49 protein-coding genes and 2 pseudogenes are annotated in these 45,858 nt (G+C 37.7%); 4 read left to right on the top strand and 47 right to left on the bottom strand.

Annotation, left to right across the window (positions count from 1 at the left end; genetic code table 11):
* From IIC38_05590 to IIC38_05540, 11 genes are all read right to left on the bottom strand, one after another.
* Nucleotides 1-947 (bottom strand): ABC transporter permease (locus IIC38_05590; protein MCH8125417.1); only part of this gene is annotated, 947 nt, incomplete at its 3' end.
* Between the two features lie 78 nt (nucleotides 948-1,025).
* Nucleotides 1,026-1,898: an ABC transporter permease gene (locus tag IIC38_05585; GenBank protein MCH8125416.1), complete on the bottom strand. Its 873-nt coding sequence runs from the start codon at nucleotides 1,896-1,898 to the stop codon at nucleotides 1,026-1,028.
* Nucleotides 1,899-1,954: 56 nt separating this feature from the next.
* Nucleotides 1,955-2,197 (bottom strand): hypothetical protein, encoded by a 243-nt coding sequence (locus IIC38_05580; GenBank protein MCH8125415.1) that lies wholly within the window; start codon nucleotides 2,195-2,197, stop codon nucleotides 1,955-1,957.
* Complete coding sequence (locus IIC38_05575) at nucleotides 2,194-2,403, bottom strand: hypothetical protein (protein ID MCH8125414.1); 210 nt, start codon at nucleotides 2,401-2,403, stop codon at nucleotides 2,194-2,196. Before IIC38_05575 ends, IIC38_05580 begins: the two co-directional genes overlap by 4 nt.
* 23 nt (nucleotides 2,404-2,426) lie before the next feature.
* Nucleotides 2,427-3,464 carry an ABC transporter permease gene (locus IIC38_05570; GenBank protein MCH8125413.1) on the bottom strand — a complete coding sequence of 346 codons (1,038 nt, stop codon included), beginning with the start codon at nucleotides 3,462-3,464 and terminating at the stop codon, nucleotides 2,427-2,429.
* A 501-nt stretch (nucleotides 3,465-3,965) separates the two neighbouring features.
* Nucleotides 3,966-6,365 carry an ABC transporter permease gene (locus IIC38_05565; protein MCH8125412.1) on the bottom strand — a complete coding sequence of 800 codons (2,400 nt, stop codon included), beginning with the start codon at nucleotides 6,363-6,365 and terminating at the stop codon, nucleotides 3,966-3,968.
* A gap of 397 nt (nucleotides 6,366-6,762) precedes the next feature.
* Nucleotides 6,763-7,575, bottom strand: a complete 813-nt coding sequence (locus IIC38_05560; GenBank protein MCH8125411.1) for a DUF4097 family beta strand repeat protein — start codon at nucleotides 7,573-7,575, stop codon at nucleotides 6,763-6,765.
* Between the two features lie 49 nt (nucleotides 7,576-7,624).
* Nucleotides 7,625-8,296, bottom strand: a complete 672-nt coding sequence (locus IIC38_05555; GenBank protein MCH8125410.1) for an ABC transporter ATP-binding protein — start codon at nucleotides 8,294-8,296, stop codon at nucleotides 7,625-7,627.
* A gap of 52 nt (nucleotides 8,297-8,348) precedes the next feature.
* A complete protein-coding gene (locus tag IIC38_05550) occupies nucleotides 8,349-9,038 on the bottom strand; it encodes an ABC transporter ATP-binding protein (protein MCH8125409.1) in 690 nt (229 codons plus the stop codon).
* A 171-nt stretch (nucleotides 9,039-9,209) separates the two neighbouring features.
* A complete protein-coding gene (locus IIC38_05545; protein ID MCH8125408.1) occupies nucleotides 9,210-9,563 on the bottom strand; it encodes a four helix bundle protein in 354 nt (117 codons plus the stop codon).
* Nucleotides 9,564-9,692: 129 nt separating this feature from the next.
* Complete coding sequence (locus IIC38_05540; GenBank protein MCH8125407.1) at nucleotides 9,693-10,946, bottom strand: efflux transporter periplasmic adaptor subunit; 1,254 nt, start codon at nucleotides 10,944-10,946, stop codon at nucleotides 9,693-9,695.
* Between the two features lie 350 nt (nucleotides 10,947-11,296).
* Here IIC38_05540 and IIC38_05535 point away from each other — a divergent pair.
* Nucleotides 11,297-12,674, top strand: a pseudogene (locus IIC38_05535) (sigma-54-dependent Fis family transcriptional regulator).
* On the top strand, nucleotides 12,664-14,025 hold the full coding sequence (locus tag IIC38_05530) for an ATP-binding protein (GenBank protein ID MCH8125406.1): 1,362 nt from the start codon (nucleotides 12,664-12,666) through the stop codon (nucleotides 14,023-14,025). The pseudogene IIC38_05535 and the gene IIC38_05530 overlap by 11 nt, the downstream one beginning before the upstream one ends.
* A gap of 168 nt (nucleotides 14,026-14,193) precedes the next feature.
* Here the strand turns inward: IIC38_05530 and IIC38_05525 are convergent, their stop codons facing one another.
* The 18 genes from IIC38_05525 to IIC38_05440 all read right to left on the bottom strand — a co-directional run bounded on the left by IIC38_05525 (nucleotide 14,194) and on the right by IIC38_05440 (nucleotide 26,834).
* The gene (locus IIC38_05525) at nucleotides 14,194-14,409 is read right to left on the bottom strand and encodes a hypothetical protein (protein MCH8125405.1); all 216 of its coding nucleotides are present in this window, start codon (nucleotides 14,407-14,409) and stop codon (nucleotides 14,194-14,196) included.
* 417 nt (nucleotides 14,410-14,826) lie between these two features.
* Complete coding sequence (locus IIC38_05520) at nucleotides 14,827-15,057, bottom strand: type II toxin-antitoxin system HicA family toxin (GenBank protein MCH8125404.1); 231 nt, start codon at nucleotides 15,055-15,057, stop codon at nucleotides 14,827-14,829.
* 144 nt (nucleotides 15,058-15,201) lie between these two features.
* Nucleotides 15,202-15,438 carry a type II toxin-antitoxin system HicB family antitoxin gene (locus tag IIC38_05515; GenBank protein ID MCH8125403.1) on the bottom strand — a complete coding sequence of 79 codons (237 nt, stop codon included), beginning with the start codon at nucleotides 15,436-15,438 and terminating at the stop codon, nucleotides 15,202-15,204.
* A gap of 106 nt (nucleotides 15,439-15,544) precedes the next feature.
* The gene (gene rfaE1, locus IIC38_05510; GenBank protein ID MCH8125402.1) at nucleotides 15,545-16,531 is read right to left on the bottom strand and encodes a D-glycero-beta-D-manno-heptose-7-phosphate kinase; all 987 of its coding nucleotides are present in this window, start codon (nucleotides 16,529-16,531) and stop codon (nucleotides 15,545-15,547) included.
* Nucleotides 16,532-16,568: 37 nt separating this feature from the next.
* Entirely contained in the window at nucleotides 16,569-17,993 is a 1,425-nt protein-coding gene (gene gatA / locus IIC38_05505; GenBank protein ID MCH8125401.1) for an Asp-tRNA(Asn)/Glu-tRNA(Gln) amidotransferase subunit GatA, read from the bottom strand.
* 21 nt (nucleotides 17,994-18,014) lie between these two features.
* Nucleotides 18,015-18,209 (bottom strand): twin-arginine translocase TatA/TatE family subunit, encoded by a 195-nt coding sequence (locus IIC38_05500; protein MCH8125400.1) that lies wholly within the window; start codon nucleotides 18,207-18,209, stop codon nucleotides 18,015-18,017.
* Between the two features lie 39 nt (nucleotides 18,210-18,248).
* Complete coding sequence (locus tag IIC38_05495; protein MCH8125399.1) at nucleotides 18,249-18,626, bottom strand: twin-arginine translocase TatA/TatE family subunit; 378 nt, start codon at nucleotides 18,624-18,626, stop codon at nucleotides 18,249-18,251.
* Nucleotides 18,627-18,721: 95 nt separating this feature from the next.
* Nucleotides 18,722-18,994: a hypothetical protein gene (locus IIC38_05490; GenBank protein ID MCH8125398.1), complete on the bottom strand. Its 273-nt coding sequence runs from the start codon at nucleotides 18,992-18,994 to the stop codon at nucleotides 18,722-18,724.
* 20 nt (nucleotides 18,995-19,014) lie between these two features.
* Complete coding sequence (purQ, locus tag IIC38_05485) at nucleotides 19,015-19,704, bottom strand: phosphoribosylformylglycinamidine synthase subunit PurQ (protein MCH8125397.1); 690 nt, start codon at nucleotides 19,702-19,704, stop codon at nucleotides 19,015-19,017.
* 14 nt (nucleotides 19,705-19,718) lie between these two features.
* Entirely contained in the window at nucleotides 19,719-19,970 is a 252-nt protein-coding gene (gene purS / locus IIC38_05480; GenBank protein ID MCH8125396.1) for a phosphoribosylformylglycinamidine synthase subunit PurS, read from the bottom strand.
* Nucleotides 19,971-19,985: 15 nt separating this feature from the next.
* Entirely contained in the window at nucleotides 19,986-20,714 is a 729-nt protein-coding gene (gene pssA, locus IIC38_05475; GenBank protein ID MCH8125395.1) for a CDP-diacylglycerol--serine O-phosphatidyltransferase, read from the bottom strand.
* Complete coding sequence (locus tag IIC38_05470; protein MCH8125394.1) at nucleotides 20,701-21,348, bottom strand: phosphatidylserine decarboxylase family protein; 648 nt, start codon at nucleotides 21,346-21,348, stop codon at nucleotides 20,701-20,703. Before IIC38_05470 ends, pssA begins: the two co-directional genes overlap by 14 nt.
* A gap of 18 nt (nucleotides 21,349-21,366) precedes the next feature.
* The gene (locus IIC38_05465; GenBank protein MCH8125393.1) at nucleotides 21,367-22,074 is read right to left on the bottom strand and encodes a phosphoribosylaminoimidazolesuccinocarboxamide synthase; all 708 of its coding nucleotides are present in this window, start codon (nucleotides 22,072-22,074) and stop codon (nucleotides 21,367-21,369) included.
* 15 nt (nucleotides 22,075-22,089) lie between these two features.
* The gene (locus tag IIC38_05460; GenBank protein ID MCH8125392.1) at nucleotides 22,090-23,388 is read right to left on the bottom strand and encodes an adenylosuccinate lyase; all 1,299 of its coding nucleotides are present in this window, start codon (nucleotides 23,386-23,388) and stop codon (nucleotides 22,090-22,092) included.
* Nucleotides 23,389-23,401: 13 nt separating this feature from the next.
* Complete coding sequence (locus IIC38_05455; protein MCH8125391.1) at nucleotides 23,402-24,604, bottom strand: trypsin-like peptidase domain-containing protein; 1,203 nt, start codon at nucleotides 24,602-24,604, stop codon at nucleotides 23,402-23,404.
* 21 nt (nucleotides 24,605-24,625) lie between these two features.
* A complete protein-coding gene (gene fsa, locus IIC38_05450; protein ID MCH8125390.1) occupies nucleotides 24,626-25,279 on the bottom strand; it encodes a fructose-6-phosphate aldolase in 654 nt (217 codons plus the stop codon).
* Nucleotides 25,279-26,037: a tRNA pseudouridine(38-40) synthase TruA gene (gene truA / locus IIC38_05445; GenBank protein ID MCH8125389.1), complete on the bottom strand. Its 759-nt coding sequence runs from the start codon at nucleotides 26,035-26,037 to the stop codon at nucleotides 25,279-25,281. The genes fsa and truA overlap by 1 nt, the downstream gene beginning before the upstream one ends.
* Nucleotides 26,037-26,834 (bottom strand): energy-coupling factor transporter transmembrane protein EcfT, encoded by a 798-nt coding sequence (locus IIC38_05440; protein ID MCH8125388.1) that lies wholly within the window; start codon nucleotides 26,832-26,834, stop codon nucleotides 26,037-26,039. The genes truA and IIC38_05440 overlap by 1 nt, the downstream gene beginning before the upstream one ends.
* 241 nt (nucleotides 26,835-27,075) lie before the next feature.
* Here IIC38_05440 and IIC38_05435 point away from each other — a divergent pair, with 241 nt between their 5' ends.
* A complete protein-coding gene (locus IIC38_05435) occupies nucleotides 27,076-28,041 on the top strand; it encodes an aminopeptidase (protein ID MCH8125387.1) in 966 nt (321 codons plus the stop codon).
* 314 nt (nucleotides 28,042-28,355) lie between these two features.
* On the opposite strand, the gene IIC38_05430 is transcribed toward IIC38_05435, so the two are convergent.
* The 6 genes from IIC38_05430 to IIC38_05405 all read right to left on the bottom strand — a co-directional run bounded on the left by IIC38_05430 (nucleotide 28,356) and on the right by IIC38_05405 (nucleotide 35,520).
* Complete coding sequence (locus IIC38_05430; protein MCH8125386.1) at nucleotides 28,356-29,618, bottom strand: glycosyltransferase; 1,263 nt, start codon at nucleotides 29,616-29,618, stop codon at nucleotides 28,356-28,358.
* Nucleotides 29,619-29,710: 92 nt separating this feature from the next.
* Entirely contained in the window at nucleotides 29,711-30,985 is a 1,275-nt protein-coding gene (gene lysA, locus IIC38_05425; protein ID MCH8125385.1) for a diaminopimelate decarboxylase, read from the bottom strand.
* A 24-nt stretch (nucleotides 30,986-31,009) separates the two neighbouring features.
* Nucleotides 31,010-31,735 (bottom strand): bacillithiol biosynthesis deacetylase BshB1, encoded by a 726-nt coding sequence (gene bshB1 / locus IIC38_05420; GenBank protein MCH8125384.1) that lies wholly within the window; start codon nucleotides 31,733-31,735, stop codon nucleotides 31,010-31,012.
* A 12-nt stretch (nucleotides 31,736-31,747) separates the two neighbouring features.
* The gene (gene bshC, locus IIC38_05415) at nucleotides 31,748-33,376 is read right to left on the bottom strand and encodes a bacillithiol biosynthesis cysteine-adding enzyme BshC (GenBank protein ID MCH8125383.1); all 1,629 of its coding nucleotides are present in this window, start codon (nucleotides 33,374-33,376) and stop codon (nucleotides 31,748-31,750) included.
* Between the two features lie 149 nt (nucleotides 33,377-33,525).
* Entirely contained in the window at nucleotides 33,526-34,227 is a 702-nt protein-coding gene (locus IIC38_05410) for a M23 family metallopeptidase (protein ID MCH8125382.1), read from the bottom strand.
* Between the two features lie 432 nt (nucleotides 34,228-34,659).
* The gene (locus IIC38_05405) at nucleotides 34,660-35,520 is read right to left on the bottom strand and encodes a sigma-70 family RNA polymerase sigma factor (protein MCH8125381.1); all 861 of its coding nucleotides are present in this window, start codon (nucleotides 35,518-35,520) and stop codon (nucleotides 34,660-34,662) included.
* Nucleotides 35,521-35,808: 288 nt separating this feature from the next.
* On the opposite strand from IIC38_05405, the gene IIC38_05400 reads away from it, so the two are divergent.
* Nucleotides 35,809-36,234 (top strand): hypothetical protein, encoded by a 426-nt coding sequence (locus tag IIC38_05400; GenBank protein MCH8125380.1) that lies wholly within the window; start codon nucleotides 35,809-35,811, stop codon nucleotides 36,232-36,234.
* A gap of 29 nt (nucleotides 36,235-36,263) precedes the next feature.
* Here the strand turns inward: IIC38_05400 and IIC38_05395 are convergent.
* From IIC38_05395 to ndk, 12 genes and pseudogenes are all read right to left on the bottom strand, one after another.
* Nucleotides 36,264-37,664 (bottom strand): annotated as a pseudogene (locus IIC38_05395) (class II fumarate hydratase).
* A gap of 38 nt (nucleotides 37,665-37,702) precedes the next feature.
* Entirely contained in the window at nucleotides 37,703-38,173 is a 471-nt protein-coding gene (locus IIC38_05390) for an EVE domain-containing protein (GenBank protein MCH8125379.1), read from the bottom strand.
* 19 nt (nucleotides 38,174-38,192) lie between these two features.
* Entirely contained in the window at nucleotides 38,193-38,942 is a 750-nt protein-coding gene (gene rnc / locus IIC38_05385) for a ribonuclease III (protein MCH8125378.1), read from the bottom strand.
* Between the two features lie 28 nt (nucleotides 38,943-38,970).
* The gene (fabF, locus tag IIC38_05380) at nucleotides 38,971-40,215 is read right to left on the bottom strand and encodes a beta-ketoacyl-ACP synthase II (protein MCH8125377.1); all 1,245 of its coding nucleotides are present in this window, start codon (nucleotides 40,213-40,215) and stop codon (nucleotides 38,971-38,973) included.
* Nucleotides 40,216-40,266: 51 nt separating this feature from the next.
* Complete coding sequence (locus IIC38_05375) at nucleotides 40,267-40,503, bottom strand: acyl carrier protein (protein MCH8125376.1); 237 nt, start codon at nucleotides 40,501-40,503, stop codon at nucleotides 40,267-40,269.
* Between the two features lie 54 nt (nucleotides 40,504-40,557).
* Nucleotides 40,558-41,301: a 3-oxoacyl-[acyl-carrier-protein] reductase gene (fabG, locus tag IIC38_05370; GenBank protein MCH8125375.1), complete on the bottom strand. Its 744-nt coding sequence runs from the start codon at nucleotides 41,299-41,301 to the stop codon at nucleotides 40,558-40,560.
* Nucleotides 41,302-41,333: 32 nt separating this feature from the next.
* Nucleotides 41,334-42,266, bottom strand: a complete 933-nt coding sequence (gene fabD / locus IIC38_05365) for an ACP S-malonyltransferase (protein ID MCH8125374.1) — start codon at nucleotides 42,264-42,266, stop codon at nucleotides 41,334-41,336.
* Nucleotides 42,267-42,272: 6 nt separating this feature from the next.
* A complete protein-coding gene (locus tag IIC38_05360; GenBank protein ID MCH8125373.1) occupies nucleotides 42,273-43,301 on the bottom strand; it encodes a ketoacyl-ACP synthase III in 1,029 nt (342 codons plus the stop codon).
* Nucleotides 43,252-44,277, bottom strand: a complete 1,026-nt coding sequence (gene plsX, locus IIC38_05355) for a phosphate acyltransferase PlsX (GenBank protein ID MCH8125372.1) — start codon at nucleotides 44,275-44,277, stop codon at nucleotides 43,252-43,254. Before plsX ends, IIC38_05360 begins: the two co-directional genes overlap by 50 nt.
* Before the next feature lie 113 nt (nucleotides 44,278-44,390).
* Nucleotides 44,391-44,570 (bottom strand): 50S ribosomal protein L32, encoded by a 180-nt coding sequence (gene rpmF / locus IIC38_05350; GenBank protein ID MCH8125371.1) that lies wholly within the window; start codon nucleotides 44,568-44,570, stop codon nucleotides 44,391-44,393.
* Between the two features lie 55 nt (nucleotides 44,571-44,625).
* Complete coding sequence (locus IIC38_05345) at nucleotides 44,626-45,147, bottom strand: DUF177 domain-containing protein (protein MCH8125370.1); 522 nt, start codon at nucleotides 45,145-45,147, stop codon at nucleotides 44,626-44,628.
* A gap of 302 nt (nucleotides 45,148-45,449) precedes the next feature.
* On the bottom strand, nucleotides 45,450-45,858 hold a 409-nt coding region (ndk, locus tag IIC38_05340), incomplete at its 5' end, for a nucleoside-diphosphate kinase (GenBank protein ID MCH8125369.1).

The following is a 45,858-nucleotide window of genomic DNA, read 5'->3' as shown; positions in this document are numbered from 1 at the left end:
TTTCTGACACCGACTTCTTTGCTACGCTTGAACGATCGAGCAATGGCCAGATTCATAAAATTTGCACATGCGGTCAATAAAATCAACAGCGCAATAGTTGAAAAAATCAGGATGTAGCGCTCATCCCCTTTGTTCGGCGCATATTCGTTACCGAAGTAAATATCATTTAATGGCTGCAGTTCATAGCGAAAATTGTAGTGTTTTATATAATCTTCTCCATGATATTGGCGGGCAAAAACCGGCAGCTTGCCCTCAAGCACATCCACAGAATGGTCTTCCCGCAACAAAACATAGGTCCAGAACTGATTGTTGTTGATAGAAGTTACCCCGTAAAGTGTTTGGAAAGGGAGCAACATTGTAAATGTGAAATGCGAATTTCCAGGAACATCCCGAGCAATCGCATTGACGACAAAAGCCTCTTCTGCCTTCCCGACTTGCACATAAAATACCTTGCCTATCGGATCATCCTCGCCAAACAATTTTCTTGCTATTGAAGCGGTTAAAACGGCTGAGTTCTGTTCGAGCAGCCGCGAGACATCCCCGCGCACAAGCGGAAACGAAAAAATGTCAAAAAGGCTTGCATCAGTGTACAGCACATTTTCAACGGAGACAAATTCACCATCGAACTTTATTAATGTAGAATTCTGAAAATTTTTAATTCTGACAGCGCGTTGCACATCCGGTAATGCCTTTTCAATTTCAAGGGCTAATTCGCCAAACGATAAAGGACCCCGTATTGGCATGTTGCCGGAAATCCTGTCCGTAATCACACGATAAATTCTATCGCCACGTTCATGATGTCTGTCATAACTGAGTTCATGTTGGACGAACAGCACAATCAATAAACAGCACGCGATGCCAACGGCCAGGCCGAAAATGTTGATGAAAGCGTATGCTTTTTGTTGCCGTAAGATTCTTAATGCAATTTTGAGATAGCTATTGAACATTAATGCCTCCAATGAGGGTTTCTGAATGCATATCGCGGAGTGAATCCACAATCGCCAAACCGCTTTCCACAATCAAGTTTACTCATACCGCAACGCTTCTACCGGATTAATCAATGCCGCCCGAATCGCTTGTGTGCTCACCGTAAGCAGGGCAATCACCAACGCCAGCCCACCGGCCAGTGCATAGACCCACCAGCTAACATTAATTCTAAAGGCGAAATCCTGCAACCAGCGATTCATTACAAAATAGACTACCGGAGAAGCGACTATAAATGCAAACAAAACGAGCCGACTGAATTGCTTTGATAGCAGCATGATAATGCTGGTAACCGTAGCCCCAAGGACTTTTCGTACGCCAATTTCTTTGGTCCGCTGTTCAGCTGTATAAGCAGCCAAACCCAATAATCCCAAGCTCGCTATAAAAATGGCAAGTGCAGAAAAAAGCCCGAATGTTTTCATCAAGTGTTGTTCGGATTCATAAAATTGAGTAAACTTTTGATCCAGGAAATAATATTCGAAAGGATATCTCGACTCAAATGCCTGCCATTTGTTTTGTAAAAACTGAATTGTAGCAGGTATATTTTCCCCTGCGATTCGTACTGAAACATTTTCCCAGCGAGGAGCAAAATAAAAGATCAAAGGTTCAATCTTATGGTGAAGCGACCTTGTATGAAAATCTTTGATGACGCCTATCACAATTCCATCCTCCAGCTCACCTTTTATATCCAATTGCTTTCCAACTGGATTTTTCCAGCCTAAGCTTTTTGCAAGGGATTCATTAATGACAACTGCGTTCGTTTCATCAGTTGCAAATTCCCTGGAAAAATACCGGCCTGCTGTCATTTCAAGTCCATACGTCCCAAGAAAATCATAATCATCCACACGAATCGAATAAGCGATCCATTCTTCATCTTCCGATTTCCCTTCCGGACGAAGTCCGAAGCTCATCATTCCCAAACCCGGAACACTATTACTCCCGGCAACGTGGGAAATGTTGGAATGTTGTATTAGTTCATTCTTAAAGCCTGGTACTGATCCGATATTTCTGTATTTCCAATAGGCAAAACAACAATCTGTTCCTTATCAAATCCTAACTTTTTTGTTTGCATAAATTGCATTTGCTGGTAAATAATGATAGTACCTGCAATCAAAATGATTGATATCCCAAACTGAAACACAACCAGTCCGCTTCGGAATGTTGTACTTTTTATACTTTTTGTCGAGCCACGTTTTAAAGAAGGTAGTTTCAAGGAATAATTGGCGTGTTTCCGCTTAAAACAGCTATTGGACGATAGGATGACAATAACAGCGCCGGATAAATTCCTGAAATTGTACCGACAAAAACCGGAATACAAACCAGACTCCAAAATAAAGTCCAATTATTCATTGCATCAAATGCTAAAGATTTGCCGGCAAACGCATTGAAATAAGGTAAAATGACCTCGACAAAGTTCATTGCAATAATTGCTGCCAAAAAACTCAAAATATCGATTCACCAAGAAACTGCTTCGCTAACTGTTTTCTCTCGGCGCCCAAGACTTTCCGAATACCAACTTCTCTTGCTCGTTTTGTGGCCCGGGCTGTTGATAGATTTGTGAAGTTAATGCATGCAATAAGTAAGGTTAACAAAGCGATGGCCGAGAAGATGTAGACAGTAGTAATATTACCCAACAACAAACTATCATTAAATCGAATTTGTGATGATTTTAGATAGATATCCGCCAATGGCTGTAGATACAGTTTGTAATATTCTGCTTGCCTTGGCATATACTTCACCATAAAATCAGCCAATTTTTTCTCAAAGGCAGGAACATCGGTCTCAGGAAATAATAGTAAATAAGTGAAGTTGACTTGTGTAATCCATCGATTCAACCAACTCCAGTTGAGCGGACCAGTACCGGGAATTGTCGAAGTCCAGGAGATCAAAGCATTATATCTCAATGAGGAATTGGCCGGAGTTTCCTCAATAATTCCCGTCACTTTGTATGATAAATCATTTAATCCTTGAATAACCTGGCCAATAGGATCGGAATTACCAAAAAACTTCCCGGCTGTTTTTTCTGATAAGATGATAGATAATGGCTCAACCAGAGCAGTTTTAGCATTCCCTTGTAACAGACGAAAATCAAAAATATCAAAGAAATTTGAATCAGCAAAAACAACATTTGACACTTTCAATGAAGTTTCACCTCGGGTCATCAATACATCATCAAACCATGGCAGCAAACGCAGGCTTTGCTCCACTTCGGGGAAATCAGACACCATCGTCGGTCCCATTAATCCAGGTGTAATTGCATGCCATTCAGTGCCACCAGTTTGGGGAGTTACTTTCTTGTTCAGTCGATAAAGTCTATCCGATTTTGTATGGAAATTGTCAAATGACATTTCATCCTGTACAAACAGAAAAATCATGATAGTGCAAGTTATTCCGATTGCCAGTCCTACTATATTTATGAGCGAGTACCCTTTGTAGCGAAGAAGATTACGAAGTGATATTTTCAAATAATTCTTAAACATGCATCCTCCAATGAGCAATGAGCAATGAACAATGATCAATGAACAATGAAGAATTGCTTTTTGTCAGTAATCAATGCAGTACTTCATTGTTATTATTATGATTTCTTAATTCTTGTCTTTTTTAGATTTGAACATAATATTTAGCAATTTGATCAGTTTATTCATAAGCACTTTCAAATGTCTTTTGATCAATTAATCCAGAATCCCTCATTAAGCTCACCCAATATTTTGATTCAAGACTTTCCTAGGATGCAACCAATATTTTGTTAGAAATATCAGGTTTTGAGATTGCACCATTTGCTTCCGCAATATTTGCTCCAATTAGAAGTACCGCTTCTGAATAACTACTTTGATAATACAAACTCCTTTTTATCCTTAGTCAAAAACTGATAAGCCTTAACAATTCTAATTGCAAACTCATAAGCCTTTTCATAAATCACAATTTTTCAGTCTTGCACTCCTTTATAAAGGTTCATTGCTTACTTGCTCATTGTTCATGGTTTATTCGTATCTCAAAGCATCTACCGGATTTGTTAGAGCAGCTTTGATAGCTTGATAAGCTATGGTACTCCAGGCTATGATTAACACTAATAATCCAGCGATTAGGAATGTTCCCAAGCCGATATCTATGCGATAAGCAAATTCCTGGAGCCATTTATTCGAAGCAAAATACGCAATCGGCACAGCGATGAATAGAGCTATAATTACGAGTTTGGTAAACTCTTTGGATAGCAACAAAATGATCTGTGTAACTGTGGCTCCTAATACTTTCCTAACCCCGATCTCGTTTGTTCTCTGCTCTGCTGTAAATGCTGCTAATCCAAAAAGCCCAAGACAGCTGATAAAAATGGCTAAGCCGGCAGCCATACCAAATAGAGCGCTTACACGTTGATCGGATTCATAAAAATTTTCTAGTTGCTGGTCCAGAAAATGATATTCGAAGGGTGTAACCTTGTCATACTTTTCATGAATATCTTCCAAGGATTTAATAGTGGCCGGAATATCGACGTTTGCAATTTTCGAAGTAAAATAATCAATAGCATGGATTGGATTGTGACTATGTCCAAGAATGAGCGGGCCAACCTTCTCATGTAAGGAACGGAAGTTAAAATCCCTGACAATTCCGATTATATGCGCCTCGAAGTTTTGACTTGGGATTGTGAAAGTTTTATTAATCGGATCATCCCAACCAAACGCTTTTGCGGCAGCTTCATTGATTAGTACAGCAGTTGTATCGGTAGTCATAGTCTCAATAAAATTACGGCCGGCTGCAAGTTCAACCTCGAATGTTTCCAAAAAATGACTGTCGACCCCGAAAAAATTCATGGTGCGGGCATCGGCCTCTGTTGCCCCCTGTGGAATTACTTCAAACTCCAGGATATTCTTCCATTCGCCAGGCACACGTGAAGTAACAGATACGGATTGGACAGTAGGAATTTGCAAGAACTCACTTCGCATTGCAGCAAAACTACTCCGGACAGCCCCGCTGTTAATGTCTACAACCACAAGTTGATTTTTATTAAAACCAAGCTCCATATTCTTGATGTAGTTCATTTGGTTAAATGTAACCAAAGTTGTCACAATCATGATAATGGACAAAACGAACTGGGTTACAACAAGTGATCGTCTTAAACTGTTTGCCCTGCTCCCTGATTTGAAATTACTTTTCAAAACACTGATAATTGGAATTTTTGATAAATAAAAAGCGGGATAACTTCCGGAAGCCAGACCCACTATAAATGTTAAAGAGACCAGGCCAAAGAACAATTGCCCTACATTGTTTAAATCGAAAGATAGTTCCTTACCTGTAAATGCGTTGAATTGAGGTAAAATAATTTGTGCAAGGGCATAGGCCAACAAAAAAGCAGCAAAAGACATCAACATGGACTCGCTGATAAATTGGCCGACAAGCTGTATGGGTTGAGCCCCAACAACTTTTCGTAAACCCACTTCATTGGCGCGATTTACAGTTCTTGCTGTGGCCAGGTTCATATAGTTAATACTGGCAATAATAACAATAAAGAAGGCAATTGTTGCAAAGATATAAATGTATGCAATTTTGCTTTTTCCATAGTTTCGTTCAAATTCGATGTTTTCGGAATAAAAATGAACATCTGAAAGGTTTTGCAGGGCAATTTTTTTCTCAACTGTAGACTCCGGCGGTTGGTATTTCTTTAGTAAAGCCGGAAGTTTTGCTTCTACCTGATCCGAATTATTATGCTCATCTAATAGCACATAGGTTTGAAACCCGATAACGTCCCAACGCTGTAGGAAAGGACTCCTGTTTTCATCAGCTTGTACAGTAGCTAATGAAAACAACATATCGAATTGCAAATGGGAGTTTTGCGGTAAACGACGAAGAACCCCCACTATATTAAAATCTAAATTCCGGTTAGTATGAAGGATTTTGCCAATTGGATTTTCATCACCAAAATACTTTTTGGCAGCGTCTTCAGTCAATATTACGGTAGCTGGATCGCTAAACAATTCATTTCCGCCAGCAATAAACTCAAAGTCAAAAATCTCAAAGAAATTCGGATCGGCGGCAAGGAACTCCTCATAAAACTTGTTCTGACCATATTGAACAACCATCCTGCCTAAACGGACCAAGCGGGCATAATTTATGACTTCAGGAATCTCTTCAGCCATAGTAGGACCCAAAGGCGCTACAGTAACGCCGAATTGTCGTTCGCCTTGATCCGGAGAAGCCTGGGTTTCGACTATACGGTAAATTCTTTCAGCTTTAGAATGGAAACGATCGAAGTTAAGCTCGTCTAAAACATAAAGAGAAATCAAGATACAAGACATCAGGCCGATGGTTAAACCCAATAAGTTAATGATAGAATAAGCCTTGTGTTTTATTAGATTTCGAAGAGCAATTTTCAGATAGTTCTTTAACATAAATGATTCCTCTTTCTAAATAGATCTGATCATTGTTTGTTGTTCATTGGCCATTAGCCATTAGCCTTTGGTCATTGAGTTTTTACAATAAGCATGCCACAATACATTATAAGGAATACTCTAATGTTCAGATGAATAGTAATGGGAAAGAAGTATCCGCTGACATTACATCAAGTGTACGCCAGTGAACAGGTTAAAATTGGTTTTAGAGTAGTTCTAAAAGGATTGAAGCCATGGATTAAGAGAAAATTTCAAAAAAGGAATTTCGCAGGAAATGATATTATATGCAAATGTCCTTCAGAAGACGACATCCTGAACAAAGTCGAAGGAAATATATTTAACAAACAACACCCCTTAATATTGAAATAGATTCTTCTGAATAACATCTCCTCAAACCTTAATGCTGCCGAATTCTCACACTGCCGTTGGTTGTAACCGCTCGAATTCTCGGGCCACCATCACCGATTTTAGTGCGGAGCCGCCGACTTAAATCACCCTGGACCATGATAGGAAAATCGATATGGATAGTGCCATTGACCGTTCCCGTTTCAAGATCGGCTGAATAATCTTCAGGTATGTCTAATCTTACACTACCGTTAGTAGTCTTTACATCCAGGCCTCTTCCGTTCCATTTGTTCCCGTCTAAATCTACCTCGATTCCCCCATTTGTGGTGCTGCCATGGACATCACCGCCCACCTCGGAAAGTTTTATTCCACCATTAGTAGCATCGAATTCAATTTCTCCATGTACATTTGTTATTGTGATGCCACCGTTAGTGGTTTCCAGGGAAAGGTCTGATTTTTCTGGTACCATTAAACGATAACTTACAGACCATCCCTTACGCCTTCTCCAACTTGGCCCTTCAGCACGAATGGTTTTGCCATTGGTTAACACGTCAATTCTTGAAACCAATTCTTTGGCCTCACTTCTATCTCGATCCCAGGCACAAACATTAGCCCGAATACGGATCTCATCACGCCTCCAGCCTTCTACCCGGATTCCCCCGTTTGCCAATCCATCTACTGAAATCACATCTCGATCAGCAGGTAAAGTAATTTCACGAACTTCACAATATTTTCTATCCCGACGGTGGTTATCATTCTCCCACTTTTCATCAATTTTGGACCACTGCTGTGCCGTTGCACAAGAATAGCAGGCAACACTCAATAACACTGGACACAACATTCTTAAAAATGATGATTTTGACATGATTATCTCCTTTTGAAAAATGCGCCTAAATTTAAATTGTTTTTAACCGTTACCTTTCCTGATGGTCAATTCTGCCATCGAGTAGATGAATAATTCTATTCCCATAAGTCGCATTTTTCTCCGAATGGGTTACTTGAATTATCGTTGTTCCCTCTTCATTCAGAGTTTTAAACAAAGCCATGATCTCTTCACCCTGGGCAGAGTTTAAATTTCCCGTGGGTTCATCGGCTAAAATAAGTTTTGGTTTTATAATAACAGCTCGGGCGACGCCAACAAGCTGTTGCTGGCCTCCCGATAATTGATTCGGAAAAAGTTTTTGTTTGGCAACAATATTAAAACGATCTAAGGTATCGCAAACCATGCCCTTTCGCTCCGCCCCTTTAATTTTCTTATAAAGTAATGGAGTCTCCAGGTTTTCATATACTGTCAATTCATCGATTAAATGATAGCTTTGAAAAACAAACCCGATATAATGAGAATGTAGTGAAGAACGATTCCGTTCCTTTAGTTTATGTACCGGTTCGCCAAGAAAATAATATTCACCATCGGAGGAATTATCTAACATACCCATAATATAAAGTAATGTTGATTTCCCAGCTCCCGATGGTCCCATTATTGTGACAAACTCACCTTTTTTAATCTCAAGATTAATATCCTGCAAAACATATGTTTTGCCAAACCCGCTTTTATAATATTTGAAAATATTCTTTAAGACCATCATAGCTGTCACCTAAAATTGTATAATCGAACCAAAATTGAGTTGCCGGAAATATTTAAACATGAAATCCTTCTTTAATATTTTCGGTGACGATATGTCCATCAAATAAATGAACAATGCGATGGCTGTATTCTGCATACGTGGGCGAGTGTGTAACCATCACGATTGCCGTTCCATTTTCATTTAATTCTGTTAACATATTCATTACTTCATCGCCATTTGCAGAATCCAGGTTTCCTGTTGGTTCGTCGGCAAGAATCAACTTTGGTTTTGCAACAACGGCTCTTGATACCGCAACACGCTGTTGTTGACCACCTGATAACTGTTGTGGAAAGTGATTCTTGCGGTGCATTATTTGCATGTGTTCTAATACTTCATTTACTCTTTCTTTTCGTTGAGCACCGGAATAGCCCAGGTATAAAAGAGGCAATTCAACATTTTCAAATACTGTCAATTCATCAATCAGGTTAAAGCTTTGAAAGACAAAACCGATATTGTTTTTACGTAGATTTGCTCTTTGTCGCTCCGAGAAATTCGCCACTTCTTGATCAAGAAAATAATATTCACCACCACTGGGATTGTCCAATAGGCCTAATAAATTCAACAATGTTGATTTTCCACAACCGGAAGGTCCCATTATGGCGATGAATTCACTTTCCTTTAATTCCAAATTAATATTATTTAAAGCGGTAGTTTCAACTTCCTCTGTAGTATAGACCTTTTTCAGGCCGTTGGTTCGAATCATTTCTTTCTCCTTTTTTTTAATTAGTATTCAACTATAATAATTTAATTTTAACTTTAATCCTTATTGTAGATAAGTAATTTGGCATATTTGACGTGAAACGGCAAACGTAAAACGTGAAATGAAAAACACAACAGACGAACGGACGGCTACCTCGTAGCGGATTTGAATGCTTCAATTCGACCTCTTTATCATATTAGACAACATTGCAAATAAATGATTCATTTGCTCTTCCAATGCTAACAAATCCTCTTTTTTACAATATGCAAGTCTCTTGGATAATTCTATTTGAGTATCAATCTCCACTAGTGATGATCTAGCGATTTCGTAAAAGCGATTCCTTTCTTGTAGTGAATTTCTAGATGCACCTTCTGCAATATTCGATGGAAGCGAAACAGCAGCTCTCCGTAATTGGTTAGTTATTCCATAAATCTCTACTTTTGGAAAAAGGCTTGTCGTTTGGTAAATCAAACTTACAAAATCCAAGCTTAATTGCCAAACCTTTAACTTTTTATGGTTTAATTTCAACATAGTACTCCCCCTTTCATCTAATAGGTTATTTATGTTAAAATTCATATCTTTAATATTTTATTGTTTGCCGTTTGCCGTTTGCCGTTTGCCGTTTGCCGTTTGCCGTTTGCCGTTTGCCGTTTGCCGTCATTTCAAAATCAACTTATCAATGTCGCCAAAACTGTCATATGTAGAAGTAATCACCTTTTCACCAGGCTCAAGGCCGGCAAGTACTTCATAAACCTGGGTATTTTGCCTGCCCAAACGGATCATTCTCTTGGTTGCAAATTCTCCGGATTTATCAACCAAATACACCCATTGTCCACCGGTTTTTTGCCAGAATCCCCCTCTATTAAGCAGGACCGTTGCCTCATCCAGATCGCCTAAGTCCAGGCGAATATGCACGGTTTGTCCACGACGAATCCCTTTTGGCTCAACTCCAACAAACTCCAAATCGATGTCGAAGCGCCCATCGCGGATCTCCGGAAATATCTTTTTGGTAATCAATTCATAAGTTCCGCCAGCAAAATCAAACCTGGCAGGAAGACCCAATGTTATTCGGGCAAGATAATGTTCATCCGGGCTAGCGCGCACTTTAAATCCATCCAAAACATCAACCTGACCTAATCGTTGTCCTGGTGATTTAGACTCTCCGACTTCAGCATTCAACGATGTAAGCTGTCCGGTTATGGGGGCTTTTACCACTAAATTATCTAACTTTTTCTTAACGATACCCAGGTTCGACTGCATACGATCGATGGAAGCTTCTAACTGTCCGATTTGCACCTTGCGAAAAACAGAATCTTGTTCGTAGGTCACCAAAGCTAGATCTCTTCGTTTGATATTATATTCGTATTCATCTTTTAACTGATCATATTCTTCCTGGGAAATTAAATTTCGGTTCCTTAATTCGGTTCCCCGTCCATATCTTCTTTTCAATTGTTTAATCTGATAATCAATTTCCACCATTTGCTGTTTCAGAGCAAGACGATAACGTTCCATTTCCAAACGTGTATTGCGTAAGTTATTCTGTTGTTCAAAAAACTCGGCTTCACGGAACATGATATCCAGTAGTAAGTTGGTATTCGATAATTGCAGGATAGGATCCCCTTCTTTTACAAACGTTCCCGCTTCAATAATCTTTTTTTCTACTCTTCCCCCCTCGATTGCATCTAAATAAACGGTCTTAATGGGTAGAACCGTACCAGTTACCGGAATAAACTCCACAAAAGGCCCCATGGAAACTGTGGAAATCGTTATCTTCTCAATTTCTACATTCAATTTTGAACTTCGATCTCCAAATACCAAATTGTAAATCACAACGACAAAAAAGAGGCCGCCTAAACCAAAACCAATAATTCTTTTTGGAGTAAATCTTTTCTTTTTTATCTGACGATCCATTGACATGGGCATCTCCTTATTGAAACTTTAAAATTATATTAACAAAAAAAGCCAAAGTATTCAATTTTCAATTAGACGTTAAATTCATACAAACAGTTACATGAAATATACAATTCCAAGAATCATACCAAAATTGATTGCATGCGATAGTCTTAAAGTATCAAAAATATATTTCGTGAAAAGTATACGCTGATACTACAGAATGTGTTCGTTATCGTACAGTTTAGTTGAACTATTCTTCAAGAAATAATAATATAATAAATTTTAATAGCTGATAAAATAAATATTTTATCCTGGTTCAATTATTGCCGTAATCCCTTGAAAAACTGACGAATAAGGTTAGAGAATATATGAGTAATAAATATGGCAGGTTGCTGGTTATAGATGACGACGAAGATGTCCTATTGGCAGCCAAACTTCTCCTCAAACAATACATGGAATTGGTTCATACGGAAAAAGAATCCTCAAAAGATACCCAATCTTTTGAAGAATGAAAATTACGATGTGATTTTGTTGGATATGAATTTTGCCAGGGATAGCACGAGTGGTGTTGAGGGGTTTCAATGGTTGAATAAAATCATGGAAATCGATCCCGATGCAGTTGTGGTCTTGATTACTGCATACGGTGATGTTGAGATGGCTGTACGGTCCATCAAAGAAGGAGCGACGGATTTCGTTTTAAAACCCTGGCAAAACGAAAAACTGCTGGCCACATTGTCAGCTGCTATGAATCTACGCCAATCCCGTAAAGATGTGGATTCTCTCAAACATCGCCAGATTCAACTTAGCGCCGATCTCGACAGGCAATTCCAGGGTTTTGTTGGAGATTGCCCTGCCATACAAATCGTATTTGATACCATTAAAAAGGTCGCAAAAACCGAGGCTAATATCTTAATCATGGGCGATAACGGCACCGGCAAAGAGCTTGTTGCGCGGGAACTCCATCGCCAATCACTCAGGGCTAATGAAGTGTTTATTAGCGTCGATATGGGCGCCATCACCGAAACGCTTTTCGAAAGTGAATTATACGGCCATGTAAAGGGAGCCTTTACCGATGCAAAGGAAGATCGCGCCGGTAGATTTGAAATTGCATCCGGCGGTACACTTTTTCTCGATGAAATTGGTAATCTGTCACTGCCACTACAAGCCAAGTTGTTAAATGTTTTACAGAACCGACATGTGATCCGGGTAGGCTCCAATCAACCTCGTCCAATCGATATCCGGTTATTATGCGCTTCCAACCTGCCAATCCATGACATGGTGGCGGAAAATAATTTCCGGCAAGATTTATTATACCGGATTAACACCGTAGAAATTCACTTACCTCTGCTTCGAGAACGAGGAAGCGATATCCCGTTATTGGTTGATCATTTTTTAGGGTTTTACTGTAAGAAATATCAAAAACCGATGAAAAGAATTAATCCATCCACTTTAAAAAAACTGGAAAAATATAGCTGGCCAGGAAATATCAGGGAATTGCAGCATGCAATCGAACGGGCAATAATAATGAGTGAAAACCAGGTCCTACAGCCTTCAGATTTTTTCTTTACGATCCCGGGAACCAAAGAAGAAGGACTGGTATTTGACAACTTTCAACTGGATGAAGTCGAAAAGATAGTTATCCGCAAAGCGCTCACCAAACATGGAGGGAACATTAGCCAGGCTGCCAAAGAATTAGGGCTTACACGAACATCACTCTATCGCAGGCTTGAAAAATATGGTATATAAACATTTCCGCGTTAACTGTATATTCCGTGTACTTCTTATCGCCCTATTCATCTATCTGTTTTTCTATCTACTATTTGAGACAGAACTTTATGCCACAATGATCATCGTTGTAAGTTTCACAATCTACCAAATCTATGGCTTGATTTATTATGTTGAAAAAACCAACCGGGATTTAACCCGCTTCTTGGATGCGATTAAACATTCCGATTTTTCCCAGTCATTTTCCGTAACCGGACTCGGCTCTGCATTTAACGATTTAAAGGAAGCGTTTAATGAAGTATCTGATAAATTTCGCAAAACCAGGAGTGAGAAGGAAGAACATTTCCGTTATTTACAAATTATTGTACAGCATGTTGGAATTGGACTGATCGCCTTCGAAGATGATGGCAATGTTGAGCTCATCAATACCGCAGCCAAACGATTACTAAGAATACCGCACTTGAAGAATATCAACAAATTAGAATCCTTTAGCAAACCCCTTGTGGATATTTTGTTCAAGCTTAAATCCGGTGAAAAGACATTGGCTAAAATCTACGATAACAATGAGTTGCTGCAAATTGCCATTTATGCAACCGAATTCAAAAGACAACAGCAAAAGCTAAAGCTTGTTTCTTTGCAAAATATTCAAAGCGAATTGGAAGAAAAAGAGATGGAAGCCTGGCAAAAGCTGATCCGTGTTTTAACTCATGAAATCATGAATTCCGTGACGCCAATTTCATCCCTTGCCTCTACTGTGAACAACATGCTGACCTCTAATGGCGCTGATGAAAATCTAATTTTTGGAAATGAAACAAGTGAAGAAACCATAGCAGATATCCGAGGCGCTATACAGACCATTCAAAAACGCAGCGAGGGGTTACTTCATTTTGTCGATGCTTACCGGAGTCTCACTCGTATTCCCAAGCCCAATTTTCAGATCTTTGCGGTTTCGGAATTGTTCGATCGCATTATTCGATTGATGCAAACTCAAATAGATGACAATAAAATTCATTTCGAATCGAGTATTAATCCGGAAAGCCTGGAATTAACGGCCGACCCGGAATTGATCGAGCAAGTATTGATCAACCTGCTTTCGAATTCCATACAATCAGTTGGTCAGCAATATGAGCCAAAATTAACATTAACCGCAGAAATGGATGACCGAGGCAGAATTTTGATTAAGGTGATTGACAATGGCCCCGGTATTTTAAAAGACGTCCTGGAAAAAGTATTCATCCCGTTTTTTACTACTAAAAAAGGCGGGACTGGTATTGGTTTAAGTTTATCCAGGCAAATTATGCGCTCCCACCGTGGAGCGATTAGTGCGGTATCTAAACCGAATGAAGAAACTATTTTTATTCTGAGGTTTTAAACGAGAGACCGCAAAAGTGAAACGGCAAAACATAATGATGTAACTCATAACTAGCCTCCACAATCAAAGGATCTACTTGATCAAAGTCAGCAACTTTGTGAATAATATGCCGATCGAAAGAATCCAATGTGTCAGGTCCGGGCTTTATCTGATAAACATTTTTTTCATTCAGGATTTTAAAATATCTTTGTAAAGAACACACGGCATCGTAGCAGTGCCAATATGTATTTTGCAGTTGAAGTGGTTTAATACTTCTACGATTTTTAGTACAATGGCTTTGGTTACATCCGTGTAGGTATGGATTTCATCTAAAATTACATCGCAGTCCATTACATCTAACAGCATTGCTTCAAAGCCTCGCGTGCCGAAAACAATAGAATCCATTTGGTGCGAGGTAAGGACTTTGACGGAAGGCACCGGTTGGAGCTGTAACGATTATATGCTTTCTGTTATCTGATATCTTATAGATTGCAGCGGAAAAGGGGGTACTGGTAATTAATTGGAACAGTTGTCCATGCCTCTAAATGGCTTAAGGCCAAGTTTCAACCGCATTACATATCTCCAAAATGATATGAGCAACGCTTTGTAAATATTGAATACTAAGACTTTAATGACACTTATAACTGTAAATATATTTTATAGAATGGGGCTTCTTGCCAAATTCTTCCCATTTAAATCGCTTGTTATGCTATTACCGACAAAAACTTTGTTTCTTTATCAAAGTTTTAATCTGTTTGCAGCCTTGAACTGTGCTATGAATAAAAGTATTTATTGAAAACGTAAACCCAAAAATGATTCGATTCAAAGAAGTTCATATAGTTTCTTCACACTAATATCAGCATCAGTCAAAATTGAATGGAGAGTACCAGTGGGAATTGATTTACCTTTGTGAATAGGGATTGTAACTCGTTTTTTATCTATTTCTCGCTTCATATGTAAATGGCTTCCTTTTTGTCTAACCTCTTCGAAACCAGCTTTTTTTAAAACACGTAGAAGCTTAGTGCCAGTAATATTCGGAAGCTTCGGGGTCATTTAATTCTTCATTACTTGTTTAAGTTCAGTTTAATTCATACTATCCTTAAAAAATGGTTTTATACAACTTAACTATGGGATAATAAATACTTATTTAATTATTTAATATTTTACCTTATCAACAAAAATTCAACTAAGGTATTTTTATAAGGGAACAGTAACAGTCATTTGTGTAATAACTAATGGCTGTTTCTCAACTCGAATGGGCTCTCCATCTTTCTTCATACATTCAACATGGAGAGCAATCGCCTCCGAAATATTCGATTGTGCCTCATCTATAGTAGCGCCAAATGAGTGACACCCAGGTAAAGCTGGTACATAAGCGTGAAAGCTATCTTCGTCTGGCTCAACGATAATTGTAAATTTATATTTTTCCATAATTTTAATCTAATTTATGATAATTTAAGAAGAAAAACAAGGTTCGCTTTATTCTAATTCAATAAAAAAATTCATTAAATTATCTTTAAAGATTCTTAAGCTCAACCCGTCACCCAAACATCCCCTCCAACAACCGCTCTCTTGTAATCGGTGCAATTCCGACTTCTCCGCAAACTACCCCGGCAGCGTAGTTAGCTAAGCTAGCAGCTTCTTCCAGGCTGGCGCCGGATAATAAAGCTAAAGTTAAAGTACTGATAACAGTATCCCCTGCTCCAGATACATCAGCAACTTTTTGAGCCCGGGTCGGGATCATCTTCAACTCATCATCGCCGTTAAACAGCGCCATGCCATTCTCGCCAAGAGTGATGAGAATACTTTTGCATTTCAATTGTTCATATAGAGATTTAACCGACTTTGTGATTTGTTCGTTATTATCCAACCGAACACCAAGAATGTTTTCGGTTTCACGGCGATTGGGTTTAAATACCGTCACTCCTTTATACTCGAAAAAATGATCAAACTTTGGATCGACTGTAATAACTTTATTATGCCGCTGCGCTTCGGTTATCACAAACCGAATCAGCTCTGCTGTGATCAATCCCTTGTTGTAATCTTCAAAAATGACAGCATCGACTTCCGAAATTAAATTCAATACAATCTGTTTAACTTTCTCGAAAGTCGGGCTATTAATGGGATCCCGATTTTCACGATCAATTCGGACCACATGCTGGGAATGGGCAATAACCCTGGTTTTAACGGTGGTTGGTCGATCGTTAGCTTTAACCAACCCGATTGTCGAAAAACGATCTTTTTCCATGAGACCTGACAATTCCTGCCCGGATGAATCATCTCCAATTACACCAACCAAGTAAGGAACGGCGCCTAATGATGCGATATTATTGCCTACATTTGCAGCTCCGCCAAGCCTGCTGTATTCATCCTCAATTTCAACGATTGGAACCGGCGCTTCAGGTGACAACCTGGATACTTGCCCCCATAAATAGCGATCCAGCATGACGTCGCCCAGAACCAATACTTTTTTATCACGGAAATTATTTAATAAGGAAATAACCTGCGGTTTTGTCAGTTTAACCATCTTGATTTATACTGCCTTTAAAAATTAAGTTTATCTATTATTGCAGTGCTTGTTCTACATATTGTGCTACCCTGAAAGTTGTTTTTTCATTAAAAGATTGGGAAAACAGTTGCACTCCAATTGGCAGGTTTTTAGAATCTTTTCCACAGGGAATAGAGATACCATTTATTCCCGCTAAATTTGCTGATATATTATAAATATCTGATAAATACATTTGTAATGGATCCTCAAGTTTTTCACCAATTTTAAAAGCGGTCGTAGGACTTGTAGGCGTTACGATACAATCAAATTTCTCAAAAGCCAAATCGAAATCCTGTTTAATTAAAGTTCTCACTTTTTGGGCTTTACGGTAATAGGCTTCATAATATCCTGCCGAAAGCACATAAGTGCCAAGCATAATTCTTCGCTTAACCTCTTCTCCAAATCCCTGGCTGCGGCTTTCTGTATACATTTCTTCCAGGTTGGAAATATTATCAGCTCTAAATCCATAACGAACACCGTCGTACCTGGCTAAATTAGCCGAGGCTTCCGCAGTGGCCAGTATGTAATATGTTGCTATGCCGTACTCCGTATGAGGTAAAGAGATTTCTTCGATATCGGCGCCACCATCAGTCAACAATTGCAACACACTCTCTACGGCGGCTCTAACTTGCGGATCTAGTCCCTGCGTATAATACTCACGAGGATATGCAATGGATAATCCGTTTACACCGAGATCAATATCTTCAAAATAATCCGGCACTGGCACTGATGCAGAAGTGGAATCTTTTCTGTCATGACCTGCTATTACCGATAAAATTGCGGCAGAATCTTTTACCGATCGAGTGATTGGTCCAATTTGATCGAGGGAAGAGGCAAAAGCGACAAGTCCATATCGGGAAACTCGTCCGTAACTGGGTTTCAATCCCACCACTCCGCACATGGATGCAGGTTGACGAATAGATCCCCCGGTGTCCGATCCCAAAGCGGCGGCAGCAAGATTCGCAGCGACTGAAGCAGCAGAACCGCCGGAAGATCCACCAGGAATTCTCTCTGGATCATGCGGATTTTTCACCGGCCCAAAATAAGAATTTTCGTTGGATGAACCCATGGCGTATTGATCCAGGTTGGTTTTTCCGATGATGATGGCATCTTCATACAACAGTTTTTGCACAACAGTGGCATTGAAGAGAGACTCGAAATTCTCCAGGATTCTGGAGCCGCAAGTCAACTTTTCCCCTACCATGGCGATATTATCTTTAACAGCTATAATTAAACCGGCAAGTTTTCCAGCGTGATTGGCTTTGATTTTTTCATCGATTTCTTTTGCATGAGCTCTCGTTTTTTCTGGAAATAAGGAGATAAAAGCGTTAAGGTGGGAATTGGCTTCTATATTTTTTAAGAATTGTTCAACTAATTCACTGCAACTCAGTTTTCTCTTATCGAGTAAATCTCGCGTGGTTAAATAATCCTCTGTGTCCAAATGCCGTATTCACTTTTCTCTTTAGGATTTCTCAGAATCACTTTCGGAGATTTCTTTTTTCTCCTTGTCCTTTTCATCTTTTCCACCCAATGCGTTTTTGAATTCTTTGATTCCTTGTCCAAGACCCTTTGCAAGACCCGGCAATTTACTACCGCCAAAGATCAATAAAAGAATCACAAGGATGATGATTAACTCAGTTGGTCCGGGTATACCCATAAAGCCTCCAAATTAGAATAATTTATTATCGTATTTTTTTTATTGATTATCAGACTCTAAATTTTTTGAAGATGGCTGATTGCCATTCGAAATTTTATTTTTTTGATTGTTTTGGCTCTTTAGAGAATTTTGCTGTGGTTGTTTTTTTTCTTCTTCGCCCATAAAATCCATGTTCAGAGTAGGATCTGTTTTAATTGAATTGCTTATTTCATCAATCTCTTTTTTAATCGGGTTTTCAATTTTTAGATTATCCGTCTCAGACAGGATTTCATTTCTTACCATATTCGCAGCTTTTTTAAATTCCCGAATTCCTTTACCCAACCCACGCGCCAATTCCGGTATTTTATCCGCACCAAACACCATAAGTACAATGATAAAAATGACCATCATTTCAACTGGTCCGATTGCGTTAAACATTGTTCACTGAACCTTTAAATCTAAAGTAATTAATAATAATACGTCAATATCTGCAATGGTTCCGACAAATTTTTAATTAATAATACCACCTCACCTTATTTATACCATCTTAGAAGGTAGGCAACCATTGCAATGCCTGTAATTCCAACCACATTTAGTTTAATAGTAAATCCAATAGTAAACGTCAGTAAAATCACATTTAAAGTTGCAGGTCCGAAACCTCCTTCAATTGATTTTAAAAAAAAATCTCTTACAACGCCCTCGGGAATAATTAACCCGAGAATTTCTCCTAATCCGGAACCGACCAGGGCGCCTGCCAATAAAACAAAAATAATAAATCCAAGCGATTTATTTTTTGATTTAAACACAATCCACATCTCCATTCATGTTAAGATAAACTTTCAATAATTGATTGAAATATTAACTTACCATCATCGGATCCAAGTAACTTTTCGGATGCCCTCTCCGGGTGTGGCATTAATCCAAAAACATTACCTTGTTTATTCATCACGCCTGCAATATTATCCCTTGAACCGTTAGGATTATGATCTTCTGCAATAGTCCCTTCCGGAGAACAATAACGCATTAAGATTTGTTGATTATCCTCTAACTCATTTAACAAAGGATCATCTACATAATAATTACCTTCAATATGAGCAATTGGGATGTTCAGTATTTGTTGCTTTTCACAACAATTTGTAAACATTGAATTTGAGTTGCAGACTTTTAAACTTACAAATTTACAGGCAAACCGAAGATGTTTATTCCTTAACATTGCACCCGGTAATAGTCTACTTTCCAGCAAGATTTGAAAACCATTACAAATTCCGATTACCGGTTTGCCTATTTTTGCAAATTGAATAACCTGGTTCATGATGGGTGAGAATCTGGCAATCGCCCCGGTTCTTAAATAGTCGCCATAAGCAAAACCCCCGGGGAGGATTACAACATCAGAATCTTCTAAAGAATTGTTATTATGCCACAGGTATACTACTTTTTGATTAAAATGCCTTTTTAAGACATCATAAACGTCATGGTCGCAATTGGAACCGGGAAAAACAACTACACCAAATTTCATTAGAATGAACCGCTTCAGTCAAGAAAAACTTCAATTTTAAAATCTTCGATTATAGGATTGGCCAGGATCTTCTTACAAATTTCTTCACTCTGCTGGGTAACCTGTTTCTCAGACAATTGTGAGGAAAAATCCAAGGTAATTATTTTGCCAACACGAACTCTCTCAACCTGTTTCATATCCATTGTTTTTAAAATATTATGAATAGCTTGACCCTGGGGATCCAGAATGCCATTTTTTAGGTAGACATTTATTTTTGCTTTCGCCATTAATTGCTCATCAGATCATATCGATACATCACGGATCTCTTCTTCATCATGTTGTACGTCTATTATGCCTTTAACAAACCCGAAAATGATATACGTAACGCAGATTGGGAAAAAAGTAACCTTGGGATAAAGCACAATAAGGAAAAAAAAGATGATAAAAAAAGCCAACTTAATTTTGTTTTTAATACTACCGTGTTTTGTAATCTTGGGGTAAGTTTCATATTCAAAATGGCTAATCATTAAAAGACTCAGAAAAATTACAGAAGCAGCCAAGCCTACCGGAAATCGTATCGCCCCCCATACAGTTTCACAAAAAATTAAATAAGAAGCAAGAGTTGAGGCTTGAGCAGGAATAGGCAAGCCAACAAAATTTTCTTTTTCAAATCCCTTTAACATCAGGTTGAACCGCGCTAATCTGAAAACTCCGAATAAGAGAGGTAAGAAACTAATCACAATTCCAAGGTTACCAATTTCATTAAAATACCAGGTATACAATAAAATTGACGGGGCAACACCAAAAGAAACCACATCCGCAAACGAGTCTATTTCAACTCCAAGTTTACTGAAACTTTTGGTGATTCTTGCAACAGTCCCATCTAAACCATCAATAATTCCCGCTAAAATAATCAACCAAGCAGCAGCTGTCAAATCGCCTTCCAAAGTATTCTTAATAGCCAGAAAACCACAAAAAAGATTCCCGATCGTAAGAATTCCAGGAATCAAAGCGCGCTTATTTGGTTGCATATTTCCCAATGACTGTCTCACCTCCTTTAACCTTTTGGTTTTTAGTTACCATAATTTCCACATCAAGCGGCATAAGTACATCGACACGCGAACCGAACTTAATCATACCAAATCGTTTGCCTCTTTCTACCGCAAATCCTTCACGGATATTACATACAATTCGACGCGCCAGGATACCTGCGATCTGTTTAAAAAGAATTTTGCAATTATGGTTTTCAATTCCGATAATCGTTTGTTCATTTACTATTGACGCTTCCGGACGAAATGCCTGGAGGAATTTTCCTTTTATATAGCTGAAATATCCTACCTTCCCGGATATGGGAATTCTATTTATATGAACATCAAAAACTGATAAAAAAATACTAACCTGTCTTGCTTTGGATTGTAGATATGTATTCTCATCAACTTCTGTAATTTGAACGACTTTACCATCACCCGGAGACAGTATTACGTTTTCATCATTGGGTATAGATCGCTCCGGATCACGAAAAAAATAAACGATAAAAAAAGAAAACAACCAGCCAAATCCAGCCACCATAATAATTGGATGCGAATAGTTGATTATACTAATTACCGAAAATAAAACAGTCGGAAGTAAAACAGCTATTAGAATTCCGATTCCATCTTTAGCCATAAGTTAACTTCTTTTTGATTATAATTTCAACACTCTTCTCATCATTTCCTGGTACGCTTCTTCAACACCGCCCAAATTTTTTCGGAAACCATCTTTATCAAGCTGCTTGCCGGTTTCCAAATCTAAAAATCGACAGGTGTCCGGTGATATTTCATCACCAAGATACAATTCATTCTTAAACCTGCCATACTCGAGTTTAAAATCCACTAATCTGACTTTTCGTCTAATGAAAAATGATTTTAAAATCGCATTAATTTTAGTCGCAGATCTTACAATGAATTTCATCTCTTCAGGAGTAGCAAGGCCAAAAGCAGCTGCATGGTATTCGTTCATCATTGGATCATTGAGATCGTCATTTTTAAGATAGAATTCCAATATCGGATATTTTAAATCCTCGCCTTCTTTACAGCCATATTTGGCAGATAAACTTGTCGTGGCAATATTCCTAATAATAACTTCCACCGGTATCATTTCCAACTTTTTTACTAGCATTTCCCGATCTGACAAGGCTTTTGTCAGATGTGTCCGAATATGATAGCTCTCCAAATAATTTAACAGGTAGACAGTAATTTTATTGTTTACTATACCTTTATCTTTAATGATACCCTTTTTCTTTCCATCCAAGGCTGTGGCATCATCCTTGAATTCGATCACCAGCAAATTTTCATCTTCTGTGTCGAACAGCTTCTTAGCTTTTCCTTCGTAAATTACATTACCCTTCTTCAATAAACCCTCCCATCTTTAATTAAGTCCTATTCTTTCAAAGATTGTATTTACATGTCTTAAATTATTTTGTAAATCAAAACAGGTATCAATTTCATCTTTTGAAATATATGAATGAATTTCCTCAGATTCCAAAACAACCTGTTTGAAGGCTACATTATTTTTATTCCAAATTGAATGAGCCAACGATTGCACAATTCGGTAGGCTTCTTCCCTGCTTACTTCCTTTTCAATGAGTTTCAATAGTAATGCCTGTGAAAAAACCAATCCATTTGTCTTTTCCAAATTGTTTAGCATTGTATCCGGGTATACAAGCAACCGGTCAATCACATCTTTCGTTTTCGTAAGGATGTAATCCAGGACGATGCAGCTATCCGGAAAAATAACCCGTTCAACCGATGAATGGCTAATATCTCTTTCATGCCAGAGCGGCACATTTTCTAAAGCTGCAAGAGCATTCCCTCTCAGTAGTCTCGCCAAGCCTGAAATACGCTCACATGTAATCGGGTTGCGCTTATGAGGCATTGCCGATGATCCTTTTTGACCTTTCGCAAAATATTCTTCAACTTCTAATACTTCTGTTTTTTGCAAAGCACGGATTTCAATGGCCACTTTTTCAAGCGTTGAAGCGATTAATGCAATAGTAGTCATAAAGTGGGCATGCCGATCACGTTGTATGATTTGATTAGAAATTTCGTCTGGTTTTAATCCAAGTTTTGCACATGCTTTCTCCTCAATTAGTGGATCGATATATGCAAATGTTCCGACTGCGCCAGAGATTTTTCCCACACGTATATCCTCAAGGGCATTTACCAACCTTTTTTCATGACGTTTAAATTCGGAATACCATATTGCCAATTTTAATCCAAAAGTAATGGGTTCCGAATGAACTCCATGGGTTCGGCCGATACATGGAGTATTTTTGAATTCCAGGGCCCGTCGTTTTAAAACTGATAAAACACTCTGGATATCAGCCAAAAGAAGATTACCAGATTCCACAATTTGAAGCGCAAAGGCTGTATCCAAAACGTCGGAAGATGTCATCCCATAGTGAATATACCTGGAATCGGGACCAACGTATTCGGCAACATTGGTCAAAAAGGCGATAACATCATGGTTGGTCTCGGCCTCAATTTCCAAAATTCGATCGACATTGAACCTGGCTTTTTCCCGAATATTCATCCAGGCGGAGGATGGGATTTTTTCGGTTTCTGCATACGCTTCACAAACAGCAAGTTCAACATCAAGCCACTTTTGAAATTTATTTTCTTCTGTCCATATTTTACCCATTTCCGGCCGTGTATATCTAGCAATCATAATAAAACTTTTTTCAACTGACCTTTCCTAATTTTAATTGAAGCTTATATAAGCGTGTTTTCCGCAGGATAATAACCTCTATTAAATCTCCAGCACGGGCATCTTTATTGTCAAGTACTTTCCAAATATCTTTTGTTGAATTTATTTTGTCACCGCCAAATTCTGTAATAATATCACCTACATTAAAACCAGCGTCACTGGCAGGACTATTCCGTTCTACATTGGAAACGATGACTCCTTTAGTAGTTTTCAATCCGAAATATCTAGCTACACTTAGGCGGAGATTTTCAACTTCCAATCCTGTTATAAATTGTCTATCTATCTTACCGAATCTTTTTAATTCTTCAACAACTTCTTTGACTTTGTTGATCGGAATTGCAAATCCCAGACCGATAGAGCCCTGGGTTTGCTGGTTGCCCGTATATATAAAGGTGTTGACTCCAATTACCTGGCCAAGCGCGTTTGCCATAGCACCACCTGAGTTACCCGGGTTTATAGCTGCATCAGTTTGAACCATTCCTTGATAAACACGGTCATCTTCCTGCCTGCCAAAATTCATATTTTTTGCACTGATTACCCCAACAGTAGCAGTAGGCTGTTGCCCCAATTCAAACAATCCAAATGGATTGCCAAGAGCTATTGCCCACTCGCCGATGATAATTTCATCCGAATCGCCTAATTCGCAATACGGTAAATTATTCCCGTTGATTTTTAACAAAGCGATATCCGAAATATAATCGGATCCGATTATTTCGGCTTCATATTTCTCTCCGTTAGCTAGAAAAACTTCAGCCCTTACTGCATTATCAACTACGTGATCATTGGTTACAATATAACCATCAGAAGAAAGAATAAATCCGGAACCAATACTTTTTACTTTCTTTTGGCGTCTTCTTTCAGGAAAATACGGTTCAAAAAACCAATCACTAAAGGGGTTTCTGGTTACATATTCTCGAAATTGAGTTACATTGATCCCAACAACACATGGCGTTAATTTACTAATTGCCCGGGTTATCGAATTGGATCTGGAATTAGTAATATCATCATGGATAGAACTTTGGTTTGAGCTAATCCTAGGTTCTACAACACTATTTTCAATTAAAGAGACATTGGATATTGCCTGCTTTGGTTCTTCGTTACTCTTTCCACATGCAAATATAATTATGCTGAAAAAAACCGTAATGACCTTGAATATTGTTTCGTGAAATTTCATCATAAGTTTATGATCTACCAAACCTTACTGGTTAATTTTTTCCCAATCCTGTAGAAATTTATCAATACCTAAATCGGTTAGCGGATGTTTAACGAGCTGTCCAATCACTTTTAAGGGCATTGTCGCAATATCCGCCCCCATTAATGCAGCCTGCACTACATGAATTGGATGCCTGATACTTGCTACTAAAACTTCTGTTTCAAAAGAATAATTGTCAAAAATTTGGATGATCTGCTCAACCATTTCCATGCCGCTATTGCTAACGTCATCAATTCGTCCCACAAACGGACTCACAAAAGCAGCACCCGCCTTTGCGGCTAGAAGAGCTTGCGATGGCGAAAACACCAGGGTCACGTTGGTGCGGATTCCTTCTTTTTTAAATGTTTGCGCAGCTTTTAAACCAGCCAATGTTAACGGCACTTTCACAACTATATTTTCATGAATCCCTGCATGTTCCCGACCTTCTCGCAACATACCTTCATAATCGTTCGCCACAACCTCGGCACTAATCGGCCCATCGACAATTTCGCAGATTTCTTCCAGGATATTCCTGGGTGATTTTCCATCGCCTGCCACTTTTGATAGCAAGGATGGATTGGTCGTAACGCCATCAAGCAAACCCATATCTGCTGCTTCACGTATTTCAGTTACGTTTGCTGTGTCGATAAAAAACTTCATTATACCTCCAATATATTTCTATCATATTCAATTTTTATTAAACATAATCCCTTAGCGGGTGCAGTAATTCCGGCAACTTTTCGATCTTTTTGTATTAACATTAACTTAAAATCTTCAACAGAAAAACGGCCTTTACCTACTTCAACCATTGTACCGACTAATATTCGAACCATTTTATGTAAGAAACGATTAGCACAAATGTAAAAGGTTAAAATATCTGGCATTGTATACCGCCAATAGACTTCAAGGACTGTACAAAGATAATGATTTACTTCTGCTTGTGTACTACAAAAAGATTGAAAATCATGTTCGCCGATTAAGAGTCGAGAACCTTGCTGCATCTCAGAAATATTAAGATTCTCTTGAACACACCAGGAAAACCTTGAATTCAATGCGCTCTTACTGCGAGTTATTTGATACAGGTAATGCCGGCGAATTGCGTCGAAGCGGGCATTAAATTTCTCATCTATCGGTTGAGCGGAAATAATACTAATTGAGCCTGGAAGTAAACTATTCACGCCATAGATGAGAGACTTTATATCACGGTTCTTTGTAGATGTAAAATTTACAACCTGTTCTTTAGCGTGTACTCCTGCATCGGTTCTTCCTGCACCATTAACAGATATTTCCTCTTGAAAAAGTTTTGAAAGAGCATTTTCTAATTCACTTTGAATTGTCCGTTTATTGGGTTGTATTTGCCATCCTGCGTAATCTGTTCCGTCATATTCAACAACAAGTTTAAAGGAATATTTTGGCATCAAATAATAGTAATAAAAACAGCGACCAAAAATACCCCTGCGATAGAGGCATAATCCAAAAACCTAAATTGTAACCTGCTAAAACTTGTTCTCTCTTTTCCTATTTGGAAACATCGAGATTCCATTGCTAAAGCGATATCATCTGCTTTTCTAAAAGAAGAAATAAACAGAGGGACCAATAAAGGAATTAAATTTCGTATTCTTTGGATAAATTTTCCATTGAAATGTGCGCCTCTTGCTACCTGTGCCAATTTTATTCTTTCAGCTTCTTCCAATAAAATCGGAATAAACCGAATAGCGAGTGTAAGCATTATGGCAAACTCATTTACCGGGAATTTCAATTTCTTAAACGGCGCAAGCATTCTTGATAAGCCATCAGTCAATTCCATTGGTGTGGTTGTCAAAGTAAAAATAGTCGAATAGCCAATTAATAATCCTAGCCTGATTGAAAATGCGGTTGCTCGTAGTATTCCTTCATCTGTAATGCCTAAATTAATAATAGGAATGGTGAATAGAATTTCACCGGATTCAATAATCGCATTCAAGATAAAGGTTAGTAAAAATAACCATAGAAATGGTCTGAGATTTCTAAAAACAACTGTAAAGGAAATTTCTGAAAAATAAATCACACAGAAAAGAAACAAAGAAAAGAAAAGATAAATGAATAAATTAATATTCAAAACCAGGAAAATCATTATTATTAATAAAACAATGCTTTTAGAACGAGGATCTAATTGATGGATTGGGGAATTAGAAGGGTAATATTGGCCTATTGTAATATCATGAATAATCGACATTTATTTCTATCTTTTTGATATAAATATAATAAAATTGCCGGGAAATTCAAATAAAAAGGGAATTACCATTTTTAGAAAAAATAAACCAAATGTTTTTAAAAAATTGCTTGACAATGATTCATCTAAAATTTATTTTAATACTACTTCAAGATTTAATATTTCTCTATAGTGTTGGTAAATTAGATTAGTTTACATGGTATATCAAAACTAGGGTGGTACATTTGTTTTCGATGTGTTTATTATGAAAAATCAGTCAGGAAATAAATTTGAGCGCGCAATCGGAACTTTTATCCGGGAGTGTATTAAACTAAAAAAGCATGAAACGACTCTCATCATAGCTAACTTAAAATCGATTACTCCCGCAACAGCTCTTTTGAATTACACGCTTACTCTAACAAATAATGCATACCTGGTTCAAATTCCGGAGCTACAGAAGCCGGGTTTTTTATCTCCGATATTGAGAATGCTAAGCGAAATAGATGTTTTAATTATAGCATGTGATATGGATTTTCGATACCTGGAAAGTTTGAACCAGCAAATTGATCACAACTCCCGCATTATCTATTTCCCCTATTTCAATCAATCAATAAGGAAAAAATCAATACACGTTAATTATAACAAGCTCAAATTAATGAGTAACCGCCTTGCAGATATTTTTTCAATCGGTAAGAATCTGGAATTAAAAAGTGATGGTGGAACTCTTCTGCAATTGTCAATTAAAAAAGAAAATGGCATTACATTGGATGGTAAGATGAATGAGAAGGGAATATTTTCTATTTTCCCTAGCGGGAAAGCACAAGTGTGTCCCGTAAGTAATTCAACGAATGGTACAGTTGTCGTCGATGGGTCTATCCAGGGAGTAGGACAAATAACAGAAGAAATAAAGTTAAATTTTAGGAATGGCCGTTTAGTTAGAATTTTCGGGAATGGTCAGGCAGATTTGCTGCGAAAATTCCTAAAAAATAAGCCGTTCTCAACCGCAAGAGATTTGATTCGAATTGGCGTGGGTACAAATCACAATGCTAAAGTTTCCGGTAATCCTTACGAAGATGAAGTGGCTTACGGAAGAATTCATTTGGGAATCGGGCAATTTAGCCAATCTAGTCGCCGATCAAACTTACTTAATTATTTCCGGATCACTCTACGCAAGGCCGAGCTTAGTATTGATGGCAGACCGGTAATTTCCAATGGCAAAATGATGGTTTAATAGCTAATTCTACTTTCCTTTATTCATAATTTTGCTACTTATTTTCTGAATAAACCTCTCAAAACAATGTCATTTAGATAATCTTTCATGCTAACTGTTGTACCTGAAAATATCAGCCGTAAATGCTTACCGGATAAAAACATTCGGGTACAAGTTTATCTGGGGGTTATTTTTTCTTAAATAGTGTCTGAACGAAAACTCATTGCCCATACCACTCATTGCTCTAGAGTATACTCACGCTAGAAGCATATGGGAGTGACAAAAAAGGCTATGGGGCTGACAAATTGTGGGAAAAGCTGAGATGCTGTTTTCATTCAGACATTATTTAACAGATGGTTGCCAACACAAGCATCTAACAAATTAGCTAATTCCCGGGCCTGGTTTCTGCGGGTATATTGAATGAGATTATCAGGAATTTTGGTTATAGAAAACCTGTCTTGTTTTTTATGAAGATGATGAAGAAGTAAAAAAGACAGAGCTTCCTTAATTTGACCTGGATTATCAGGTTCAGCAAGATAACAATCGGGCTTATTTTTAAGCAATTCAAATGCTGAAGTGTGTTTCGGAACAATTGCTAAAATTGGCTTTCCGGTCCCTAAATATTCGAAAATCTTACCAGTTACAATTCCCCGTGCATTTTCCTTCGATAAAATAAAGAGGAGAGCATTTGATCCCAAAGCATAAGCAAGACTTTCTCTATGCGGCATATAGTCTTCAAAATAAACGATCTCATCCACAGAATTAGTAACCTGAGGTAATGTTATACCAAAATGTTTTCCGATAAAATAGAATTGAAATTTTCCAACATAATTTGGATTTTCTTGTATAAACTCATCTAAAACTTTGATTATCAATGTCGGAGATCTTTGAGGGTTGAGGTTACCAAGATAAGAAATGGTAAACTTATCAAATTTAATTGGTACTGTATCTACAAAATCAGATGGATCAAATCCGTTTGGAATTACGATAACTTTTTCTTTATCCTGCTCTTTAGCGTTTGATCGTATTGATTCAGCGATGGGTTCGGAAACCGCAATGATTTTTTCAGCATTTTGTGAAATCATTGACATGATCTTATGGTATTTACGCTTATGCCATTTCGTTGGGGCATAGACTTCATCCTCGGTAGTCCAATAATCCCTAAAATCTGCAATCCAGGGGAGTTTTAATTTACCTGCGATTAGATGCGCTGATACCGGCGGTGAGGTCGAATAAACGGCATCAAACTGGATTTTTGAAGAGAGATTGCGAATTCTATTCATCGCAAAGGGTATCCAGAGAATTTTTGAATCCGGGTAAAAAACTTTACGGAGCAATTTAGCCCAAAAAGAGAATTGGGCGCTCGTTCCATTTCCGTGTTTTTTTGTGGCACTTCCTTTTTGCTTACGATTTATAAACGAAAGAATCTTCGCCATGCGTGCAGGGTCCAAAGAACCGGTTCGATTAATCGGAAGATGATTGACTTCGTTCAGTAAAGTGTTATCAAAGGCATAGTAAAGAATATCTTTTACTGTTACAACATAGGGTTGCCAACCAAATTCAGGTAGATACCGGGCAAATTTTGTCGATCTTTGCACGCCACCCATACCTAATGGTGGAAAATAATAGGAAATAAAAAGTAAGTTCCTGGTAGATTTATTGGACAAAATAAAGATAATTGAGTTAACGATTACACTTCGTTATATAATTTCAGAAAATCTTCGTAGTGTTCCGCCCTACGGATAATACGGAAATTGGTGTTATCAACCAAAATTTCCGCCACTCGGCACCTGCCGTTGTAATTTGAGCTTAGTGAGTATCCATATGCTCCCACGGAAAATATAGCAACTTGCTCGCCTGTTTCAAGAGCTGGCATTAATCGATCTCTTGCAAAAAAATCTCCCGTTTCACAAATCGGTCCAACAACATCTACAACCTCCTCCTCACATCGATCCATGCTAGAGATTGGCAATATGTGATGATAAGCCCCGTATAAACTTGGACGGATCAAATCATTCATTCCCGCATCAACAATGATAAATTTTTTAGTTCTGGTTTTTTTGATGTAAAGCACGGTTGTTAATAAAATAGCGGTATTTGCTATCACAGCACGCCCCGGCTCAAAAATGAAGTTAATCGGTAAATCTTGTAAATGTTTTCTAATTGCTTGTAAATAATCATTTACAGTCAGTTGAGTATTGTTATCATCACCAGGATAAATTCCTTTAATATTTCTATACTCAATACCCAATCCACCACCAAGATCTATATTTTCAATCTGGATACCACAATTTATTAATTCAAAATAAAGTTCTCGAATTGCCTGGCTTGTATCTTCGAATGGTGAAATTTCAGTGATTTGAGAACCAATGTGGACATGAATTCCCTTTAATTCAACAAATGGTAATGAATCAGCTAATTTAGCGAGTTCAATTGCATCTTGTTTTTCGATGCCGAATTTATTTTGTGTCAAACCTGTACTGATGTAAGGATGGCTCTTCGCATCGATATCCGGGTTCACACGGATATGAATATTTGCTTTGCTGTTGTCCTGTTTAGCCCATGAATGAATCAATTCCAACTCTTGAGAACTTTCGATGTTAAACGCTTTTATATTTTCTTTTAGAGCAAAGCGTATTTCATCTGCCTGTTTCCCCACTCCGGCAAAAACGATTCTTTCGGGAGAAAATCCAGCTTTCAAGGCTAGAAATAATTCTCCACCCGAAACAACATCGGCACCGAACCGATTTTTAGCTATGATTTTTAACAATTCGAGATTATCATTTGCTTTTAAAGCGAAGCAGAATAATGCGTTTTGACCATCCTTTGAAGATGGCCATTCCAGCAAATTCTTTTCCAGCTTTGCTCGAGAGTAGATGTATGCTGGTGTTGGGTACGCTTGAGCAATTTGTGAAACCCGAACCTGTTCGATTATAAGTTCTCGATTTTTTATTTTTATTGACATTTTCGATTAAAGGCGGGTATTTTTTTAATAAACCCGATCACCAAAAGTATCGAGTAAATCTTTTATTTCAAGCGTGGTCTTTATCTTAAATGGTTCTCCAAATTTTTTTCCAATTCGATGACCATAATAAGATGCCCTTGTGATTAACATTTCCATAAATTGCGGGCTCGATATGAATGTCTCTTCTTCATCAGTCCTGAGATAGGATTTATTATGTACCTGACTATGATAAGCCAAGATTGCCTCCTTTTTGGTGTCCATTTCGTCAGATATATCCATCACAAAATCGGGTTCAAAATCCCAGGTTAACATATAATAAATCAAATGAGCTGGCCGATAATGTTCCTGGTTGGTATCTATTTTTTTTAGACCGGAAAGGAAAGAAGCTTCTTCTATAATACGAGATGCATTGCCGTGGTCAGGATGCCTGTCATCCCAATGTGGCAGTAAAATTAAAGTAGGTTGGTATTTACGGATCTCCCGAATGACTTTTAATTTAGCATTTTTTTCAACTGTCAAATAACTATCGGGCAAATCCAATGGATGGTAAACTTTAGCGCCGATAATTTTAGCTGCGTTTTCAAATTCTTTAGCACGTAATTCCTCACTGCCGCGTGTTCCCATTTCACCTCGAGTCAATGGGATGATTCCGACAGAAGCGCCCTTCCGAACAACTTTAACTAAAGTGCCTCCGCACGTCAGTTCCACATCATCCGGATGTGCTCCAAATGCAAGTATATCCAGTTTCATAAACTTTAATAATTAATTAGATTTCAAATTGATCAATTGATGATTCGAATTAAAAATATCAATTTGTTCAAAGAGAATTTTAATAAACTGCTCACCATATCGTACGTAAAAAGGTAGTAAATTAAAAACTCTTTCCTGTGGAGCATTGTTAGGATAAACAGAGTTAACTAATTTTTGCATTTGAGATTTAAGAGTTTCATCCTTTTGCCGGGCAGCTTGCATTAATTTCTTCCTCAGGAAATCAAATTGATTTGCACTTCTCCCTTTAGCAATCTCAGCTGGTTTTTTTAAGTTTTGATCAAATTGATTGGCAATTTCAACAAGTTCTTGCCAGATTTTCGCAACAACTTTTTCACCATCATCGATGCTTGAAAACATTGATTTTGGTATTTCCCGTTCAGCTACTAAATTAATAATTCTTGTTCTTTGTTGAAAAATATCCTGAATCGTTAGATGATATTTTCGTAGTATTTTTTCTGTTTTAGGTTCAATAAGTGTTACAGAAGTTCTCGGGAAAGCAATTGGCATTATAACATCCATGCAATCATATGCTTTTTTTAGTTGGGCAAAATAGGCAAGTTCAGAAGGACCTAACACAATAGCCAAGGTTGGGAACAGTGTATCTTGAAATAACGGCCGTAAGGCTGCATTGGGACTAAATTGCTCAGGGTGTTCACAGAGGATTTGAACAAGCTCGGATTTTGAGTATTGTTTTTGCGAATCCTTAAACACCAAATTCCCATTGGAAATAGCAATAATCTCTCTTTCAGGGTTATGATAAAATAGATTTAATAGCCCACCTTTTAATTGAAGTTGAGGAGTATAGCCCAATTTGACCAATGCTTCTGTTTGATCCATCACAGCCTTGGAAACCGGACTTTCTTCTTCAATCTCTTTTTGAAATAATGGAATTGCAATTTGCTTAAATATTTTATCAGAAGGATTAATCACAATTAAACCATAATCTCTTAAAACGTGTTGAAGCCAAATCGCAAATGAATCTGCAAAGTAATTATTTTTTTGATAAGCAGATTCGAGACGATCCAGGATGGATGTCCGAAATTCTGTTTCTGGCAAATGTGATTTCAATAATTGAAAATTATCTTCAATGTCAGTTGATAAGTTCCTCGCCGAAATTGGGATTTTCCCATTGTCTTCCCCGCTATATGAAATTTGTTCAACTTGTCCAGACAAGCTAAGCAAATTTATGTGATTCACCTCGGCGAAATCATGATCATCCGACGCCATCCAAAATATAGGTAAGACTATTCGGCCGGTCTTTTTGGATAAGCTATCAGCAAGCTTAATTACGGTAATTGCTTTGTAAAGTGTATAAAGAGGACCGCCAAACAACCCGGTTTGTTGCCCGCCCACAACCACAAAAGACTCGGAATCCTTCAACGATTCAATATTGTCTAACGTCAAATCTCCGGAATCAAATAATTTATTTTGCTCTAGTAGTGCTTCAGAGATCAATTTCCGCGGGAAGCTCCTGTGAGATAATTGTTTAGCTATTTTTTGATAAGCATCAAAATCAGAAAAATGAAATGGTAAAAACTTGGTTAAGTTTCGTCCGTCCAAATAATCAATAACGAAACTTTTAGGCGGGTAGAATTCAGAATAAGGGATTGTGTGATTCAATTCTTTTGATTTCTCATTATTACTTATTTTTGATTTTCATCAAAGTAATACATCGTAATAGAAGTTTCATATTTAATTTAAATTAATTTAGGCAAAAAAAATTGACCCGTTGGTCAATTTTTTGTTTAGAAAGTTGTTCTACAAAAATTTTATTGATCCAGGAAAAAATATTTTGGGTTAATTGCTTTGCCATTACGCTTAACTTCATAATGTAAATGATATCCGGTTGCCCTACCAGACCTTCCCACTTCACCAATTGGATCTCGTCTTTTAACCTTTTGATTCTTTTTTACTATGACAGTAGATAAATGACCAAAAAGTGTTTTAAGTCCATCCCCATGATCAATAATTAGATATTTCCCATAACCATATTTGAAATCATTATCTCTCACAACAATAACTTCACCATCTGCTGGAGCTCTTACAATTGTACCTTTGGTTGAGGCAATATCCATCCCATAATGAAGTTTTTCTATATCTTCAAAAGGATCAATTCGTTTACCAAAAGGACTTTGTAACCAGCCCTCTTCCACAGGCCGTATCGTGGGTGTTGTTCGAGCTTTTCTCTTATTCTCTTCTAATATGGTTTGAATTTCACTGAAACTACTAAACTCAAGATCAATTTCTCTTTCCAATTGTGCTAAATCAATATTTACGGAAGTTACCTGGTTATTAAGAGGAACCGGTAAATCTTCCAATCCTGAGCCTTTAAAATTCACTGAAGAGCCACCAACCCCTACATCCCAGACGTCCTCATCAACTTTAGGCAAACCGGTTAACATCCTCAAATCATTATCAAAATCCTCCAAAATTTTTAGTTGATCCTTAATATATCCAACTTTTGACTCCATTGATGATAATTGCGATATCAAAACAGCATTTTGACGATTTAGATGACTTATCTTATAACTTCTATAAACTTTAATAAGAACGTAAGTTGAAGCGCCAGTAAGAAGAAGGCACCCTATTAAAATAAGAGATATTATAAAAATTAATTTTTTGAAATTGATATTATAACTTTTGAAATCTGATCCATCTTCAATGAAAAACAACAACTTGAGATTCCGGAACTCCATAAATGCTCCTGACAATTTAAACAGTTTTATTTCCCCTATTCTTCTCAATTTCTTTTATTAATTTTTAAATTTTCAGCAATTTAACTATTTATTGTGCAATTATCAATAGTAAAGTTACATTTTCTTAATAATAACTAAATTATATTCTAAAAATCATAATTTTCATTCAACTGATAGTATAGATTTAGTAATAATTGATGAAATGACTTAACCTAAGTATACACGCAAAGACCGGCTTCTGGTTACGTGCCGTAGTCTGTGAAGTGCTTTTTCCTTAATTTGCCTAACTCGTTCTCTAGTTAACCGGAAAACTTCTCCTATCTCCTCCAAAGTCAAAGCACGTTCGCGGCCCAGGCCAAAATATAATCGAATGACTTCAGCTTCTCGATTTGACAGCGAGTTAAGAGCTACTTCCAAGTCAACCTTTAAGGACTCGGTAAGGACATCATCATCAGGAGAAGGTTCTTCCTTATCTTGAATCAAATCTAACAAGTTATTTTCACTATTTTCTTTGATGTTCATCGGTGCATCTAAAGAAAGATGGCGTCCAGCAATTCTCATAGCATCGTTCACTTCCTTTAAAGTCATATCCAATTCGGTGGCAATTTCTTCGGAAGTTGGCTCTCTCTCAAACTCTTGTTCTAAATGGCTTAGTGCTTTACCAATTTTATTCAAAGCCCCAACCCGATTGAGCGGTAATCTAACCACTCTTGATTGCTCTGCAAGAGCTTGTAAAATAGCCTGTCTAATCCACCAAACAGCATATGATATAAATTTGAAACCTCTTGTTTCGTCGAAACGTTTTGCCGCTTTGATCAGGCCGAGATTCCCTTCATTAATTATATCTCCGAGAGATAAGCCTTGATTTTGGTATTGTTTAGCAACGCTGACGACAAAACGTAAATTTGATTTTGTTAGCTTTTCTAAAGCTTCTGCATCATCATGTTTTATTTGACGTGCAAGGTAAACCTCCTCATCCGGGGTTAAAAGAGGCACTTCTCCAATTTCTTGAAGATACTTCTCCAATGAAGCATTATTTGGCAGATAATTTTTTGATATGTTTTTCACATTCCTCCTCCTCAAGAGTCATGGAAAATGATTCAGCAAAATTAATAATAATTCATGTTAGTAGAAATAAATCAATTTTTGGGGCATGTTGAAGGTGTTTTCGTGCATTCTTATTTAGTGAGTTTTACTAAATGTGGAGGCAAATATATACGGTATATTACAAAAAGTCAACATTTATTTAATTTTTTTAAGTTAATATTATCAAAATCGTGATCGATATAAAAAAATACTTGACAATGTTATCACTCGAATATATGTTAGTAACAAATGAAATTAAATAGAAAAACAATGAATAAACTCCAACTTACCTGCTTACTTTTATCACTGCTTATTTTTTCTACAATTGGATTTGGTGATTCGGTTATAAAAGAATTTCGGGCTGAACCCGGGATGAATAAAGTTTATTTGGCTTGGTATGTTAGTCTGGAAACTGATATAAACGGTTACAAAGTTCTTAAAGGTTTTGATCCCACTCAACTTAGAAGTCTGGAGTTCATTAATGCAACGAGCGAAACAATCCCTCCCGGTAGTACAAAAAAGTATGAATATACTGATAAATCCGTATTTAAATCTGACGGAAGGTCTTATTATTATCAAATAGCGGTAATGAACAAAGACGGACAAATTGTAACATCAACTGAAATTCGTGAAGTATCCCCCAACATTTCTGCTGTCCGTCATACTTGGGGAAGTATTAAAGCGATATTTCGTTAATCCTTCGTAATTATTTTTCTCTTGTTTTTTCACACTCCAGGTTCTGTCATCGACCAGGGATCCAGAACTTTATTTAGTTCATCCGGTGGTAATACATTAAGCTCCTGTGCAACTTCACGGATCGTCTTACCTGTTGCATACGCCTGTTTTGCAATTTTGGCAGCAGAATCATAACCTATTTTCGGGGATAAAGCTGTACACATTGCCAGACTTAATTCAACTAACTCTTTGGTTCTAGTTTCATTTGCACGTAAACCGGAAATACATTTTTCTGTAAAAACCAATACTCCTTTGCTTAATAAATCAATTGACTGCAGCAGGTTATAAGTAATTACCGGCATCATTACATTCAATTCGAAATTACCGGTTAGTCCACCGACTGTTACAGCGGCATCATTGCCTATGATTTGTGCAGCTACCATACATAATGCTTCAGCAATGACGGGATTCACCTTACCCGGCATAATTGAGGATCCTGGCTGCACTTCAGGAATCAATATTTCTCCAATGCCACAGCGTGGGCCGGAACCCAGCCATCGTATGTCATTGGCTATTTTAGTAAGACTAACTGCAATTGTTTTCAGTACAGCACTTACTTCAACCGTTGCATCTTTCGCACCTTGAGCTTCAAAATGGTTTTCCGCTTCCCGAAATTCCAACCCAGTTATCCTTTTGACCTCTTTAATAACCAGTTGAGCAAATTGCGGATGAGTATTTATTCCGGTACCAACAGCAGTTCCTCCGATGGCCAGTTCGGACAGGTTTTCGTAAACATTCATTAGGCGCTTAATGCCATGTTGTATCATGCTCGCGTAACCGCTGAATTCTTGACCAAGTCGAATTGGCGTTGCATCCTGTAAATGTGTACGGCCGATTTTTATTATCTTATCAAATTCTTTTTCTTTTGAAATTAAAGCTTCTGCTAACTGCTTTAATGCTGGCATTAAATCATTATGTATTGCTTCGAGTACGGAAATATGAATACACGTAGGAATTACATCATTGCTAGATTGTCCCATGTTTACATGGTCATTCGGATGAACCGGTTTTTTATCACCGATACTGCCACCTAATATCTCATTTGCTCGATTTCCGATTACTTCATTCGCATTCATATTGGTCGACGTTCCCGAACCAGTCTGAAAAATATCTAAAACGAACTGGTCATCATAATTTCCATCCATTACTTCTTTTGCTGCCTGGGATATTATATTTTTTAGTTTTTCATCTAGTAACCCGAGTTGTGAATTTGCTTTTGCGGCAGATAATTTAACCATTCCTAATGCGCGCAAGAATCTCCTTGGAAACCTAAGATCGCTTATTGGAAAATTTTCAATTGCCCGTTGTGTCTGTGCTCCCCAATACGCTTTTTACGGGACTTTCATTTCTCCCATTGAATCGGTTTCAATTCTGAATTTGTCAGACGACATGTCAACTGGTCCTTTATTAGATTTAATATTTATTTATTCTACTCATTGCGCCCCAAACTTTTTATGATTTCGAAATGTTTATATCCAACCGGTTGCACCGATAGCCGAATACCTCGTTTTGTGACCATAATACCATCAAGATCTTCATTCTCTCTTAATTCACCCAAAGATAAAAAATGGGGAAACTTCTCAATAAACTCGATATCTACCATATACCAAGTTGGATTCTCTTTAGATGATTTGGGATCAAAATACTTGTTTGAAGGATCGAAAGCAAAGTAATCAGGATATGCTAATTTACATACTTTTGCTATTCCAGCTACACCGGGCGGTTCAGCATTAGAATGATAGAATAAAACCCAATCCCCGATTTGCATTTCATTTTTCATATAATTTCGTGCTTTATAATTGCGGACACCCTCCCAATGGGTTGTACTATCCTTTTCCAAATCATCAATAGAATATACATATGGTTCACTCTTCATTAGCCAACAATTTTGATCACTCATGACTTCTTCCAAAAAATAATTATGATATAAGTTTTTCTATCGCTATTTTTGCTGCTTTTTGCTCTGCTTTTTTCTTACTTTTTCCAAAGCCGATACCTAATAGTTCACCATTTATCCGAACACCCACTTCAAATGATTTATTATGCTCTGGCCCTGTCTCCACCTTTATCTCATACCTTGGTAAACCTAATCCATGCCCCTGTGAATATTCCAATAATTGACTTTTATAGTTTTTATGCAACTCATCTTGCAATATTTTTTCCATATTGTGGAATAATAGTTTGTTTAAGATCGAATTCACACCTTTTTGTTTTCCATCTATGTAAATTGCACCTAACAAGGCTTCAAACGCATCCGCTAATATTGACTCTCTACGCCTACCACCGGAAAGTTCCTCTCCCTGTCCTAAATACAAGTATTTCCCCAAGTCAATCTCCCGAGCAAAATTGGCCAACATTTTCCTACTGACAATCACGGATTTATACCTTGTCAATGTTCCTTCACTTTTGAGTGGATAATTGTGAAAAAGATATTCGGTGACCAACAAACCTAAAATTGCATCACCAAGGAATTCTAATCTCTCAAACGTATCATAATGTTTACCCCCTGAAATGTTCAAATAAGAACGATGAACTAATGCAAGCTGCAACCATTTTAAATCTTTAAAACGATAATTGCATTTTTTTTCAAGTTCCTTAAGAGATCCTTGATTTAAATTTAGGCCTTTGTTACTTTTTAAAAGCCTTCTAATCCATTGAAAAAACTTCATTAGACAAAGATTCTAAGAAGTGCCTTAATTAATCCTTATATGATTTTATTGCCATACAAACATTATGGCCGCCAAAGCCAAAGGAGTTCGTTAAAGCCAAATTTATTTCTCGCTCAACCGCTTTATTTGCGGTATAATTTAGATTACATTCAGGATCCGGAGTGGTATAGTTAATTGTTGGGGGAACTATGCTATTCTGAATAGCCATAATACATATAATTGCTTCAACAGAACCAGCAGCCCCTAACATATGTCCCATCATAGATTTAGTGGAGCTAATGGCTAAATTATAGGCATGATCTCCGAAAACTTTTTTAATGGCCATCGTTTCTATTTTGTCATTGTAAAGAGTAGAGGTACCATGAGCATTGATATAATCGACATCATGGATTCCAAGACCGGCATCTTTTAATGCCAATTGCATTGCTCGAGTAGCGCCATCGCCTGTTTCATCAGGAGCAGTAATATGATATGCGTCAGCAGTGTTACCAATACCGCATAATTCAGCATAGATTTTCGCCCCCCGCGCTTTCGCCCGACCAAGTTCTTCTAAAACTAAAATGCCGCCTCCCTCCGCTAATACAAAGCCATCTCTTTCTGCGTCAAAGGGCCGGCTTGCTCCCTGGGGATCGTCATTTCGTTCAGACAAAGCTTTCATATTATTAAAACCTGCTATCCCCATAGAAGTGACCGATGCTTCACTTCCCCCTGTAATCATCACATCAGCTTCGCCAAATTGAATTGTCCGAAGAGCACTAGCAATTGCATGGGCGCTTGTGGCACAAGCAGAAGTCGTAGAGTAATTTGGACCTTTTAAACCATACATGATCGAGATTTGCCCGGGAGCAATATCTGATATCATCATCGGAATAAAAAATGGACTCACTCGCCGTGGACCACTTTCAATCAATTTTCTAAATTCTCGTTCAAAGGTCGACAATCCACCGATTCCTGACCCAGAAATAACACCGATTCTATTGCGATCTTCTTTCTCTAAGTCTAACCCGGAATCCTGAATTGCCATTGAGGCTGATGCCACCGCATATTTAGTGAAATCATCCAGTCTCCTGGCTAACTTTCGGTCATCGATAAAATCCAATATATCAAAGTTCTTTATTTCCCCCGCAAATTTTGTCGTATGGTTTTCGGTATCAAATTTGGAGATAGGGAAAATACCACTAACACCTTTGATTAATGATTGCCACAACTCGTCGTTATTTAAACCAACAGGTGTTACAGATCCCATACCAGTGACCACTACTCTTCGATCCATTCCCTCTCCTTATGACACATCTTGTTAAACAAACTAATGTCTTTTGCAGAATTATTTTGAAGTTTTACCTTCCAAATATTCTACAGCACTACCAACCGTCGTAATTTTTTCAGCATCTTCATCCGGAATTTCGATTCCAAATTGCTCTTCAAATTCCATCACTAACTCAACAGTATCCAAAGAATCCGCACCCAAATCATCTATAAAACTGGCTTCAGAGGTTACTTGACTAGGATCTACTCCTAATTTATCTACTATGATCTCTTTCACTTGATCTTGAACTGACATTTTACTTCCTCCGTTAATTTATGGTTTTAACTTAATCCTTATTTACGAACTAATTTACATACTTAATCCGCCATCTACACGAATAATTTCCCCTGTAATATACCGAGCTTCATCAGAAGCAAGAAATAATACTAAATTTGCAACATCTTCGGGCTGTCCAAAATCACGAAGCGGGATGTGCTGTAAATATTCTTCTTTCACTTTGTCCGAAAGCTCCCTGGTCATTTCAGTATCAATATAACCCGGTGCAATTGCATTCACCGTAATATTTCTAAGGCCCAATTCTTTTGCCACAGATTTGGTTAATCCAAAAAGTCCGGCCTTTGACGCGGAGTAATTTACCTGGCCTGCATTGCCCATTAGACCGACTACAGAAGAAATGTTTATGATCCTTCCTTCTTTCTGCTTCATCATGGTTTTTGCTACAGCTCGGGAACAGTTGAAAGCACCTTTCAAGTTGATATTGAGTACCAAATCCCAATCATCATCTTTCATTCTTACAAGTAAAGCATCGCGCCTGATACCGGCGTTATTTACCAAAATATCAATTCTTCCGAATTTCTCCATCGTTTTTGCTACAAGATTGTTTGAATCTTCAACATTTGAAACGTCACATGGGATGAAAATGGCATTCACTCCATTCGAAACCAGCTGATTTACAGCGTCTTCACCAGCTTCAACACTAACGTCAGATATGATTGTAATGGCCCCTTCCGCAGCAAGTCGATCAACAATGACTTTACCAATTCCACGAGCAGATCCTGTAACTATGGCAACTCTATTTTGCAACCGTGTCATTAGATGATCTCCCAAGATTAACTCTCATTTTATTAGACTGCTTGCTTTTCTTTTAGTCTTTCCAAATCTTCAGCTTTTCCAACCGGAGTACAAGAACAAGATCGATCTATTCTACGCAGTAAACCGGTTAGGACTTTACCTGGTCCAACTTCGTAAAATTCCGAACCACTCAGCAAAATCATATTTTGAACGGATTCCACCCATCGCACCGGGTGTGTTAATTGCTTAATTAATAGCAATCTGATTTCTTCAGGCGAGTTTGTGGGTTTTGCTGTTACATTAGGAACGATTGGACAATCCGGTTTATTGATCTGAAGTTCTTGTAATGCATTTGTCATTTCTTGCGTAGTAGGAGACATCAAGGGTGAATGAAATGCAGCACTGACCATTAATTCCAACGCACGTTTTGCCCCGGAATCCTGCGCCAATTCCATTGCCTTCTTAACACCGGCCATAGATCCGGAAATCACAATTTGTTCCGGAGAATTATAATTTGCCGGAACAACAACCCCCATCTGAGATGCTTCTTTACAAATTTTGTCAACTTGTTCGGCGGACAATCCAATAATTGCAGCCATAGTACCAGGCTCCATTTCGTCTGCATTTTGCATTAATTCGCCACGAAGCTTCACTACTCTTAGGCCATCAGTAAATGATATCGCTCCACATGCTACTAAGGCGGAATATTCACCAAGACTATGGCCAGCAACGACACCAGGCTCTATACCAAAATCTATAATGAGCTTAAAAACCAAGTAACTATTGGTAAAAATCGCTGGCTGTGTTATGCGAGTTTGCCTAAGCTCATCCTCCGGACCTTCAAACGAGATTTTCGCCAGATCAAATTCCAGGATATCAGATGCTTCCTGATATATTTCTTTCGCGCAGGAAAATTCATTATAAAAATCATTTCCCATACCAACATATTGAGAACCTTGCCCTGGAAATAAAAAACCTGAATCCATAATCTCTTAAAATTCAATTAAAGCAGAACCCCAGGTAAAACCACCACCAAAGGCTACCAATAAAACAATATCATTTTCTTTTATCTGCCCGTTCTCATAGGCCTCATGCAATGCAATCGGAATCGAAGCAGAAGATGTATTCCCAAACCGATTCACATTAATATAAACCCTTTCTTTTGGAACTGATAGGCGTTTAGCAATCGCATCAATGATTCTAATATTGGCTTGATGCGGAATAACCAATTTTATCTCATCAACGGAAAAACCATTTTCCTCAATTAGTCTTGTGGCTGCATCTCCCATGCAACTCACAGCATGGCGAAATACTTCCCGGCCTTCCATTCTAATATAAAACTTTTCGGGATGTTCATTAAATTTTTGAGAAGGATAAAGTGAGCCGCCACCTTCCACATTCAATAGATGACTTAAATTACCATCGCTTTTAATATACGTATTTATTATTCTGCGATCTCCAGCAGCTTTCCGGACAACCACAGCGCCTGCTCCATCACCAAAAAGGATACATGTATCACGATCTTCCCAATTTATTATTCTTGATAATATCTCAACACCAACTACGAGTATATTTTCATATTTCCCTGAGGATATCATTCCATCTGCAATGGAAAGACCATAAATAAATCCCGTACATGCTGCGCTAATATCGAATGCAGCTGCGTTTTTTGCACCAAGCTTTTGTTGCAAAAAACAGCCAGTGGATGGGAAGATCATATCCGGTGTTACTGTTCCCACGATTATCAAATCTAAATCTTCCGGCGAAATGCCAGAATTCTTGAGTGCAATCTTTGAAGCTTCCATGGCCAAATCTGAAGGTAATTGTCCGTTGTCGGCAATTCGTCTTTCCTGGATTCCCGTTCTAGATTGAATCCATTCATCAGAAGTATCAACCATTTCAGAAAGTTCTTTATTTGTTAGGACTCTTTCAGGCACAGATGCGCCTGTACCTGCTATTTCCGCAAATATCTTAGGTAAACTCAATTCCAACCTCTTGTAGTGTGTTTTCTCCCAGAGCATCTTGTAACTTTTTATTCAGGTTTAAAGTAAACATCTTTCTCGCTTCACGGATCGCATTACGAATTGCCTTTGGGGTTGATCGACCATGACAAACGATACAAATGCCGTTTAGACCTAAAAGAGGCACTCCACCATATTCTTGGTAATCCATCAATTGGCTCAACTTTCTAAAAGCGGGTTTCATTAAGATGGCGCCTAAATTTGCAGGTATATTACGTCCAACGCTTTTCTTTAGAGTTCTTGTAAACATACCAATTATGCTTTCCGCAAACTTCAAAACAATATTCCCAACAAATCCATCACAAACCACAACTTCTGCAGTTCCTTTAAGAATATCTCTGCCTTCCATATTGCCAATAAAATTCAAGCTGCTGCTTTTCAATAGTTTGTGTGCAGCCCGAACCAATTCATTTCCTTTAGACTCCTCCTCACCGATACTTAATAAGCCAACTTTCGGATTTTGAATATCGAATATATATTTCATATAAATGGAACCCATCGTCGCAAACTGTAGCATATTTATTGGTTTACAATCTGAATTTGCTCCAACATCTATCACCACACAAACGCCTTCCTCATTTGGTATAAATGATCCCAGTCCAGGCCTTAGTACACCTGGCAACCGTCCAAGGGTCAAAAGGGAAGTTGCCATGAAAGCTCCGGTGTTACCTGCGCTTACTACAGCATCTGCCATTCCCTTTTTAAGCAGATTCGATGCAACCACCATTGAGGCATCTTTCTTTTGCTTCAATGCTTTGGTTGGCGATTCTTCCATCTCAATGACTTCAGACGCATGATAAATGCTTATAGATAAATTTTTAATAGAAAACCTGGACAACTCCTTTCGGATTTTATGTTCATCTCCAACCAAAATAATTTCATATTTGCCCCGGGATACTCTTGCAGCCTGAATTGCACCATCTACCGTCGCCTCAGGAGCGAAATCCCCACCCATCGCGTCAACCGCTATCTTCATATTTTAATCGCTCAACAAAAAGATCTCTTTTCAGTCCAAATTAACCTGAATGGGATATGTGGTTCAAATTCTAATTTCATAAACGCCGAAAACAATATTTATCCCTCAATTTTCTACTCTTTCGGAGGATAAACCATTCTTCCGGCATAATAGCCACAATGCGGGCAAACTCTGTGCGGAAGTTTTGGTTGGTGACATTGGGAACAATTACTTGTAGCCGGAGCTTTTAACTTCCAATGCGTCCGACGCTTATCACGGCGAGTTCTGGATATTTTTCTTTTTGGATTTGCCATAGTATTTACTTATTCCTTAACTATTTAAAAATTCTCTTTCCTTTACAAATTAATTTTAGAGCTGTAATTTTTTCAATGCATCCCAGCGAGGATCAATTGTGATTTTCTCACAAACGCATTCGAATTGATTTAAATTATTTCCACATCCAGGACAGAATCCTTTACAATTTTTAGAACATAAATTTTTCATAGGTAATGCTAGTAACAAAACATCTCTAATGTCATCAGAAAGGTCAATATTGGCTTCGTTTGCTTTATAACTTCTAAAATTAACATTCTTTTCTTCTTCAATTATATCCGGATCAAAATGTCCACCGGAGCCAGTCACTTCAAAGTAAAGCTTTAATTCGCCGGTTAGCTCTTTTCCAAAATCTTGCAAGCACCGATCACAATCAAATGAACCCACGGTTTTGGACTCTACCTGCAGATAAATATGAGTTACACTTTTATCTACCTTTACAACACTAAAAACAGGCTTATTAAAAATCTTATCATTTTCAAAGCCATAAACAGAAGGTAACTCCTTATATTCCAACTCGTGATACCCTGAAGTCAATTTTACAATTGGAATTTTCATATTAAAAATCAAAGAACTTTGTTGATTTCAATTATTTTTCTGCAAAAATAGATTAGAATATAATAAAATATCCTCATTAGTCAACATTTATATCTTGAATAACAACAATAGGAAATTATGTGAAAACATCACAATTTAATTATGGTTAAGAACTTTTTAGATTCTTCTAAAACCTTCGTTTTCAAGGATATTCATTTAAAAGTCAATAATAAAAAAGCCCATGAAGAAATAAAATCATGGGCATGATATTTTAAAGAATTATAATTAAATTAAGATAAATTGAAAATATAATATTATAATATTTAAGTTAGTTCCGATCTTGAAAAGAAAAAACCAACTTCAATTTTTGCATTTTCAGGGGAATCCGAACCATGAACAATATTATTCTGTTTACTTGTGGCAAATTCTTTTCGGATTGTGCCTTCAGATGCTTCAGCCGGATCAGTTACGCCTATCAATTCTCGGAATGCAGATACGGAATTTGCTTTTTCAAGTACCATGGGGATGCATTGTCCTGAAGTCATAAATGCAACTAAATCATTATAAAAGGGCCTTTCTTTGTGAACAGCATAAAATTCACCCGCAGTCTTTCCACTTAATCGTATCAATTTCATACCGAGTATTTTAAATCCTGCCTGAAGAATTCTATCGATTACCTTACCTGTTTTATTAGCTTCCGTGCAATCCGGCTTTAAAATTGCCAGTGTTTGT

The organism is candidate division KSB1 bacterium (assembly GCA_022566355.1).
GTDB lineage: Bacteria > Zhuqueibacterota > JdFR-76 > JdFR-76 > DREG01 > JADFJB01.
Note: the sequence above shows the minus strand (reverse complement) of the source record. Positions and strands in the feature narration are given on the sequence as shown.

Bases quoted from the DNA above. Each gene is read 5' to 3' on its own strand.
- IIC38_05570 (MCH8125413.1), bottom strand. From the start codon at position 3,464: ATGTTTAAGAATTATTTGAAAATATCACTTCGTAATCTTCTTCGCTAC.
- IIC38_05455 (MCH8125391.1), bottom strand. From the start codon at position 24,604: ATGATGAAATTTCACGAAACAATATTCAAGGTCATTACGGTTTTTTTC.
- IIC38_05500 (MCH8125400.1), bottom strand. From the start codon at position 18,209: ATGGGTATACCCGGACCAACTGAGTTAATCATCATCCTTGTGATTCTT.
- truA (MCH8125389.1), bottom strand. From the start codon at position 26,037: ATGCCAAAATATTCCTTTAAACTTGTTGTTGAATATGACGGAACAGAT.
- plsX (MCH8125372.1), bottom strand. From the start codon at position 44,277: ATGAAGATAGCGGTTGACGCGATGGGTGGGGATTTCGCTCCTGAGGCG.
- IIC38_05400 (MCH8125380.1), top strand. From the start codon at position 35,809: ATGAATAAACTCCAACTTACCTGCTTACTTTTATCACTGCTTATTTTT.
- IIC38_05495 (MCH8125399.1), bottom strand. From the start codon at position 18,626: ATGTTTAACGCAATCGGACCAGTTGAAATGATGGTCATTTTTATCATT.
- IIC38_05435 (MCH8125387.1), top strand. From the start codon at position 27,076: ATGAAAAATCAGTCAGGAAATAAATTTGAGCGCGCAATCGGAACTTTT.
- IIC38_05460 (MCH8125392.1), bottom strand. From the start codon at position 23,388: ATGATTGCTAGATATACACGGCCGGAAATGGGTAAAATATGGACAGAA.
- rpmF (MCH8125371.1), bottom strand. From the start codon at position 44,570: ATGGCAAATCCAAAAAGAAAAATATCCAGAACTCGCCGTGATAAGCGT.
- IIC38_05360 (MCH8125373.1), bottom strand. From the start codon at position 43,301: ATGCTCTGGGAGAAAACACACTACAAGAGGTTGGAATTGAGTTTACCT.
- fsa (MCH8125390.1), bottom strand. From the start codon at position 25,279: ATGAAGTTTTTTATCGACACAGCAAACGTAACTGAAATACGTGAAGCA.
- IIC38_05550 (MCH8125409.1), bottom strand. From the start codon at position 9,038: ATGATTCGAACCAACGGCCTGAAAAAGGTCTATACTACAGAGGAAGTT.
- bshB1 (MCH8125384.1), bottom strand. From the start codon at position 31,735: ATGAAACTGGATATACTTGCATTTGGAGCACATCCGGATGATGTGGAA.
- fabD (MCH8125374.1), bottom strand. From the start codon at position 42,266: ATGGATTCAGGTTTTTTATTTCCAGGGCAAGGTTCTCAATATGTTGGT.
- IIC38_05470 (MCH8125394.1), bottom strand. From the start codon at position 21,348: ATGGCTAAAGATGGAATCGGAATTCTAATAGCTGTTTTACTTCCGACT.
- IIC38_05390 (MCH8125379.1), bottom strand. From the start codon at position 38,173: ATGAGTGATCAAAATTGTTGGCTAATGAAGAGTGAACCATATGTATAT.
- IIC38_05585 (MCH8125416.1), bottom strand. From the start codon at position 1,898: ATGATGAGCTTCGGACTTCGTCCGGAAGGGAAATCGGAAGATGAAGAA.
- purS (MCH8125396.1), bottom strand. From the start codon at position 19,970: ATGGCGAAAGCAAAAATAAATGTCTACCTAAAAAATGGCATTCTGGAT.
- IIC38_05440 (MCH8125388.1), bottom strand. From the start codon at position 26,834: ATGTCGATTATTCATGATATTACAATAGGCCAATATTACCCTTCTAAT.
- IIC38_05565 (MCH8125412.1), bottom strand. From the start codon at position 6,365: ATGTTAAAGAACTATCTGAAAATTGCTCTTCGAAATCTAATAAAACAC.
- IIC38_05410 (MCH8125382.1), bottom strand. From the start codon at position 34,227: ATGGAGTCAAAAGTTGGATATATTAAGGATCAACTAAAAATTTTGGAG.
- lysA (MCH8125385.1), bottom strand. From the start codon at position 30,985: ATGTCAATAAAAATAAAAAATCGAGAACTTATAATCGAACAGGTTCGG.
- IIC38_05560 (MCH8125411.1), bottom strand. From the start codon at position 7,575: ATGTCAAAATCATCATTTTTAAGAATGTTGTGTCCAGTGTTATTGAGT.
- IIC38_05530 (MCH8125406.1), top strand. From the start codon at position 12,664: ATGGTATATAAACATTTCCGCGTTAACTGTATATTCCGTGTACTTCTT.
- fabG (MCH8125375.1), bottom strand. From the start codon at position 41,301: ATGACACGGTTGCAAAATAGAGTTGCCATAGTTACAGGATCTGCTCGT.
- purQ (MCH8125397.1), bottom strand. From the start codon at position 19,704: ATGAAATTTGGTGTAGTTGTTTTTCCCGGTTCCAATTGCGACCATGAC.
- rfaE1 (MCH8125402.1), bottom strand. From the start codon at position 16,531: ATGGTTAAACTGACAAAACCGCAGGTTATTTCCTTATTAAATAATTTC.
- IIC38_05540 (MCH8125407.1), bottom strand. From the start codon at position 10,946: ATGGATCGTCAGATAAAAAAGAAAAGATTTACTCCAAAAAGAATTATT.
- IIC38_05520 (MCH8125404.1), bottom strand. From the start codon at position 15,057: ATGACCCCGAAGCTTCCGAATATTACTGGCACTAAGCTTCTACGTGTT.
- IIC38_05575 (MCH8125414.1), bottom strand. From the start codon at position 2,403: ATGAACTTTGTCGAGGTCATTTTACCTTATTTCAATGCGTTTGCCGGC.
- fabF (MCH8125377.1), bottom strand. From the start codon at position 40,215: ATGGATCGAAGAGTAGTGGTCACTGGTATGGGATCTGTAACACCTGTT.
- rnc (MCH8125378.1), bottom strand. From the start codon at position 38,942: ATGAAGTTTTTTCAATGGATTAGAAGGCTTTTAAAAAGTAACAAAGGC.
- IIC38_05555 (MCH8125410.1), bottom strand. From the start codon at position 8,296: ATGATGGTCTTAAAGAATATTTTCAAATATTATAAAAGCGGGTTTGGC.
- IIC38_05525 (MCH8125405.1), bottom strand. From the start codon at position 14,409: ATGGATTCTATTGTTTTCGGCACGCGAGGCTTTGAAGCAATGCTGTTA.
- IIC38_05345 (MCH8125370.1), bottom strand. From the start codon at position 45,147: ATGAAAATTCCAATTGTAAAATTGACTTCAGGGTATCACGAGTTGGAA.
- IIC38_05375 (MCH8125376.1), bottom strand. From the start codon at position 40,503: ATGTCAGTTCAAGATCAAGTGAAAGAGATCATAGTAGATAAATTAGGA.
- pssA (MCH8125395.1), bottom strand. From the start codon at position 20,714: ATGCAACCAAATAAGCGCGCTTTGATTCCTGGAATTCTTACGATCGGG.